This is a genomic window from Xylophilus ampelinus, from assembly GCF_003217575.1.
Taxonomy (GTDB): Bacteria; Pseudomonadota; Gammaproteobacteria; order Burkholderiales; family Burkholderiaceae_C; genus Xylophilus; species Xylophilus ampelinus.
On the sequence record NZ_QJTC01000005.1, the window covers coordinates 57,672 to 115,342 of the forward strand.

At 65.8% G+C, this 57,671-nt stretch carries 45 protein-coding genes (1 of these 45 only partly in view); 19 read left to right on the forward strand and 26 right to left on the reverse strand.

Annotated elements, in window-relative coordinates; all coding sequences use genetic code 11:
* Positions 1-299 precede the first annotated feature (299 nt).
* The 3 genes from DFQ15_RS05300 to DFQ15_RS05310 all read right to left on the reverse strand — a co-directional run bounded on the left by DFQ15_RS05300 (position 300) and on the right by DFQ15_RS05310 (position 3,252).
* Positions 300-1,712, reverse strand: a complete 1,413-nt coding sequence (locus DFQ15_RS05300; RefSeq protein ID WP_110464974.1) for a type II toxin-antitoxin system HipA family toxin — start codon at positions 1,710-1,712, stop codon at positions 300-302.
* Positions 1,709-2,092 (reverse strand): helix-turn-helix domain-containing protein, encoded by a 384-nt coding sequence (locus tag DFQ15_RS05305; protein ID WP_110464975.1) that lies wholly within the window; start codon positions 2,090-2,092, stop codon positions 1,709-1,711. Before DFQ15_RS05305 ends, DFQ15_RS05300 begins: the two co-directional genes overlap by 4 nt.
* A 230-nt stretch (positions 2,093-2,322) precedes the next feature.
* Positions 2,323-3,252, reverse strand: coding sequence for a LysR family transcriptional regulator (locus DFQ15_RS05310; RefSeq protein WP_110464976.1), 930 nt, complete (start codon positions 3,250-3,252; stop codon positions 2,323-2,325).
* Between the two features lie 97 nt (positions 3,253-3,349).
* On the opposite strand from DFQ15_RS05310, the gene metE reads away from it, so the two are divergent.
* From metE to DFQ15_RS16980, 8 genes are all read left to right on the forward strand, one after another.
* Positions 3,350-5,725, forward strand: coding sequence for a 5-methyltetrahydropteroyltriglutamate--homocysteine S-methyltransferase (gene metE / locus DFQ15_RS05315; protein ID WP_110464977.1), 2,376 nt, complete (start codon positions 3,350-3,352; stop codon positions 5,723-5,725).
* A 70-nt stretch (positions 5,726-5,795) separates the two neighbouring features.
* Positions 5,796-6,983, forward strand: a complete 1,188-nt coding sequence (locus DFQ15_RS05320; protein ID WP_110464978.1) for an MFS transporter — start codon at positions 5,796-5,798, stop codon at positions 6,981-6,983.
* Positions 6,984-7,076: 93 nt separating this feature from the next.
* Positions 7,077-8,030, forward strand: coding sequence for a GSU2403 family nucleotidyltransferase fold protein (locus DFQ15_RS05325; protein ID WP_110464979.1), 954 nt, complete (start codon positions 7,077-7,079; stop codon positions 8,028-8,030).
* 165 nt (positions 8,031-8,195) lie between these two features.
* Complete coding sequence (gene smc / locus DFQ15_RS05330; RefSeq protein ID WP_110464980.1) at positions 8,196-11,702, forward strand: chromosome segregation protein SMC; 3,507 nt, start codon at positions 8,196-8,198, stop codon at positions 11,700-11,702.
* 199 nt (positions 11,703-11,901) lie between these two features.
* Complete coding sequence (locus DFQ15_RS05335) at positions 11,902-12,984, forward strand: cell division protein ZipA C-terminal FtsZ-binding domain-containing protein (RefSeq protein WP_110464981.1); 1,083 nt, start codon at positions 11,902-11,904, stop codon at positions 12,982-12,984.
* A 46-nt stretch (positions 12,985-13,030) separates the two neighbouring features.
* The gene (ligA, locus tag DFQ15_RS05340; RefSeq protein WP_110465037.1) at positions 13,031-15,103 is read left to right on the forward strand and encodes an NAD-dependent DNA ligase LigA; all 2,073 of its coding nucleotides are present in this window, start codon (positions 13,031-13,033) and stop codon (positions 15,101-15,103) included.
* Between the two features lie 111 nt (positions 15,104-15,214).
* Positions 15,215-15,430, forward strand: a complete 216-nt coding sequence (locus tag DFQ15_RS05345; RefSeq protein WP_110464982.1) for a hypothetical protein — start codon at positions 15,215-15,217, stop codon at positions 15,428-15,430.
* Positions 15,431-15,729: 299 nt separating this feature from the next.
* On the forward strand, positions 15,730-16,191 hold the full coding sequence (locus tag DFQ15_RS16980; RefSeq protein WP_146228654.1) for a hypothetical protein: 462 nt from the start codon (positions 15,730-15,732) through the stop codon (positions 16,189-16,191).
* Positions 16,192-16,209: 18 nt separating this feature from the next.
* Here DFQ15_RS16980 and DFQ15_RS05350 read toward each other — a convergent pair whose 3' ends face one another.
* Positions 16,210-16,620, reverse strand: a complete 411-nt coding sequence (locus DFQ15_RS05350; protein ID WP_110464983.1) for a YbaN family protein — start codon at positions 16,618-16,620, stop codon at positions 16,210-16,212.
* A 139-nt stretch (positions 16,621-16,759) separates the two neighbouring features.
* On the opposite strand from DFQ15_RS05350, the gene DFQ15_RS05355 reads away from it, so the two are divergent.
* Genes DFQ15_RS05355 through DFQ15_RS05370 form a run of 4 tightly spaced genes read left to right on the forward strand, consistent with a single transcriptional unit; the run spans position 16,760 to position 20,475 of the window.
* Complete coding sequence (locus tag DFQ15_RS05355; RefSeq protein ID WP_110464984.1) at positions 16,760-17,305, forward strand: peptide deformylase; 546 nt, start codon at positions 16,760-16,762, stop codon at positions 17,303-17,305.
* Between the two features lie 35 nt (positions 17,306-17,340).
* The gene (locus DFQ15_RS05360) at positions 17,341-18,393 is read left to right on the forward strand and encodes an amino acid ABC transporter substrate-binding protein (protein ID WP_374941006.1); all 1,053 of its coding nucleotides are present in this window, start codon (positions 17,341-17,343) and stop codon (positions 18,391-18,393) included.
* A 58-nt stretch (positions 18,394-18,451) separates the two neighbouring features.
* Entirely contained in the window at positions 18,452-19,444 is a 993-nt protein-coding gene (locus DFQ15_RS05365) for an ABC transporter permease subunit (RefSeq protein WP_110464985.1), read from the forward strand.
* Positions 19,441-20,475 (forward strand): amino acid ABC transporter permease, encoded by a 1,035-nt coding sequence (locus tag DFQ15_RS05370; RefSeq protein WP_233504286.1) that lies wholly within the window; start codon positions 19,441-19,443, stop codon positions 20,473-20,475. The genes DFQ15_RS05365 and DFQ15_RS05370 overlap by 4 nt, the downstream gene beginning before the upstream one ends.
* A 79-nt stretch (positions 20,476-20,554) precedes the next feature.
* Here DFQ15_RS05370 and DFQ15_RS05375 read toward each other — a convergent pair whose 3' ends face one another.
* Positions 20,555-20,959: a DoxX family protein gene (locus DFQ15_RS05375; RefSeq protein WP_110464987.1), complete on the reverse strand. Its 405-nt coding sequence runs from the start codon at positions 20,957-20,959 to the stop codon at positions 20,555-20,557.
* Positions 20,960-21,246: 287 nt separating this feature from the next.
* Between DFQ15_RS05375 and DFQ15_RS05380 the strand changes: the two genes are divergently transcribed.
* Genes DFQ15_RS05380 through DFQ15_RS05405 form a run of 6 tightly spaced genes read left to right on the forward strand, consistent with a single transcriptional unit; the run spans position 21,247 to position 26,526 of the window.
* Complete coding sequence (locus DFQ15_RS05380) at positions 21,247-21,606, forward strand: DUF2304 domain-containing protein (protein WP_110464988.1); 360 nt, start codon at positions 21,247-21,249, stop codon at positions 21,604-21,606.
* A 50-nt stretch (positions 21,607-21,656) separates the two neighbouring features.
* Entirely contained in the window at positions 21,657-22,733 is a 1,077-nt protein-coding gene (gene rfbB, locus DFQ15_RS05385) for a dTDP-glucose 4,6-dehydratase (protein WP_110464989.1), read from the forward strand.
* The gene (gene rfbD / locus DFQ15_RS05390) at positions 22,733-23,626 is read left to right on the forward strand and encodes a dTDP-4-dehydrorhamnose reductase (RefSeq protein ID WP_110464990.1); all 894 of its coding nucleotides are present in this window, start codon (positions 22,733-22,735) and stop codon (positions 23,624-23,626) included. The genes rfbB and rfbD overlap by 1 nt, the downstream gene beginning before the upstream one ends.
* Positions 23,623-24,513, forward strand: coding sequence for a glucose-1-phosphate thymidylyltransferase RfbA (gene rfbA / locus DFQ15_RS05395; protein ID WP_110464991.1), 891 nt, complete (start codon positions 23,623-23,625; stop codon positions 24,511-24,513). The genes rfbD and rfbA overlap by 4 nt, the downstream gene beginning before the upstream one ends.
* Positions 24,510-25,058 carry a dTDP-4-dehydrorhamnose 3,5-epimerase gene (gene rfbC, locus DFQ15_RS05400; protein ID WP_110464992.1) on the forward strand — a complete coding sequence of 183 codons (549 nt, stop codon included), beginning with the start codon at positions 24,510-24,512 and terminating at the stop codon, positions 25,056-25,058. Before rfbA ends, rfbC begins: the two co-directional genes overlap by 4 nt.
* 7 nt (positions 25,059-25,065) lie before the next feature.
* The gene (locus DFQ15_RS05405) at positions 25,066-26,526 is read left to right on the forward strand and encodes a mannose-1-phosphate guanylyltransferase/mannose-6-phosphate isomerase (protein WP_233504287.1); all 1,461 of its coding nucleotides are present in this window, start codon (positions 25,066-25,068) and stop codon (positions 26,524-26,526) included.
* 10 nt (positions 26,527-26,536) lie between these two features.
* Here the strand turns inward: DFQ15_RS05405 and DFQ15_RS05410 are convergent, their stop codons facing one another.
* From DFQ15_RS05410 to map, 21 genes are all read right to left on the reverse strand, one after another.
* Positions 26,537-27,604, reverse strand: a complete 1,068-nt coding sequence (locus tag DFQ15_RS05410; RefSeq protein ID WP_233504288.1) for a glycosyltransferase — start codon at positions 27,602-27,604, stop codon at positions 26,537-26,539.
* Positions 27,605-27,627: 23 nt separating this feature from the next.
* Complete coding sequence (locus DFQ15_RS05415) at positions 27,628-28,773, reverse strand: glycosyltransferase (RefSeq protein WP_110464994.1); 1,146 nt, start codon at positions 28,771-28,773, stop codon at positions 27,628-27,630.
* A 1-nt stretch (position 28,774) separates the two neighbouring features.
* On the reverse strand, positions 28,775-29,929 hold the full coding sequence (locus tag DFQ15_RS05420) for a glycosyltransferase (RefSeq protein WP_110464995.1): 1,155 nt from the start codon (positions 29,927-29,929) through the stop codon (positions 28,775-28,777).
* A 7-nt stretch (positions 29,930-29,936) separates the two neighbouring features.
* The gene (gene asnB, locus DFQ15_RS05425; RefSeq protein WP_110464996.1) at positions 29,937-31,826 is read right to left on the reverse strand and encodes an asparagine synthase (glutamine-hydrolyzing); all 1,890 of its coding nucleotides are present in this window, start codon (positions 31,824-31,826) and stop codon (positions 29,937-29,939) included.
* Between the two features lie 2 nt (positions 31,827-31,828).
* Entirely contained in the window at positions 31,829-32,905 is a 1,077-nt protein-coding gene (locus tag DFQ15_RS05430) for a glycosyltransferase (RefSeq protein WP_146228655.1), read from the reverse strand.
* Positions 32,902-33,765, reverse strand: a complete 864-nt coding sequence (locus tag DFQ15_RS05435; RefSeq protein WP_110464998.1) for an NAD-dependent epimerase/dehydratase family protein — start codon at positions 33,763-33,765, stop codon at positions 32,902-32,904. Before DFQ15_RS05435 ends, DFQ15_RS05430 begins: the two co-directional genes overlap by 4 nt.
* Positions 33,762-34,925, reverse strand: a complete 1,164-nt coding sequence (locus DFQ15_RS16985) for a glycosyltransferase family protein (RefSeq protein ID WP_233504289.1) — start codon at positions 34,923-34,925, stop codon at positions 33,762-33,764. Before DFQ15_RS16985 ends, DFQ15_RS05435 begins: the two co-directional genes overlap by 4 nt.
* 109 nt (positions 34,926-35,034) lie before the next feature.
* Positions 35,035-36,555, reverse strand: coding sequence for a glycosyltransferase (locus tag DFQ15_RS16990; protein WP_146228657.1), 1,521 nt, complete (start codon positions 36,553-36,555; stop codon positions 35,035-35,037).
* Positions 36,548-38,437: an asparagine synthase (glutamine-hydrolyzing) gene (gene asnB, locus DFQ15_RS05440; protein WP_110464999.1), complete on the reverse strand. Its 1,890-nt coding sequence runs from the start codon at positions 38,435-38,437 to the stop codon at positions 36,548-36,550. The genes DFQ15_RS16990 and asnB (DFQ15_RS05440) overlap by 8 nt, the downstream gene beginning before the upstream one ends.
* A gap of 10 nt (positions 38,438-38,447) precedes the next feature.
* Positions 38,448-39,449 (reverse strand): NAD-dependent epimerase/dehydratase family protein, encoded by a 1,002-nt coding sequence (locus DFQ15_RS05445; protein WP_233504291.1) that lies wholly within the window; start codon positions 39,447-39,449, stop codon positions 38,448-38,450.
* Between the two features lie 64 nt (positions 39,450-39,513).
* Entirely contained in the window at positions 39,514-40,614 is a 1,101-nt protein-coding gene (locus DFQ15_RS05450) for a DegT/DnrJ/EryC1/StrS family aminotransferase (RefSeq protein ID WP_110465000.1), read from the reverse strand.
* 27 nt (positions 40,615-40,641) lie between these two features.
* Complete coding sequence (locus DFQ15_RS05455) at positions 40,642-41,217, reverse strand: acyltransferase (RefSeq protein ID WP_110465041.1); 576 nt, start codon at positions 41,215-41,217, stop codon at positions 40,642-40,644.
* 29 nt (positions 41,218-41,246) lie between these two features.
* Positions 41,247-41,996 carry an ABC transporter ATP-binding protein gene (locus DFQ15_RS05460; protein WP_110465001.1) on the reverse strand — a complete coding sequence of 250 codons (750 nt, stop codon included), beginning with the start codon at positions 41,994-41,996 and terminating at the stop codon, positions 41,247-41,249.
* 2 nt (positions 41,997-41,998) lie between these two features.
* Entirely contained in the window at positions 41,999-42,814 is an 816-nt protein-coding gene (locus DFQ15_RS05465) for an ABC transporter permease (RefSeq protein ID WP_158529007.1), read from the reverse strand.
* 4 nt (positions 42,815-42,818) lie between these two features.
* The gene (locus tag DFQ15_RS05470; protein ID WP_110465003.1) at positions 42,819-43,769 is read right to left on the reverse strand and encodes a Gfo/Idh/MocA family oxidoreductase; all 951 of its coding nucleotides are present in this window, start codon (positions 43,767-43,769) and stop codon (positions 42,819-42,821) included.
* Positions 43,770-43,789: 20 nt separating this feature from the next.
* Positions 43,790-45,085 carry a nucleotide sugar dehydrogenase gene (locus DFQ15_RS05475; protein WP_110465004.1) on the reverse strand — a complete coding sequence of 432 codons (1,296 nt, stop codon included), beginning with the start codon at positions 45,083-45,085 and terminating at the stop codon, positions 43,790-43,792.
* Positions 45,075-47,336, reverse strand: coding sequence for a hypothetical protein (locus DFQ15_RS05480; protein ID WP_146228658.1), 2,262 nt, complete (start codon positions 47,334-47,336; stop codon positions 45,075-45,077). Before DFQ15_RS05480 ends, DFQ15_RS05475 begins: the two co-directional genes overlap by 11 nt.
* The gene (locus DFQ15_RS05485; protein WP_233504292.1) at positions 47,333-49,189 is read right to left on the reverse strand and encodes a glycosyltransferase; all 1,857 of its coding nucleotides are present in this window, start codon (positions 49,187-49,189) and stop codon (positions 47,333-47,335) included. The genes DFQ15_RS05480 and DFQ15_RS05485 overlap by 4 nt, the downstream gene beginning before the upstream one ends.
* 1 nt (position 49,190) lies before the next feature.
* Entirely contained in the window at positions 49,191-51,194 is a 2,004-nt protein-coding gene (locus DFQ15_RS05490) for a tetratricopeptide repeat protein (protein ID WP_110465006.1), read from the reverse strand.
* Between the two features lie 119 nt (positions 51,195-51,313).
* On the reverse strand, positions 51,314-53,935 hold the full coding sequence (locus DFQ15_RS05495) for a [protein-PII] uridylyltransferase (RefSeq protein ID WP_110465007.1): 2,622 nt from the start codon (positions 53,933-53,935) through the stop codon (positions 51,314-51,316).
* 42 nt (positions 53,936-53,977) lie between these two features.
* Positions 53,978-54,808, reverse strand: a complete 831-nt coding sequence (gene map / locus DFQ15_RS05500; protein ID WP_110465008.1) for a type I methionyl aminopeptidase — start codon at positions 54,806-54,808, stop codon at positions 53,978-53,980.
* A 259-nt stretch (positions 54,809-55,067) separates the two neighbouring features.
* On the opposite strand from map, the gene purL reads away from it, so the two are divergent.
* A protein-coding gene (purL, locus tag DFQ15_RS05505) for a phosphoribosylformylglycinamidine synthase (protein WP_233504300.1) crosses the window boundary here: on the forward strand, positions 55,068-57,671 show its 5' portion. Its footprint extends 1,440 nt past the window's final position; the window shows 2,604 of its 4,044 coding nt (coding positions 1-2,604); the start codon lies at positions 55,068-55,070; its stop codon lies beyond the right edge, outside the window.

Consider the following 57,671-nt stretch of genomic DNA (forward strand, 5'->3'; position numbering starts at 1 on the left):
CTGGCATCGAAAGTGGCTGTGGTCGTCTATCGGCGTCGACCTCTAGCTATCTAATTAATAGCGGTGGGCGGTTCCGAGGTTGCTGGGATTCGGGAGGTCTGGGCGTGGGTGGTGCCTTGGGCCGGGATCGCCGGGTGACCCCCTCCGCGAATGTCCCCCGCCTTCGGCTCCTCCTAATACGATCCCCCTCGCTCCTGCCGCGCTGAAGGGAGCCCGTCGCGGGGGACATTCGCGGAGCAGAGTACGCCGTCGGCGCGAGCCCGGATAACGCCATCCTCCCTCCACGCACAACGACCCGATCAGCCAGCCCCGACCGCATCTGCCACACCCCATTCCCCCACCAACTGCGGATTGCGCGCCAGCACCTGCCGCGTCAGCACATGCGCGCCGATGCGCCGCAACAGCGTGGCCTGCTGCTGGCGCGTCACCGACGCATCCCGGATCAGCGCGGGCCAGCTCTTCGCAGCGGCCAGCACCGTCTGCCGCACCACCGCACTGGCGGGGCCGGGCACCAGCCCCAGGGCGCGACAGAACTCGCGCACGGCCACCGGCGACAGCAGCGACTGAGTCGCCGCGCCGGGTGTTTCCAGCGCGGAGGGCAGCAGCCGCAGCGCGTGGCCGGAGCGCACGCCGTAGAGGCACAGCGCCACCACGTCGTAGGCGGGCGAGAGTTCGGCGGTGCGGCCGTCGCGGTAGATCAGGCCGATGTTCTTCAGGTGGGCGTCGGCGTTGCCGAGCAGTTCGTTGACCGTCAGGCGGCGCAGCAGTTCGTGCACCGCCGGCTCGCCGCAGGCCGGCAGGTGGAGCAGCACTGCGGCGATCTCGGCGTAGCTGCGGCTGTATTTTTCCTCGGGCGGCACGCCCAGCACCTGGGCGAAGTCCTCGCACATGATCCGGCCCTGCGGCGACCGGTCGAAGCGCTGCACCGCCAAAAAGCGCTGGCGGCCCTCGTCGCCCAGGTCGTAGCGGTGGGGCTCCAGCAGGGATGCGAGCGCCTCCAGCGAATGGGCGCAGGTGTTCACGCCCGCGGCCTGCGCCATCGAGAGCGAGAGGTGCTCGACCTCCGGCATCCGCGGGTAGCCCACGGCGGGCAGCTTGGCGATGATGTGCGTGTCGGTCGGCTGCGCGCCGCCGCCGTGCTCCGAGAGCTTGGTGCGGCCCACGTAGCGGCCGGTGGCGTCGCGCAGCACCGACAGCTTGGGCTGCACGCCCGAGAGCGACACCGCGTCCTGCGTCGGCGCCGCGCCGACCGACAGCTCCAGCGCGTCCTGGTCCTGGGTGACCAGGTGCTGCAGGGTGCCGCGGTCGATGTCCTCCCAGCGGGCGGTCACCGCGCCGGGCAGGTCCAGCCCGCAGGCGGCCAGCATGCGGAAATGATCCTTCGGGTCGCAGCCGGCCTGCTGCGCCACGTGGTCGCGAAAGATCCCCTCCGGCAGCAGGCTCTGGAAGAAGGGCGGCAACTGGTGGTCGCCGCCGCGGCCGGTCACGCCGTTGAAGCGGGCGTCCAGCACGTTGAGCAGCAGGGCGCGCTGCTGCTCGGGCCGGTCGGCGACGAAGGTCTGGCCCAGCAGATCGACCGTGCCGGGCGGTGCGGCCGCATAGGCGTCGTCGGCGACGAAGCGGATCACCGGCGCCGCGCCTTCGGCCGCGTAGCGGAACAGGATGCCGACGCGGGTGTCGCGCACCCGGATGACGAGCAGGTCGACGTTCATGGCCGGCCCTTGCCCGGGGTGCGCCGGCGGGCCGGCGGCGGGGCGGCATCGACCGGCGGTGGCCGCAGGCGCGCCAGCGCCGCGGCGACGGCGCTGGCGGGTGCGCCGTCGGTCATCGGTGCGGCAGCGGGCGCGGCGGTGGCGCCGACCGGCATCGCCGTTCCGAGCGCCGCCGGGACCAGCGCCACCTCCAGCCCCAGCGCATGGGCCAGCGCCAGCAGGCTGGAGACGCGGAAATCCGCGCGGCCTTCCAGAATCTTCTGCAGCGACTGGTACGAAAGCCCGGTCGTCCGGACCAGGTCGCCCCGGGTCTGCGTCCGGGCGATGCGCTGCCGCTCCAGCATTTCGGCGAGTCGGGCGGCACTGGTGGTGGCGTTCATTTATTACAAGCAAAGTTTGAATTCATAGAATATTCAAACTTTGCTTGTAATACAAGCGTGTTTTGTACATGCCGGGCGACGGGCAAGACGACTCTGCCACCGACAAGGGCGAGTTGCCCGCTTTATCCGAATGCTATCGAATCGATAGCTGGTGGCCCGCGATCAGCGCCGGCTGGAGGTCGATTTTTCTCTGATGCGCTTGCCGCCGCCGCCATGGCCGTTCGCCCGCCTCACAGCAACACGATGTCCTTCAGGCTCAGGAAACACGTCTCCCGCACCACGCTCACGAAATCCGCCATGTAAGGCCGCGCCGCCGCGGCACGGGTCGTCGCCGCGAACAGGCGGCCGGTCAATCCCTTAGGCCCGATCGGCCGGTCTCTCACATAGCCCCGTTCCAGGTAGCCCTGCACCGCCCACACCGGCAGGGTCGCCACGCCGCGGCTGCTGGCGACCAGCTGCAGCATCGCGATCGTCAGCTCGGTGGTGCGGCGCAGCGGCTGCACGCCGGCGGGGGCCAGTACCTGGCGGACGACGTCGAGCATCTCGTCGGGCACCGGGTAGGTGATCAGCGTCTGGTCGGCGAAATCCTGCGCGGACAGCCACGGCCGGGCCGCCAGAGGATGCGCGTGGGCCACCAGCGCCCGGATCTCGAAGCTGAACAGCGGGTGGAAGGCGATGGCGGCGGTGTCGTCCTCGTCCGGCTCCGAGACGATGGCCAGGTCGGCGCGGTTCTGGTGCAGCAGGGCGACCGGGTCGGGGTGGAAACCGGAGACGATGTCCATCTCGATCTCGGGCCAGCGCTGGCGGAACGCGTCCATCGCCGGCATCAACCAGTCGAAGCAGGTGTGGCATTCGACCGCGATCCGCAAAGTCCCGGCCTGGCCCTGCACCAGCCGGGCGACGTCGCGCTCGGCGTCTTCCACCTGCGGCAGCAGCGCGTCGGCCAGCGCCAGCAGCCGCATCCCGGCGGCGCTGAACTGCGGCGGGACCGACTTGCGCTCGAAAAGCGGCGTGCCGTAGCGGTCTTCCAGCAGCTTGACTTGGTGGGAAAGGGCGGACTGGGTCAGATTGAGCAACTGCGCCGCACGCACCAGGCTGCCGGCGTCGCGCAGCGCGGCCAGCGTGCGCAAATGGCGTACTTCCAGGATCGAAGGGCTCATTAGTGATTTTCAAGTTATACGACAAAACGTTTCGTTTGAATAATAAACGCAGCGGCCGGACGATTGTCACCCTGTTCCACAACGCCCACGTTCTGCCATGACCCGCACTTCCGTCCAGATCCACACCCTCGGTTTTCCGCGCATGGGCGCCCAGCGCGAGCTGAAGTTCGCCCTGGAGCGCCATTGGCGGGGCGAGACCGACGCCGCCGCGCTGGAGGCCACCGCCGCCGACTTGCGCGAACGCCACTGGGCACTGCAGCGGGCGGCGGGGCTCGACCTGGTCACCGTCGGCGATTTCGCGCTGTACGACCATGTGGCGCACCACATCCAGCTGCTGGGGTGCGAGCCGGCGCGCTTCGGCTTCCACGGGAACGAGCCCGAGATCGCCCGCTACTTCGCGATGGCCCGCGGCGTCGCGGCCGGCGGCGCGCACGACGATGCCGGCTGCAGCCACGGCCCCTCCGCCCAGGGCCGCCCGGCGCTGGAGATGACCAAGTGGTTCGACACCAACTACCACTACCTGGTGCCCGAGTTCGGTGCCGCCACCCGGTTCCGGCTGGCGTCGGAGCGCCTGTTCGACGAGGTGGCCCAGGCGCGTCGGGCCGGCCACCCGGTCAAGGCGGTGCTGCTGGGGCCGCTGTCGTTCCTGTGGCTGGGCAAGGAGAAGGAAGAGGGCTTCGACCGCTTCGGCCTGCTCGACCAATTGCTGCCTGTCTACGAGGACATCCTGGCGCGGCTCAAGCTGCTGGACGTGGAATGGGTGCAGCTCGACGAGCCGATCCTGGGCCTCGACCTGCCCGACGTATGGCGCCACGCCTTCGAGCCCGCCTACTGGCAACTGGCCCGCAGCGGACCGAAGCTGCTGCTGGCGACCTACTTCTCGCCGCTCAAGGAAAACCTGCGCCTGGCCTGCCAGCTGCCGACCGCCGGGCTGCACGTGGACGCGGTGCGCGCCGCCGACGAGCTGACCGGCATCGCCGACTGGCTGCCGGCGCACAAGGTGCTGTCGGTCGGCATCGTCGACGGCCGCAACGTCTGGCGCACCGACCTCGACGCCGCCCTGGAGCGGCTGGCGCCGGTCGCGGCCAAGCACCAGGGACCGCTGTGGCTGGCGCCGTCGTGCTCGCTGCTGCACGTGCCCTTCGGCTTGGCGGGCGAAACGGCGCTCGACCCGGAGGTCAAAACCTGGCTGGCCTTCGCGGTGGAGAAGCTCGACGAGCTTGCCACGCTGCGCGCCGCGATCGAGGGCCGCGCCGCCGACGTGCGGTCGGCGCTGGAGGCCGCACGCCAGGCCGTGGCCAGCCGCCGCGCCAGCCCGCGGGTGCACCGCGCCGACGTGGCCTTGCGTCTGGCTCGCAGCGCCTCGGGCGACGACAGCCGCAAGTCGTATTTCCCGCATCGCCAGGCGCAGCAGCGTGCCCGCTTCCATCTGCCGCCGCTGCCCACCACCACCATCGGCTCCTTCCCGCAAACGGCCGAAATCCGCGCCGCCCGCGCCGCCTTCAAGCGCGGCGCTCTGGACGCCGAGGGCTACCGGGCCGCGATGGAGGCCGAGATCGCCCTGGCCGTCCGCAAGCAGGAAGCCCTGGGCATCGATGTGCTGGTGCATGGCGAGGCCGAGCGCAACGACATGGTCGAGTACTTCGGCGAGCGGCTCGACGGCTTCGTCTTCACTGCCAACGGCTGGGTGCAGAGCTACGGCTCGCGCTGCGTGAAGCCGCCGATCCTCTTCGGCGACGTGGCCCGGCCCGCGCCGATGACGGTCGAATGGGCCCGCTATGCCCAGTCCCTGACCGACCGGCCGATGAAGGGCATGCTGACCGGCCCGATCACCATCCTGCAGTGGTCCTTCGTGCGCGACGACCAGCCGCGTGCCACCACGACGGAGCAGATCGCCTGGGCGATCCGCGACGAGGTGGTCGACCTGGAGCAGGCCGGCATCGGCATCATCCAGATCGACGAGCCCGCGATCCGCGAAGGCCTTCCGCTGCGCCGTGCGGGCTGGAAATCCTACCTGGCCTGGGCCACCCGCGCCTTCCGCATCAGCGCCAGCGGCGTGCGCGACGACACCCAGATCCACACCCACATGTGCTACAGCGAGTTCAACGACATCCTCCCCGACATCGCCGCGATGGATGCCGACGTGATCACCATCGAGACCAGCCGCTCGGGCATGGAGCTGTTGCGCGGCTTCGGCGACTTCCGCTATCCCAACGAGATCGGTCCCGGCGTCTACGACATCCATTCGCCCCGCGTGCCGGCCGTCGAAGAGATGCTGCATCTGCTGCGCAAGGCCGCGCAGGTCGTGCCGCCGGAGCAGCTGTGGATCAACCCCGATTGCGGACTGAAGACGCGCGGCTGGGTGGAGACCGAAGCGGCGCTGGCGCACATGGTGCAGGCGGCGAGGCGCTTGCGGGAAGAGCTGGCCGACCCTGGTGCGCCGAAGTCACGAGCGGCCGCGGTCGCGGTTTGAACCGGTCGTGGCGGCCGACGATGTTCGGCGCAGTGAAAGCTTGTCGGCGACCTGAGACAACACTTCGCCGATGAGCCGCCGACAACTGGGAGTCTTGTTCGGCTGCCTGTTCCTCATAGGCTCCGCAGAAGTCGTCGCCGGCCCCATGATGGCGTTCATGGGGCCGCATTTCGGGGTGGCACCCGCGAAGATCGCCTATCTGCCCGCCGCATATGGCCTAACGTACGCCGCGGTCGCGCTGCTCGCGGGTCCGTTCTCGGACCGATTCGGTCGCAGGCGGCCCTTGCAGGCCGGGTTGTGCGGCTTTGCCCTTTTCGGCGCGTTGGTGCCATCTGCGCCCCACCTCACCGCAGCCGTCGCGCTGTCGGCCCTGACCGGCGTCTGCGCCGCCATCATCCAGCCCAATGCGCTGTCCCTGGTGGGCGACGAGGCACCCGCCGACCAGGTGGGGCGGTTGATAGGGCGGGTATTCATCGGGCTGATGCTGGCCTTTGTCCTGACGCCCGCAGTGGCAGGATGGCTGGCAGATACGGCGGGCTGGCAAAGTGCCTATTACCTTTTGTCGGGCGCCGCCGTGGTCGTGCTGTGGCGTGTCTCGGCCGTGTTTCCGTCACGGACGCGCGGTGGAAGCACGACAGCCCCGGGTTTCGGTGCCGCGCACCGCCAGGCGCTGTCGGTACCCGGTGCCGTGCTGCGGCTCTCGGCGAGTTACCTGTGGCTGGGCTGGGTGGCGGGATTCGGCGCGGTGGTGGCCGCGGTGTGCGCACGCAAGCTGGCCCTGTCGCCCACCGATGCGGGCCTCCTGGCCGGTTTCTACGGTGTGGCCGTCATCGCCGGGAACATGTCCAACGCGCGCCTGCATCGGCTGCTGGGCGACCGCGCGCTGCCGCTGATGGCACTGGTGTCGGCCACCGGCATCCTGGCCTTCCTGCTGCCCATCGATGCGCTGTTGCCCCTGGCGCTGGCCGGCGTGCCCTGGGCTTTCGGCTACGGTTGCGCCGGGCCGCTGCACCATGCCCGGTTGAGCGCCCTGTCGGACCGGTACCGGGGCACCATCAATTCCTACCACGTCAGCCTGTTGAATCTGGGCATCTTCTCGGTGTCGTTCACCATGGGGCAGCTGGCATCGGCTGCGGCCCTGCCTGTTTTCTGCTTGGTCGTTTCGGGCGTGGGCATCCTGGGGGCGCTTTTGCTTTTCCAGGGTGCCGCATATCCGCGGCCACGCCATCGTGTGTCGGATGACGGACCCCGGTCCTAGCGACTTGGACTGATCCAGCGTGGCGGACCCGAGAATTCACACACATTCGAGTTTCAGTATAAAAATGCGCATTTTCGCATTCATACTGAAACCATGTTCTGGCTGGAACTAAACGATGCACAGAAGAAGCAGTACATCGATGCCGAATCGGTGTTCACAGCCGCACGCGATGCGGAAAAGACGGCGGCCACCGTGCGGGGCTCCATGCTGTGGCGTGACGTCAAGGGCCACACGTACCTGATCCGCACCCATCGGGACAACTCCCAGACTTCGCTGGGCCCGAAGTCCGAGGAAAATGAGGCCATCTACAGGCGCTTCATGGCGCGCAAGGATGCCGTCACTGCCAGGCTGGGCGGATTGCGTACAGCCATGCAAACGCAGCAGCGGCTCAATCGTGCGCACAGGGTGGGGCGCACGCCGCAAATCGTGGTGGACATCCTGAACCAACTGCACGCGGCCGGCATCGCCAGTCATTTCCTGACAGTCGGTACCCATGCCCTGTTCGCTTACGAAAGCGCGTGCGGCGTGCGTCTGGTGGATGAGGCCACCACCACGCAGGACATCGATCTGCTGATGGACACGCAGAAACGCCTGACGCTCTCGGCTATCCTGGGCCACCAGCACGAATCGCTGCTGTCGGTTCTGCAGAAGGTCGACCCTACGTTCGATCTGCGCGACGACCAGTTGTACACGGCCGTCAATGCCGGCGGCTTCGAAGTGGATGTCGTGAGGCGCCTCGCCCGAGACGACGACCCCCATCCGCTGAAGACGAGCGTCGCGGAGCGCGATTTCTGGGCAGTCCAGGTTGGCAACGGCGGACACCTCATGTCATCCCGGCGCTTTTCGCAGATGGTGGTTTCGCCATCCGGCCACATGGCATTGATGCAGACGGTGCATCCGCTGGACTTCAGCCACTCTAAGGAAAAACTGTCCGGGAATCCATCGCGCGATCCTCTCAAGAAATCACGGGATGCATTGCAGTCCAGAGCCGTGAAAGCGCTGGTGCACGAATTTCTTCCCCACCTGGAGGAGGGGGAGAGCCAGTAGTTACGCGTGGTCCACCGGGACGTCCGCACACCAGCCCGGACGCGATGGACGCCTGCGACCACGGCACTGCCCGGCGGCCGCAGAGCGGGCCTTTATCATTCGCCCCACGCCGCCAGCCGCAGTGCCGACCCGGCGGCCGCGACATTTCCACGCAACTGCCCTCCCGTGCGCCTCAACTCCATCAAGCTGTCCGGCTTCAAATCCTTCGCCGAACCCACCAACTTCCTGCTGCCCGGGCAACTGGTCGGCGTGGTCGGGCCGAACGGCTGCGGCAAGTCCAACATCATGGACGCGGTGCGCTGGGTGCTGGGGGAGTCGAAGGCGAGCGAGCTGCGCGGCGAGTCGATGCAAGACGTGATCTTCAGCGGCACGACGACCCGCAAGGCCTCCAGCCGGGCCAGCGTGGAGCTGGTGTTCGAGAACAACGACCACCGCGCCGGCGGCGCCTGGAGCCGGTTCACCGAGATCGCGGTCAAGCGGGTGCTGACCCGCGACGGCACCAGCAGCTACTACATCAACAACCAGCCGGTGCGCCGCCGCGACGTGCAGGACGTGTTCCTCGGCACCGGCCTGGGCCCGCGGGCCTACGCGATCATCGGCCAGGGCACCATCAGTCGGATCATCGAATCGCGGCCCGAGGAGCTGCGGCTGTTCCTGGAGGAGGCCGCGGGCGTCTCCAAGTACAAGGAGCGCCGCCGCGAAACCGAGCACCGCCTCTCCGACACCCGCGAGAACCTGACCCGGGTCGAGGACATCCTGCGCGAGCTGAACGGCAACCTCGAAAAGCTCGAGAAGCAGGCCGAGGTGGCGCAGAAGTACAACGCCCTGCTGGGCGACACCACGCTCAAGCAGCACCAGCTCTGGTTCCTGAAGCGCAGCGAGAGCGAGGCCGACCAGGCCAGGGTACGCGCCGACGGGCTGCAGGCGGTCAACGACCTGGAGTCGCGCACCGCCGACCTGCGCCACATCGAGACCGAGCTGGAGACCATCCGCCAGGCGCACTACGCCGCCGGCGACCAGGTCAACCAGTCGCAGGGCCGGCTGTACGAGGCGAGCGCCGAGGTCGGCCGGCTGGAGGCCGAGATCCGCTTCGTCGTCGAGGGCCGCCAGCGGGTGGAGCAGCGGCTGGCCACGCTGAAGGAGCAGGTCGGCCAGTGGGCCACCCGGCGGGACGACGCCCAGGCCGAGCTGGAAACCCTGGCCGAGCAGGGCGAGGACGCCGAAGAAAAAGCCGAGCTGCTGGCCGCCCAGGTGGAAGAGCAGGCGCTGCAGCTGCCCGACCTGGAGGACGCCCTGCGCCAGGCGCAGCAAAAAGCCGGCGAGCAGCGGGCCACCGTCACCCAGGTGCACCAGCAGATCCAGGTGCTGGCCGCCGAGCAGCGCAACGTGGAAGAGCAATCGCGCCAGCTCGAACAGCGGCGCGAGCGCCTGTCGGCCGACCGCAACGCGCTGGCCGCACCCGACGAGGCGCGGCTGGCCAACCTGCGCGAGCAACTGGAGGAATCGCAGGAAGCCGCTTCCGAGGCCGGTGCCCGGCTGCACGACCTGCAGGAATCGCTGCCCCGGCTCGACGACGAGCGCCGCGGCCGCCAGCAGGCGGTCAACGCCGAAAGCGCCCGCCAGGCCGATCTCTCGGCCCGAATGGAGGCACTGAAGGCGCTGCAGGACAAGGTCAAGACCGACGGTAAGCTGCAGCCCTGGCTCGCCCGGCACGGCCTGGACGGCTTGCAGGCGCTCTGGACCCGGCTGCAGGTGGAGCCGGGCTGGGAGAACGCGCTGGAGGCCGCGCTGCGCGAGCGCCTGGGCGCGCTGGAAGTCGGCCGGCTGGACCTGGTGCGGACCTTCGCTTCCGACGCGCCGCCGGCCAAGCTGGCGTTCTACAGCCCGCCCGTGGCCGGCGCGCCCGCGGGCGACGCGGCCCTGCCACGCCTGATCGACCGCCTGCGGCTCCACGACGCCGGCCAGCGGGCGCTGCTGGCCGACTGGCTGCACGGCCGCTACACCGCCGCCAGCCTGGAAGAGGCGCTGGCCGCCCGTGCGCAGTTGCGACCCGGCGAATCGATCCATGTGCCCGAAGGCCATGCGGTGACCGCGCACGGCGTCGATTTCTATGCGCAGGATTCCGAGCAGGCCGGCCTGCTGGCCCGCGCGCAGGAAATCGACAACCTGGAAAAGCAATTGCGCGCCCAGGCCCTGATCGGCGAAGAGGCCCGCTCGGCCCTGGTCCGTGCGGAGGCCGCCTGTGCCGACGCCTCGCAGCGCCTGGTCGCCGCCCGCCGCGACGCGACCGAAGCCCAGAGCCGCGCCCACGAACTGCAGGTCGAGACCCTGCGCCTGGGCCAGCTGGCCGAGCAGGTCCGCGCCCGCAGCGAGCAGATCGCCGCCGACCTCGGGGAGGTCGATGCGCTGCTGGACGACCTGCAGGAGCGCCGGGTGACCGCCGAGGCCCGCTTCGAGGAACTCGACATGCAGCTGGCCGACAGCCAGGAGCGGCATGCGCAGCTGGACGAGCGGGTGATCGACGCCGAGCGCCGCGTCAACGAATCGCGCGAGCAGCAGCGCAGCCTGGAGCGCCAGGCGCAGGAGGCGACCTTCGCCCGCCGCAGCCTGGAATCGCGCCGCGCCGAGCTGGGCCGCGCCATCGATACGGCCGCGCAGCAGGCCGGATCGCTGGCCTCGGAAGAAGCGCGCGCCACCGAAGAACTGGCGCGGCTGTCGGATGCCGCGGCGCAGGGCGGGCTGCAGGCGGCGCTAGAGCTGAAGGCGGGCCGCGAGGCCGCCCTGGGCGCGGCCCGCAGCGAGTACGACGACCTGACCACCAAGCTGCGCGCCAGCGACGAGCGCCGGCTGCAGCTGGAGCGGGCACTCGATCCGCTGCGCCAGCGCATCACCGAATTCCAGCTGAAGGAGCAGGCCGCGCGCCTGGGCCTGGAGCAGTACGACGCGCTGCTGACCGATGCGCAGGCCGACCTGGAGGCGGTGGCCCGGTCGATCGCCGCCGGCAACGTGCGCATGACCGGCCTGCAGGGCGAGATCGACCGCGGCAACCGCGAGATCGCGGCACTCGGCGCGGTCAACCTGGCCGCGCTGGAAGAGCTGGGCACCGCCCGCGAACGCAAGACCTTCCTGGACGCGCAGACCGCCGACCTGGTCGAGGCGATGACCACGCTGGAGGACGCGATCCGCAAGATCGACGCCGAGACGCGCGAGCTGCTGGTCGGCACCTTCAATATCGTCAACGGCCATTTCGGGCGCATGTTCCCCGAGCTGTTCGGCGGCGGCAATGCCAAGCTGATGATGACCGGCGAAGAGGTGCTCGACGCCGGCGTGCAGGTCATGGCCCAGCCGCCCGGCAAGAAGAACCAGACGATCCACCTGCTGTCGGGCGGCGAGAAGGCGCTGACGGCGATCGCGCTGGTGTTCGCGATCTTTCAGCTGAACCCCGCGCCCTTCTGCCTGCTGGACGAGGTGGATGCGCCGCTGGACGACGCCAACACCGAGCGCTATGCCAAGCTGGTGGCGGCGATGAGCAAAGAGACACAGTTCCTCTTCATCAGCCACAACAAAATCGCGATGGAGATGGCCGAGCAGCTGATCGGGGTGACGATGCAGGAACAGGGCGTGTCGCGGATCGTGGCGGTGGACATGGAGTCCGCCCTCGCGGGGCTTTGAGTCTCCCCCAGGCTGCGCACTTCGTGTCTTCGCCTACCCCCCTGCGGGGGCAACGCTGGCGGGCCGGCGGAGCCGGACCCACGGCGTTCTGAGTCTGTCGGCGTCGCTGCGCTGGCCTCATCCAATCATGGGCTGCTGAACTTGTTGAGAAACCGAAAATTAGAATGACGATCTTTCGCATCCCAAAGGATTTCCGACCATGAGCACCTTGCAGATCAGCCTTGCGATGGCCGGTGGCGTGGTGCTGGCGGCCATCGTGGCCCACAGCGCCTGGACGTCCCGGCGCAACGCGCCGAAGCAGGCCGAGCCGACTGCGCCGGCCGCAGCCGACGCCAATGCGCCGCAAGAGCCCGGCGAGCGGCATGAGCCGGCGTTCGACGGTGCCGACCTGGCGGCGGTGGGCGAGGGCGGCGATCCGGCCCTGGCTACGCTGCCGAACCTGCCGGTGCCCGAGAAGAAGCCTGGGCTGGATCCGCTGATCGACGTGATCGCGCCGTTGGCCCTCGAAGGCGTGGCCTCGGGCGATGCGGCACTGGCAGCGGCGCCCACCACCCGCCGCGTGGGCAGCAAGCCCTTCGCGATCGAAGGCTTGAACGACGCGACCGGCCATTGGGAAACCCCGGTGGCGGGCCAGCGCTACCGGGCGTTCCAGGCCGGCGTGCAACTGGCCAACCGCACCGGCGCGCTCAACGACATCGAATTTTCCGAGTTCGTGATGAAGACCCAGGGCTTCGCCGACGCGCTCAACGCCGCGCCGGATTTCCCCGAGATGCGCGACGAGGTGGCCCGCGCCCGCGAACTGGACCAATTCGCCAGCGACCACGACGCCCAGCTCGCCTTCGTCCTGCGCGCCCGCGCCGCCGCCTGGAGCCCCGGCTACGTGCAGCAGAACGCGGCCCGCCTGGGCTTCGTGCCCGGCGTGATCCCGGGCCGCATGGCCTTGCCCGCGATCTCGGGTGCCGGCCTGCCGCCGGTGCTGACCCTGGCCTTCGATACCCAGGCCGCACTCGCCGAAGACCCGGCCCAGTCGGCGATCCGCGAAGTACAGCTGAGCCTGGACGTGGCGCAGGTCTACCGTCAGGAGCAGCCCTTCACCCGGCTGCGCGAGGCGGCGGCGTCGCTGGCTCAGGCGATGGACGGCGTGGTCACCGACCAGAACGGCCAGCCTTTGCGCGAGGACGCGATGGACGGCATCGGCGCCGACCTGGAAAAGCTCTACGACACGCTCGACGGGCGAGACCTGTCGGCCGGCTCGGTGCAGGCGCGCCGGCTGTTCGGTTGAGCGGGCCGTGGCGTCCCGTGCGGGGCCTACGCAGGCCGAAACCGATATTTCCGAACAAAAAGCGGCTGTAGCCGGCGCGGATGGCCGACATCCTGCTATCGAAATAGAAGCGTTGCGGGCGCAACTCGACACCTGGGCGCACCGGTACTACGTGCTCGACGCGCCCGCCGTGCCCGATGCCGAATACGACCGGGTGTTTCAGGCGCTGCAGGCTCTGGAGACCGCCCACCCCGAACTGGTCACGCCCGATTCGCCGACGCAGCGGGTCGGCGGTGCGCCGCTGGGGGCCTTCGCCTCGGTCCGGCATGCGGTGCCGATGCTCAGCATCCGCACCGAGACCGACACCGAGGCCACCGGCGCCGCGGCCTTCGACGCCCGCATCCGCAAGGAGCTGGGCTTGAAGGAGGACGACCCGCCCGTCGCCTACATGGCCGAGCTGAAGTTCGACGGCCTGGCGATGAACCTGCGCTACGAAGACCGCAAGCTGGTGCGCGCGGCCACCCGCGGCGACGGCGAGACCGGCGAAGAGGTGACGCAGAACATCCGCACGATGCGCCAGATCCCGCTGCGTTTGCCGGCCGGCGTGCCGGCGGTGTTGGAGGTGCGCGGCGAGGTCTACATGCGCCGTCCCGATTTCGAGAAGCTCAACGAGCGGCAGCGGGAAGCGGGCGACAAGACCTTCGTCAACCCGCGCAATGCCGCCGCCGGCGCTGTGCGCCAGCTCGATCCGGGCATCGCCGCCAAAAGGCCGCTGTCGTTCTTCGCCTACGGCTGGGGCGAGGTGCAGGATTGGCCCGACCAGCCTGCGACGCAGGACGGCGTGCTCGCGGCCTTCGCGCGCTTCGGCTTTCCGGTGGACAAACACCGCGCGGTGGTCGAGGGTGCCGAGGGCCTGGCCGCCTTCCACCAGAAGATCGGCGCGTTGCGCGACACGCTGCCCTTCGACATCGACGGTGTGGTCTACAAGGTCGATGCGCTGGCGCTGCAGCAGCGGCTGGGCTTCGTCAGCCGCGAGCCGCGCTGGGCGGTCGCGCACAAATATCCTGCGCAGGAGCAGCTCACCGCCGTCGTCGGCATCGACGTTCAGGTGGGCCGCACCGGCAAGCTGACGCCGGTGGCGCGCCTCGCGCCGGTCTTCGTCGGCGGGGTGACCGTCACCAACGCCACGCTCCACAACTTGTTCGAATTGCGCCGCAAGGGCGTGCGGGTGGGCGACACCGCCATAGTGCGGCGGGCGGGCGACGTGATTCCGGAGGTGGTGGGCACCGTGGCGACCGTACGGCCGCGCCGGCCCTACGTGCCCAATTTCCACATGCCCCAGAAATGCCCGGTGTGCGGCAGCGACGTGGTGCGGGAGCCCGGCGAGGTCAACCACCGCTGCTCGGGCGGCCTGTTCTGCGCCGCGCAGCGTAAGGAGGCGATTCTGCATTTCGCCCAGCGCCGCGCGATGGACATCGAGGGGCTGGGCGACAAGCTGGTCGATCAGTTGGTCGAAAGCGGCACGATCCGCACGCTTCCCGACCTCTACAAGCTCGGGCTGACGACCTTGGGCGCGCTGGACCGGATGGCCGACAAATCGGCCCGGAACGTGGTCGAGGCACTGGAAAAATCCAAGGGCACCACGCTGCCGCGCTTTCTTTTCGGCCTCGGCATCCGCCACATCGGCGAGGCGACGGCCAAGGATCTGGCGCGGCATTTCGGCAGTCTCGACGCGATCATGGATGCGCCGGTCGAGCAATTACTGGAGGTCGACGACGTCGGCCCGATCGTCGCGCTGGCGCTGCGTACCTTCTTCGACCAGCGCCACAACCGCGAGGTGGTGGAGCAGCTGCGCGCCTGCGGCATCCACTGGCCGGAAGGCCCGCCGGCCGAGCGCACCTGTCTTCCACTGGCCGGCAAGACCTTCGTACTGACCGGCACGCTGCCCACGCTGTCCCGGGAAGACGCCAAGGCATTGCTGGAAGCGGCCGGCGCCAAGGTGGCGGGGTCGGTCAGCAAGAAGACCGACTACGTCGTGGCCGGCCAGGAAGCCGGCAGCAAGCTGGACAAGGCCGAGGCGTTGGGTATCGCGGTGCTGGACGAGGACGGCATGCAGGCATTGCTGGCCGCCGCCGGCTGACCGTCCGCCGGCCTGCGAGACCTTACCGATCTTTACCGCCGGGCTACCTGGGGGGCGCACGTGGGACGAGGCTGGCGCGTTGAATGGGTTGGATTGTTCACAGGAAACCTCATGAAAACGCTTCGCCTTGCACGTGTTTTCCTTCTTGCCGCGGCCGCCGGTGTGCTAAGCGGCTGCGTGTTGGCGCCCGTCGCGCCGGTCGGCTACTACGGCGGCCCCGCGTATTACCAGCCGGCCCCGGTCGTCGTCACTCCCGGCATCGGCATCTGGGGCGGCTCCGGTTACCGGGGCGGGGGCTATGGCTACGGCCGGGGCAGATGGCGCTAGAGCGTGTTGTGCACTTCGACGCACCCGCTTTGCGGGACCCACCCTTCGAGAAAGCCGGGCAGAGGCCCGGCTGCCGCGTCGCGGTCCGCTTGCGGTATCCACACCGCGGCGCGTCCTGCGCCTTGCCGTCGGGCCTCTCCCGCCTTTCGCGGGTACTTCGAAATGCCTAATACGCTCTATTTGATGGGACATGGCGGTCTGGCCGATGCGGTAAAAGCGCCTGCGCCTACTTATGCGCGTGGGTCTGCCGTGGAAGGTCGGCTTGTCGGGCCGTGCCACCGCGCCTTGTGGAGATTCGAATGAACCGTACTTTTCTTTCCCGCACCGTGCTCGCCTGCGGCATCGCTGCTGCGTTGACAGGGTGCGTGGTGGCGCCACCGGCCGACGGCTACGGCTATCCGTACGGCGGAGTGGGTTACACTGAGACGGTGGTGGTGCCGCCCCCGGCTTACGGCTATGGCGGGTATGGAGCCTATGGTGGCGACTATGCCTATCCGCGCGGGTACTACTCCGACCCCGGCTACTACTATCCGCGTCCGGGCTACGGAGGCGGACGTCCCTACGATCGGGGCCAGCCGCCGCGTGCCGGCGAGTATCGGCCGGCTCCGCCGGCGATGGCACCGCCGGTCGGCCGCAGGCCCGATGCGGCGGATGTTCCCCGATTCAACCAGCCTCCGGGCCGGCCGGCTCCTCCCGCGAGGGCGATTCCGCCGACGGATGGCCGGCGGCCCGATGCGGCCGACGTGCCGTTCAACCGCTGACAGCGTTGACCGGCCGTTTTATCGGGGGGCGGCTGGCGGCGGTTCGGGCCGGCACCAGAGCCAGGCGAGTACGCCGTCCATACAGCCGATCGCGAGCGAGGCCACCCACACATTGCGTACCGTGCCCAGCACGAACACCGCGCAGGCGCCCATCGCGATGCTCGCGCTCCATTTCGCACGGCGGCTAACACACCCGCCGCTCTGCCATTCGCGCAGCAGGGGGCCGAAGAGCGGGTTGCGCAGCAACCTATCATGGAGCGCGGGCGAACTCCGGGCTGCGGCCCATGCCGCCAGGATCACGAACACCGTGCTGGGCATGCCCGGCACCAATACGCCGATCATCGCCAGCACGATGCACACCACCGCCATGGCGTAGAGCAGCCATCGCACGGGGGCGGTCGGCAGGGAACCGGAAGAAGGCAGGGCCATGCGCAGGGGTCGATCGGCTGAGGCCGCCACCGTGGGCGACCGGTGCCGGCATTGTGCCTGCGCACCTCGCCGTGTCGGGCTATGCTCGGCACCTTTGATTACAGAGTGGTGCCTGCCCGGGTGGCACCCTCCACATCCCATGGCCGTCCGAGAAATCCTCAAAATGGGCGATCCGCGCCTGCTGCGCGTGGCGCCCCCAGTACCGCCCGATGCTTTCGGAAGCGAAGCGCTGGACACGCTCATCGGGGACATGTTCGAGACGATGCAGGCGGTCGAAGGCGCCGGGCTGGCGGCACCTCAGATCGGCGTCGATCTGCAACTGGTGATCTTCGGCACCGATGCACCCGACGTCCGTTATCCCGATGCGCCGGTGGTGCCCCGAACGGTGCTGCTCAACCCGTCGATCGAGCCGCTCGGCCCTGACGAGGAGGACGGATGGGAAGGTTGCTTGTCGGTGCCGGGCCTGCGGGGCGTAGTGCCCCGCTGGTCGCGCATCCGCTACACCGGTGTCGATCCGCAGGGCAGGCCGATCGACCGCACGGTGGACGGCTTCCATGCCCGTGTCGTTCAGCACGAGTGCGACCATCTGGTCGGCAAGCTCTATCCGATGCGGGTGCGGGACTTCAGCCGGTTCGGCTTCACCGAGGTGCTGTTCCCGGGCCTGGACTCGTCCGACGACGATTGACATTCGACACGACCGACTTGGAGAAAGAACACGCCATGCCGCACTTCCGCCTGATTCCTTTTTTCCGCCAGGCTCTCGTCGCGTCAGCGCTGGCCACCGCGGCCGTGCTTGCCGCGCCGGCGGCGCATGCAGGCAAGACGCTGGACGCCGTCAGGCAGCGGGGCACGGTGAACTGCGGCGTGACCAACGGCGTGGCCGGCTTCTCGGCACCCGACTCCAAGGGCGGGTGGTCTGGCCTCGACGTCGACACCTGCCGAGCGGTCGCCGCGGCGGTGCTGGGCGATGCCAGGAAGGTCAATTTCGTGCCGCTGAACGCGCAACAGCGATTCTCGGCCCTGCAGGCCGGCGAGATCGACATCCTCGCCCGCAACACCAGTTGGACGCTCGCCCGCGACGCGTCGCTGGGCCTGCAGTTCACCACCATCACCTACTACGACGGCCAGGGTTTCCTGGTGCCGAAGAAGCTGAAGATCACCAGCGCCCGGCAGCTCAAGGGCGCCGAGATCTGCACCCAGTCAGGCACCACCAACGAGAAGAACGTCGCGGACTATTTCCGCGCCCAGAACATCAAGGTCAAGACGGTGGTGTTCGAGAACTTCGAGACCTCGTTCAAGGCCTTCTTCTCCGGCCGTTGCCAGGTGTTCACAACCGATGCGTCGGCCCTGGCCGGCCTGCGCAACAAGGAAGCGAAGAACCCCGACGACTATGTGATCCTGCCCGAATTGATCTCCAAGGAACCGCTCGCACCCGCGGTGCGCCGGGGCGACGACGAGTGGTTCACCATCGTGAAGTGGGTGCCCAACGCGCTGATCGAGGCCGAGGAGCTGGGGCTGACCCGGGCCGGCGTGGACGCCGCCCGTACCAGCAGCCATGACCCGGCCGCCCAGAGGCTCCTGGGCACCGGCGAAGACACCGGCATGCTGCTGGGCCTGGACAAGGACTGGGCCTTCCGCGCGATCAAGGCGGTCGGCAACTACGGCGAGATGTTCGAGCGCAACGTGGGCCCGAAATCCGTGCTGCAGCTTCCGCGCGGCGTGAACCGGCTCTGGAACCAGGGCGGGCTGATGTACGCACTGCCGGTGCGCTGATGCACGCGAGGCGCGCCGTGGCCGCATCGCATCCGGTGGACCCGGCGAGGCGTTCGGCATGAATCGCATGCCGCGCGCCACGGTGTGGGCCTGGACGGCGCAATTGCTCCTGCTGGCGGTGCTGCTGGCCAGTGTGTCCGTACTGGTCGGCCATGCGTTCGACGTGCTGCGGGCACGCGGCATCCGGTCGGGTTTCGATTTCCTATTGCAGCCCGCGGGTTTCGAGGTGGGCGAGGGCTGGCTCGACTATTCGGCCGGCCAGCCGTTCTGGCGCGCCTTTCTCGCGGGCCTGATCAACACGGTTCGGGCCGCGGTTCCGGCCGCAGTGCTGGCGCTGTTACTGGGCACGCTGCTCGGCATCGGCCGGCTGGCGCCCCATCTGCTGGTGCGTGGTATCGGCACCGCGTATGTCGAGGCGCTGCGCAACGTGCCGCTGTTGGTGCAGTTGCTGATGCTGTACTTCGCCCTGACCCAGTTGCTGCCGGACGCGAGCGATGCGGCGCAGCCGCTGCCCGGTATCTGGATCAGCAAGAGCGGCCTGTCGCTGCCCTGGCCGGTGACCGAGGCCGGCCGTTGGTGGCCGCATGCGATCGAATGGCCGGAGCGCACGGTGTTCAACGTGAGCGGCGGCGCGTCGCTCACGCCGGAGTACCTGGCGATCGTCTGGGCGCTGGGCTTCTACACCGCCGCATTCGTGGCCGAGATCGTCCGGGCCGGGATCGGGTCGGTGTCGGACGGCCAGAACGATGCCGCACGGGCGATGGGGTTCACGCCGTTCCAGCAGCTGCAGGTGGTTGTCCTGCCGCAGGCCTTGCGGGTCATCGTGCCGGCGCTCACTAACCAACTGCTGAGCTTGGTCAAGAACTCGTCGCTGGCGGTAGCGGTGGGCTATCCCGAACTGGTGTCGGTCTCCAACACGTCGCTCAACTCGACCGGGCGGGCGTTCGAATGCATCGCGGTGGTGATGGCGGTGTATTTGCTGCTGTCGCTGTTGATTTCGGCAGGCATGAACCTCTACAACCGCCGGGTGGCACTGCGGGGGTGGTCGTGAGGCGGGCGGCCGCGGCGACCGACTGGCGAGCCGATCTGTTCGGCGGCCCGGTACGCACCGTGTGCACCCTGGGGCTGGTCGCCGCCCTGGTGTGGATCGCCTGGCAGGCGATCGCATGGGGCGGCGTGGACGCGGTGTTCCGGCCCGATGCCGAGGCCTGCCGTGCCGCCACCCACCATGCCTGCTGGGGGGTGATCGTCGAGAAATGGCGGTCCTTGCTGTTCGGCCGCTATCCGTTCGACCAGCAGTGGCGCCCGGCCTCCGCCTTGACCGTGCTGTTGGCGTTGCTGGCTGCGAGCGCGTGGCCCCGGTGGTGGCGCTGGCAGCTGGTGCCGGCCTGGATCGTAGGCATCGCGGTGTTCACCCTGCTCATGCGCGGCGGATGGGGCGGGCTGGAAGTGGTGCCGACCGGGCGCTGGGGTGGCCTGCCGCTGACGGTGGCGCTGGCCGTTTTCTCGCTGGGCACGGCGTTTCCGATCGGGTTGGCTCTGGCGCTGGGCCGGCGCTCGCAGTTGCCGGTGGTGCGCACTCTGTGCGCGAGCTACATCGAGCTGATCCGCGGCGTGCCGCTGATCTCGGTGCTGTTCATGACCTCGTTCCTGGTTCCGCTGTTGGTGCCGCAGGCGTTCCAGCCCGACGTGCTGCTGCGGGTGCTGGCCGGCATGGCCCTTTTCACGGCCGCCTACCTGGCCGAGATCGTCCGGGGCGGCCTGCAGGCGGTGCCGCGCGGCCAGGTGGACGCCGCCGTCGCGCTGGGCATGCGGCGCTGGCAGGTCCAGCGGACGGTGCTGCTGCCGCAAGCGCTGCGCGTGGTGGTGCCGGCGCTCGTCAATGCGGTGATCGGCACCTTGAAGGACACATCCCTGGTCACGGTGGTCGGTTTGTTCGAACTGACCGGTGCCCTGGGGCTGGCCCTGGGCGGCGACCCGGTGTGGCGGCCGTTCTATCTCGAGGGCTATCTGTTCCTCGCGGCCGTCTACTGGGTCATGTGCTTCGGCCTCTCGCGCTACGGCCGCTGGCTGGAGCGGTGAGAGCCACTCCTCGGCATGGCATCCGAAAAGCCGACAGTCGCGCCGATCTTCCGATGCCCGCCGAGGCGGCTGTGCGGTATCAGTTCAGCTTGCCACCGGTGCCACCAACGCTGAAGCGTCCTGCACCGAGAAACGCCACCGCCAGTGCGCCGAACAGGAACATGCCCTGCAGTTCCAGCTTCCAGCCGCCCATGTTGTTGAGCGCGCCCAGGTCCTTCATGTGCGCCAGGAACAGGGCGAACAGCATGTTCACCACGATGATCCACGCCGCGGGCCGGGTGAAGATGCCCACGATCAGCAGCAGCGGCGCTACCACCTCGCCGATGTAGACGAGATAGGCCAGCTCGGCCGGCAGGCCGTGCGACGACAGCATGCCGGCGATGCCGCCCACGCCAGCGCCGATTTTGGCGATGCCATGCAGCAGGATGAGAATGCCCACGCTCAGGCGCAGTACGAGCTTGCCGGTGTCTTCGGAACGGACCATGTGAATTTTCCCTAGTCTTGTGTGTTGTACGGCCCGCGTCATCGCGTGCCTCTTGCGGCGCACGGACGGGCAAACGATGTGCCCATGCGCCACAGGGCGCGACCATAGCGCAAACCGCGACGGTTCGGGAAGAGGCTGCGAAAGGCGGGTTTCCCGGTCTCGTGCAATCCGGTAGGCATCGGTGCGGTGTTTACAATCCCGGCACGCCGCGCGCCTCGCTCTGCAGATAGCTTCCAGGTGCATCGAATCCGCTGTCCGCTATCCACCCGTCTACCTCTCGCATTCCAATGAGCAGCCTTCAAATCACGACAACCCTGTTAGGCGTCGGGCTTGCTGCCGTCATTCTGCTGCTCGTGCGCAGGGACCATATGTACGTGTTGCACGGTCTGTTCTGGATCGGCGTAGCCGGCTGTGCGGCGCTGCTGGGCATATGGCCGAGGCTGATCGATCGCCTGGCGGCGCTGGTGGGCATCAGCTATCCACCGGCACTGCTGTTGCTGGGTGTTTCCATCGTGTTGTTCGTCAAGGCACTGCATACGGATATGGTGAACACCCGCATCGAGCGCGGCCTGCGTCTGCTCAACCAGCGCATTGCGATCTTCGAGTTGGAACGCGAAGGGCGATCGCCCCCGCACGACAAGGGCTGACGCGCGGCGACCGAGCCGACGCGCACTCCTAGACATCAGGACTTAGCGACATGACGATTTTGGTGACCGGCGGTGCCGGCTTCATTGGTGCGAACTTTGTGCTCGACTGGGTCGATGCGACCGACGAGACCGTCGTCAATGTAGACAAGCTGACCTACGCGGGCAACCTGCAGAACCTCGCCGGTATCGAAGGACAGACGCAGCACGTCTTCGTGCAGGGCGATATCGGCGACCGCGGTCGGATGGATGGCCTGCTGCGGCGACACCGGCCCCGGGCCGTGTTGAACTTCGCGGCCGAAAGCCATGTCGACCGTTCGATCCACGGGCCGGGCGACTTCATCCAGACCAACGTGGTCGGCACCTTCCATCTGCTGGAATCGGTGCGCGCCTATTGGACCTCGCTCGACGCGGCGGACGCGGCGTCCTTCCGCCTGCTGCACGTATCGACCGACGAGGTGTACGGCACCCTGGGCGCGGCCGATCCGGCGTTCACCGAAACCCACGGCTACGAGCCCAACAGCCCGTACAGCGCCAGCAAGGCCGCCAGCGACCATCTGGTCCGCGCGTGGCACCACACCTACGGCCTGCCGGTGCTCACCACCAACTGCAGCAACAACTACGGGCCGTTCCACTTTCCGGAGAAGCTGATTCCGCTTGTGATCACCCACGCATTGGCAGGCAATCCCCTGCCGATCTACGGCGACGGCCTGCAGGTGCGCGACTGGCTCTACGTGCGCGACCATTGCAGCGCGATCCGCTGCGTGTTGGAGGCCGGAAAGCTGGGCGAAACCTACAACGTCGGTGGCTGGAACGAGAAGACCAACATCGAGATCGTGCGCACCATCTGCGCGCTGCTGGACGAATTGCGCCCCCGTGCCGACGGCAAGCCCTACGCCGAGCAGATCACCTATGTGAAGGACCGCCCGGGCCACGACCGGCGCTACGCGATCGACGCCCGCAAGATCGAGCGCGAACTGGGCTGGAAGCCTGCCGAAACCTTCGACACCGGCATCCGCAAGACGGTGCAGTGGTACCTGAACCATGCGCAGTGGGTGGCGGATGTGCAGACCGGCGCCTACCGCGACTGGGTCGCGCGGCAGTACGCACCGGCGGTGGTGCCCGCGTGATGCGCATCCTGCTGCTGGGCGGCACGGGCCAGGTCGGTTGGGAGCTGCAGCGTAGCCTGGCGACGTTGGGCGAGGTGACGACGCTGCCGCGTAGCGCGGTGGACCTCGAGAATCCGGACACGCTGGCAGAAGCGGTGCGCGCGGTACGGCCCGATGTGATCGTGAGCGCGGCCGCCCATACCGCCGTCGACAAGGCGGAGAGCGAAGCGGAGCGTGCGCATCGCATCAATGCCGAGGCGCCGGGCGTGCTGGCAGAAGAGGCGGCACGCCTCGGCGCGCTGCTGGTGCATTACAGCACCGACTATGTTTTCGACGGAGGCGGTACCCGGCCCTGGTCGGAAGCGGACACGACCGGTCCCCTGTCGGTCTATGGCAGCACCAAGCTGGAGGGCGAGCAGCGCATCCAGGCCAGCGGTTGCCGTCACATGATCTTTCGTACCAGTTGGGTGTATGCCGCGCGGGGCGGCAACTTCGCCAGGACCATGCTGCGGCTCGCCCGCGACCGGGAGCGGCTGACGGTCATTGACGACCAGTGGGGCGCTCCTACCGGCGCCGACCTGATCGCGGACGTGACGGCGCATGCGATCCGCGGAGTCGAATACCATGGCGCTCCCGCCGGGCTCTACCACCTCGTAGCAGGCGGCGAGACGACGTGGCACGGCTACGCTTCTCACGTGATCGCGCAGGCCCGAGTGCTGCAGCCCGATATGCCGCTGGCCGCCCACGACATCGCGGCGGTGCCGACCAGCGCGTTTCCGACGCCTGCCCGTCGCCCTGCGAACTCCCGCATGGATACCACCCGGCTGCAGCAGGCTTTCCAACTGAGGCTGCCTGCATGGCAAGCCGGCGTCGACCGGATGCTGGCCGAGATTCTGGAGACTCCGAACCGATGACGACACAACGCAAAGGCATCGTGCTGGCCGGTGGCTCAGGCACCCGGCTGCACCCCGCCACACTGGCGATCAGCAAGCAGCTGCTGCCGGTCTACGACAAGCCGATGATCTATTACCCGTTGAGCACGCTGATGCTGGCGGGCATCCGTGACATCCTGGTTATCAGCACGCCGCAGGACACGCCGCGCTTCCAGCAACTGCTGGGCGATGGCGCCCAGTGGGGTCTCAACCTGCAGTACGCGGTACAGCCCAGCCCGGACGGTCTGGCGCAGGCCTTCGTCATAGGCGAGCAGTTCCTGGCCGGCGCGCCGAGCGCGCTGGTCCTGGGCGACAACATCTTCCACGGACACGATTTCCAGGTGCTGCTGGAAGATGCCGACGCCCGGCGGACGGGGGCCACGGTCTTCGCATACCACGTGCAGGACCCCGAGCGTTACGGCGTGGTGGATTTCGACGCGGACGGCCGCGCGACCAGCATCGAGGAAAAGCCGGCCAAGCCCAAGAGCCAATACGCGGTGACCGGCCTTTATTTCTACGACAACCAGGTGGTGGATGTGGCCAAGACGGTCAAGCCGAGTGCCCGCGGCGAGCTGGAGATCACGGCCGTCAACCAGCACTACCTCGAGAACCAGGCGCTCAAGGTTCAGATCATGCAGCGCGGCTATGCCTGGCTCGACACCGGCACCCACGAGAGCCTGTTGGAGGCTGGCCAGTTCATCGCTACCCTGGAACAGCGCCAGGGACAGAAGATCGCGTGCCCCGAGGAGATCGCCTGGCGCAACGGCTTCATCACGGCCGAACAATTCGAGCGACTGGCTCAACCGCTCACAAAGAACGGCTACGGCCAATACATGCTGCGCTTGCTGAAGGAAAAAATCGTCAAATGAAGGTCATCGCCACGTCCATCCCCGAAGTCCTGATTCTGGAGCCGAAAGTTTTCGGCGATTCGCGGGGTTTTTTCTTCGAGAGCTTCAACCACCGGGCATTCGAAGCCGCGGTCGGGCACACCGTCTCGTTCGTACAGGACAACCACAGTCGCAGTGCGCAAGGCGTTCTGCGCGGCCTGCACTACCAGCTTCGCCAGGCGCAAGGCAAACTGGTGCGCGTGGTGCGCGGCGCGGTGTACGACGTGGCGGTGGACATCCGCAAGCAGTCGAAGACCTTCGGCCAGTGGGTCGGCGTGCAGTTGAGCGAAGAGAACCAGCGTCAGATGTGGGTGCCGCCAGGCTTCGCGCACGGGTTTCTGGTAACCAGCGAATCGGCGGATTTCCTCTACAAGACGACCGACTACTACGCGCCGGAATTCGAGCGCTGCATCGCCTGGAACGACCCGAAGCTCGCGATCCCGTGGCCTTTGCAGGGTTGTCAGGCGCAGCTTTCCGGCAAGGACGCGGCGGCACAGGCGTTTCGTGACGCCGACGTCTTCGAGTAAGCGCCCGGTGCCTGCGCAACGTCTGGTTCCCGTGGTGCTGTGCGGGGGCAGTGGGAGCCGGCTGTGGCCGCTCTCGCGCGAGAGCCAGCCAAAGCAGTTCCTGGCACTCACCGGGGCCGAGACGATGCTGCAGCAGACGGTGCGGCGGACGGACGGTCTGCCACCTTCGGAGGTGGTGGTCGACAGCGCGCCGATCGTGGTCTGCAACGAAGCCCACCGCTTCATGGCGGCCCAGCAGCTCGCGGCCGTCGGGGTACGGACCGACCGGATTCTGCTGGAGAGTGGTGGCCGCAACACCGCGCCTGCGTTGACGCTCGCGGCCCTGCTGGCCCGCCGGGAGGATGCCGATCCCCTGCTGTTGGTGATGCCGGCGGATCATGCGGTGGCAGACGTTCCGGGGTTGCAGGCCGCGGTCCTCGCCGCGCTCGACGCCTGCGCCTCCGGCGCCATGTGTACGTTCGGCGTGGTGCCGGTGCGGCCCGAAACCGGCTACGGGTACATCCGCCGAGGGGCGGCGCACGGCGGTGGGCTGTTCGGCATCGCCAGCTTCGCCGAGAAGCCCGACTCGGCACACGCGCAACAGTACCTGGCGTCGGGTGAATACCTGTGGAACAGCGGAATGTTCATGGTCCGGTCGAGTGTTTGGCTCGCGGCCATCGCCCGCTACCGTGCGGACATCTCCGAGGCCTGCATCGACGCCATGGCGGCGGCTGCGCAGGACGGCGATTTCGTGCGACCGGATGCGCAGGCCTGGTCGGCGTGCCCCTCCGATTCGATCGACTATGCGGTCATGGAGCGGCTGCCACGCAACCCCGAACTGGGCATCGCGGCGCGTGTCGTGCCGCTGGATGCCGGCTGGTCGGACGTGGGAGCGTGGGATGCGCTGTGGCAGCTGCGGCCGCATGATCCGCACGGCAATGCCCGTGTCGGCGACACCCTGATGCTGCATTCGACCGATTGCCTGGTCATGGCCAGCGGGCGGCTGGTGGCCGGCATCGGCCTGCGCAATCTGGTGATCGTCGAAACCCCGGACGCGGTACTGGTCGCCGACAAGACGCGGGTGCAGGAAGTGCGGGACATGGTCGCGCAGCTCAAGGCCAGCGGGCATGCGTCGGCCAATACGCACCGCAAGGTCCAGCGGCCCTGGGGCTGGTACGACAGCATCGATCAGGGCGAGCGTTTTCAGGTGAAGCGCATCGTGGTGCATCCCGGCGCGAGCCTCAGCCTGCAGCTGCACCACCACCGGGCCGAGCACTGGGTGGTGGTGAAGGGGATCGCGCGGATCACCAATGGCGACCGCGCGTTCGTTCTGCGCGAGAACGAGTCGACCTACATTCCGCGCGGTCACAAACACCGGCTGGCCAATCCGGGACCGGAGCCTTTGGAGATCATCGAAGTGCAGTCCGGGGACTACCTGGGCGAGGACGACATCGTGCGCTTCGAGGACGACTATGACCGCATGGCCTGATGACGGGGGCTCAGCGCCCCCTGTCCGTGCCCAGGACGGCGCGCATGCGATCGATGAAAAGCGTCTCGGTGAAACGGTGCGACCGGGCGATGCAGTCCTGGGACATCGGGTCGCCGTGCGCGCTCTCGATGAACGCCACGGCGGCGCGCAGCTGGTCCGCGGTGGGAGGCGAGGGCAGCAGCACGCCCGTGCGGCCCGGCACCACCGTTTCGAGCAGGCCGCCTTCCGCGACCCCGATCACCGGCTTGCCCGCGGCCATGGCCTCGACCGGCGACATGCCGAAATCCTCGTCCACCGGCAGATAGACCACGCAACGCGACCGCCCCACCCATCGCCTTAGGGATTCGTCGGACCGCCACCCGGTGAAGCGGATGTTGGAAGCGCCCGCGGCCATTTTTTTCAGCCGCTCGGCCTCCGGCCCGCCCGACAGCACCACCAGGTCATGCTGCGGCATCTGCAGGAAGGCCTCGACGATCACGTCCACCCGCTTGTTCGGCACCAGCCGCGCGGTGGAGAGGTAGTAGCCCGCATCGCCGAGCGGCTGAAAATGCTGGGTGGCCACAGGCGGGTAGACCACCTGCGCCTCCAGGCCGGTGTATCGCCGCAGGCGTTCCCGGACGTTCTCCGAGTTCACCAGGATCTGGTCCATGCGGCCGATCGCGCCCTCGTACCGGGCCCGGAACCAGCGCACGAACAGCGCATAGACCGGCCGGAGCCAGAAGGGGAAGCCGGCCAGCGTGCCCGCGTACAGGTCGTAGGCGAAGCGGGGAATCGTGTGGCAGTAGTACAGGCGCCGCCCGGACCGCTGCTGGTGGACGGCCAGGGGACTGTAGAAGCCGCTGTAGAGCACCACATCGGCGTCGCGCAGCCGCCGGCTGCGAAACCGGAAGCACCACATGCTCTCCAGAATGCGCGGCATGCAGGTCGACCAGCCCCCGCGCAGCTCGGTCGGCACCACGGAGGATGTAGCCAGCAGCGGCTGTGCGGCGGGATAGCAGCGGCTGACCATGGTCTCGAATTCGGGAAACGCTTCGGCCAGTGTCAGGGTGACCCGCTCCGCGCCACCGGCCACCTGCATGAAGTCGTAGAGCAGGAATTTCTTCATGCCAGCAACCCTTCCAGGCGCTGACGCATGATGTTCGCCCGCGCGCCCCAGCTATGTTCACGGACGAAAGACAGGGCTAACGCGCGCGGGCGGGACAGCGCCTGGTCGCGCGCGCGGACCACGGCATCGGCAAAGTCCGCCGCGCCGTTGCCGTAGCAGGCCAGCGGTCCCATGCCCGTCCGCAGGGCGCCCAGGTCGGTGCTGGCGACACCCAGCCCCGCCGCGATGTATTCGTAAAACTTCAAGGGGCGTTCCACATACTGCATCCGGCCTTCGGCATCGCGGAACGGAATCAGGCCGACCGCGTGCCGCTGCAGCACCGCAGGCAGATCGGCCCGCGCGACGCGGCCGCGCCACCGCAGATTCGCGGGCCAGTGGGCGACATCCGGATCGCCGGGCGCATGGATGTCGAACGTCCAGTCGGGCAGCAGCCGCGCGCACTGGCACAGCAGATCGATATCCAGCCAGGCGGTCAAACCGCCGACGTAGACGGCACTGCGCGGTGCGCGTGGCGCGGTAGCCTCCTGCGGCTCAGCGGGCGCCGACAACGCGATCTCCACCCCATTCGGTACGCAGGCCACCACCGCCCGCGCAGACAAGCCGCGCGCATAGCCCGCCAGCGCCTCGGACACCGCCCACACCTCGTCGAAAGCGGCGCTGCCCACCCTAGTCTCCAGCGCCTCGACCAGCACCGGATGGAGATCCTGCGCGAAACCGCGTGGCCAGTCGTTCAGCCGGCAAACGGTCGCACGCGCCGAGAGGTGGTCGACCAGCAGCAGGTTGGGCGCCACGTCGGCGATGCAGGCATCGAAGCGCGCGGTTCGCAGTTCGGCAGGCAGAAAGCGGCCGTACGCCTGCAACTGCCAGTGCCAGCGCAGGAAAAGTCTGTGGGCCGGGAAGGGCGCGCGCACCGTCCACTCCGTCAGGCCCGGCGCGACCGGGACGGCCCGGGCCCGCGTGCCGGCCCAGGCGCGGGTGAGCCGGGCATGGCGCTGTCGGCCGATCAGGTCCACCGGCGACGACAGCGTGGGCAGATAGTCGACCGACCAGCCCGCTGCCGCCAGCGCCTCGGCCACATGCTGCGAACCGACCTTCGTGCCGCCGTCGATGAAGGACTGGGTGCCCAGGACGATGGCGCGCATCTCAGGCACCCCGCTTCGCGCCGGCGAGCACGGTCGCCACCTCCGCCTGCAGCCACGCGCGCGTCGCCGCCGCGTTGAACTGCCGGCTGGCACGGTCGGACGCCTGTTTCATGGCATCGATGTCGGCCGTGCTGAGCGCATTGAGAAGGGCTGCCAGATCGGCCGGCTCGAAGCTCGGGCTCACGACGCCGCACCCATGACGCTCCACCAGCGCCTGCATTTCGGGCGACGGACCGATTGCAATCGCCAGCCGCGCCTGCATGAACTCGAAGAACTTGTTCGGCAGCGCATGCAGGTAGTTGAAATTGGTCGGCGGCAGCAGAAACAGTCCGATGTCGTAGCCGTTGGTATGCGCGGCGATATCGGCCATGGCGACCGGCGGAATGAACCGGATGCGCGCATCGCCCGTAGCCCGCTGGCGCAGGGCGGCCATCGTGGCCGGATCGTGCTCCACCAGCATCAAATCCAGCTGGAACCGCTCGTCCAGGTGGGGCACCAGGTCGATCATGATCTCGATCCGGCGCGAGGCGATCGCGGCTCCGTGGTGGACCAGGCGGATGCGGCCGGGCTGCACCGGCCGCACAGGAAGATCCACCGGCTCGGGGCAGTTGGGCATCACGGCCACCGGTACGCCGTAGCGGGCCGTGTATTCGCGGGCGATGCCATCGCACACGGTGCTCATCCGCGCCACCCGCGGCAGATCGCGGCGGCAGATCGCATCGAAGAACGGGCCGAGCAAGCACCGCCAGGCGAGGCGGTCCTCGAACTCGCGCGGTGCGTACTCGTGGGCGTCGAGCCACACAGGCGCGCCTTTCGCCAACCGCAGTGCGGCAGGCAGCACCCACACGTCGTTCGCCAGTACCAGGTCGAACGGGTGGGAGGGCAGAGCGGCCGCCGCGGCCAGCAGCGCCTGCACCTGGGCGTGGCCCCAGTAGTACCGCTGGTACCGTCTGGTGGCCAGAAGGGCCGCGTTCCGCAGGGTGTGCCATGCGGCCTGGCGGCCGGTGGCCACCGGCACGAAGCGGGCTACACCGCCCGGCGCCGGCCCGAAACCCAGCACATGCAGCTCGTGGTGCTCGCCCAGCGCGCCGATCTGGCGCATGACGCGCGGATCGGATGCGATCGGTGACAGCGACAGCAGAAGAATGCGGGCCATCGCCGCCTCAGCCCGAAAAATGCCGGGCGTGCCAGCGGGTGAAGTTGACCCAGCGCCATACCTGCCAACTGAAAGGTTTCTGGCCCGCCACCACCTGGTCGAAAGAAGTGAGTAAGGCTTGCTGCCGCAGGAAGGGCAGGCGCAGCGGATGCCGGAGCCACTGCCGAATCTGCGGCGCCATCTGCAACAGCCATGCATGCTCGGGGGTCGCGAAGCCGATCTTGTCGCGCCGGTCGAGCACCTCTGGCGGCACCAGGCCGCGCATCGCCCGGCGCAGCAGATGCTTTGTTTCGCCGTTGGCCGCCACCAGATACTCCTCCGGCAGCGTCAGCAAAAAGTCGGCCATGGCCGTCGTCAGAAAAGGCACCCGGCTCTCCACCGAGAAACGCATCGAGTTGCGGTCGCCATGGCGCAGCAGCCCCTGCAGCCCCAGCCCCTGGAGCGAGCGCGCCAGCTCGGCTGGCAGGCGACGGCCACGTGCCGTCATGTCGGGCAGAGGCCGGGGGAATCGGAGCGCCACGCCCGCGTCTTTCAGCACGCCCCCATCCAGCCAGGGCGGGCAGGCGTCGGATCCGTTCATGCGCCGCAGCGCCTGGTAGGCGGCATCGCCGGTGTACTCGGCCACCGCGGCCTTCAAACCGTCGATGCCGGCCCGGCCCGGCCACCGGCCCCATTGGCGCAGGAACGCCACCGCATCCAGTACCCGCCCCTGGTCCAGCAGGCTTTTCACCCGCGGGCCGGGATAGCCCACGTAGCCGCCGCACAGCTCGTCGGCCCCCTGCCCGTCGAGCGTGACCGTCACGCCATGCTCGCGGGCGAGCCGGAAGACCCGGTACTGGGCATAGATGCTGGTGCTGCCGAAGGGCTCACCCTGCGCCGCGATCATGTCGTCGAGGTCGGCCGCCAACTCTTGCGGCGTGATGCCGAGCTTGTGCGCCTGCGCCCCCACATGCGCATTCATCCGGTTCACCCACTGCTCTTCCGACACCGCGCTACCCGACGCGATGAAGCTGAAGGTATGGATCGGCGCATCGGGCTCCAGTTGGCGCATGCAGCCCACGATCGCGGACGAATCCAGCCCGCCCGACAGCGCCGCGCCCAGCGGAACATCGCTGCGCAGATGCAGGCGCACGCTGTCGAGCATGCGTGTGCGCAAGCCCTCTGCCGCATCGTCCAGCGTCAGGCGCTGAACGGGGGCGATCGTGGGCTTCCACCAGACGTGCAGGTCGAAACAGTGTCCGCCGAGGTCGTAGGTGAAGCGGTGGCCGGGCGGCAGTGCGCGGATGTCCTCGAAGAAAGTCCGCTCGCCGGCGTCGTAATGGCCGTGTGCCAGGTAGTCGTAGGAAACCTGCCAGTCCAGCCTGGGCGTGCTGGCGCGCAGGGCCTGCACCGCCGGAATCTCGGAGGCGAAGCAGAACCCCGCATCCGCCGCATGGTGGTAGTAGAGGGGTTTGATCCCGAACGCGTCCCGGGCGCCGTGCAGCGTGTGGGTGGCGCGGTCGAACAGGACGAATGCGAACATGCCGGTGAAGCGGGGCAGGGCGGCTGCGCCCCACTGGTCCCAGGCCTGCAGCAGCACCTCGGTGTCGGAGGCGGAACGGAATATTCGGCCCAGGGACTGCAGTTCGGCACGCAACTCAAAGTAGTTGTATATTTCGCCGTTGAAGACCAGCAGGTAGCGGCCGTCGGCGCTGGGCATGGGCTGGTGGGCGGCGGGGGTGAGGTCGATGACGCTGAGGCGGGTATGGCCGAAATGCAGCTGCCCATCGTCCAACGACACGCTCGACACACCCTGATCGTCCGGCCCGCGGCGCCCTAGCTGCGAGAGGCCCAGCCTGAGCTTGGCCTCTATGTTGTCGATACGCCCAGCGCCATATAAACCGAGAATGCCGCACATGCTCAATTCGCCTTCAAGGCTTCTTCGTACTGGGCCACGGTCAGCGAAGCAACATGAACGGGGTTATGCCACTTGCGGGCGTATTCGAAGCAGCCTTGCGCGTGCGCGGCGAGCTTTGCAGGCGACTCCAGCAGTCCTTCAAGAACCGCTTCGATCGTGTCCGGGTCGGCCTGGATGACCGCTTGCAGAAGTTCTTCACGCATCGGCTCGGGCACCGCTTGTGCATCACGCGCGTCGATACGCACGATAACGGGCTTTCCCAGCATCATGGTTTCGACGGCAAAAGCCCCATACCAGCCGATCAGCAGCTGATCCACCACGACATCCGCGCCATTGTAGATTTCAAGCGCCTCTCCATGCGACTTTCCCTCGACCAGAACGAGCTCGATGGCATCGGGATGCCGCTTGTCTATGCGCTCCACCGCCTTCAGAAGAAAAGCGGTGCCCTTGATTTCGCGGTTGGTGGGTGCATGCGCGATACGCAGGCGGCGTCCGGTCTCGCGTCGCTGCGGCCTTGCCGTTTCAACCAAAGGCACGGCATAGGGAAGGAATCCAGAGCGCCGGCTCGGCAAGAAGGCGAGCAGATCGGGGTTCAATGCCCAGAGGTGCTGGGCATGGCGTTCCATCTTGACGATTCCGTCCTCGCGGCTGCGATCGAGACCCGGCCCGCAATCCTGCACGACGCAATGCGCACAAGCGCTGACGCCACCCCTGGCCAGCGTAGGCAATTTCTGGCGCGCATCGCACCCGTTGTAAGTCACGAACAAAGCGGCGCGTTCAGGATAGAAAGGCAGCTCGAGGTGATGAAGATGGACCCCGCGCATGGTGAACAACGACGAGCCCCAGTTGAAATGAAACACGTCATAGCGGGCTCTCACGGACAAGAACGCTTTGAGCAGCAGGTACCACCGTCCCACGGCAGTCCTTGAACTGCCGAGGTCGACGATCGAATCCGCCGGGTAGTCCAAATAGGATGTATGCGTCACCAAGGTATCGCTATGCACGCCCAATGCCCGCTCTCCCCTGGAAAGAGCCCAGGCATTGTTGCCGATGGAAGTGGGAAGATGAAGCACCCTCATTGCGAGGCTTCTAGCACCTTCTGAATGCCCTTTTTGAACGTGGTCAGCGAAGTGGTGTAGTGAGAGCGAAACAGGGACACGTCGCCGATCAGATCGCCTGTCCGCACACGGTCGTTCACCGCCACCTTAGGCGAAATACCCACCACTTCGCCGATGATTTCCACCATCTGTCGGATCGAAAGCATTTCATCACCTGCGAAATTCATGACCGGCAAGCCGCGAAGCCCTGCCACCGTTTCGATGGCCCGCACGGCGTCGTCGATATAGATGGGATTCGTTCTCATACCGCCCGGTTCGGATTCATCTGGAGAGGGCTGGCGATCGACGGTCACGGTCTCACCACGTATCACGCGCGCGACGAGATTGGGGATGAGCTTGTCCGTTTGGTTAGGCCCATAAACACCAAAGATCCTGAGGCACGTCAGGTCCATTCCAGTGGCGGCCAGGCGCACACCTTCTTCGCCCAGTATTTTCGAGAGCGGGTACCAGCTCCTGCGCTCCAGCGGAGAATCCTCTTTGAACGGATCGAAGGACGCTCGGTAAACATTTCCAGTCGATGCGTAAATGAACTTGGAAACGTTCGAAGCCTGCGCGGTGATCGCAGCCTGCACTGCACTGACGCAGTTGACCGAAACTAAGTGGGAGGCCCGCTGTGGCAACTGCCGGTAGAAGGGTGACTGGGCGAGATACACCACCACATCGATCCCTACCAGATCCAGCTTGCCCAACAGTCCGGTCACTGGGTCGATTCCCCCTGGACGAGAGGAACTGACCGCTTCGACAGAGTGCTCTTGCCTTACCAAATGCTCGCAAAGAAACCGGCCCACATACCCGCCAGCGCCAATGACACAATATCTCATTTAGACACTCCAAGCTCCGTGTATGCCGTGTCCAAGCGTTTGGCAAAAGCATCCATGGAATAATGTTTTTCAATAAAATTGCGTCCCTGCCGTCCTCGATCAAGCCGCTCCGATCGGCTCGCCTTCACCCATTTTCGAAGCACTGCCTTGATATCATCAGGACTGGCATTGATGATGGGGGAGCTTTTTACATCAATGAGATACCGAGCCGGGTCGCGAATAAAACATACGACCGGCTTGCTCATTGCCATGGCCTCTAGAGCGAAAAACCCATGAAAACCCACCATGACTTGGTCGACAATAATATCCGCTGTCTGATAGATCTTGAGGGCGTGCTCATTGGGAATCCTTTCAACCAAAACGAGCTCTACAGCCAGTCCTTCAGCAGATAATTCCGATACCGCCGCTTCTATAAATCTTGTTCCCTTGAACATCCGATGATTGGGAGCATGTACAATCCGCACTGCCGACGGACTGGGCGGCGTAGCAGGATGAACGGCTTTATATTTTTTATCTTTTACGTCCAGCGGCCAAAAATATAGTGTATTCACACTCCCTGGCGTATATTCAATCATGTCTCCCATGGAGAAAATCGCAGTGCACTTATTTCTAGCATATTCATAGCGGGGCTTGAACAAGTCCTCATCGCAGATGCATGCTGAATTTTGGGCGGTGCAATCCGTGCAGCAATTGGGATCCCCTAGCGACCTGGTAACGCGCTGCGTTCGGCAGTCGCCGCCGTAGGTCCATGCGAAAATATCTATCCCCATAAAATTATAGGCAAAAAGCTCCAGTTTGTTGAAGGATCGCATCCTGGCGTTCGGCAAGATGCCGCCGTCCAAATAAATATGGGCACGATCTGCGAGCAAGCAAATAAGCAGAAAAGCAACGTACCGGTACTGCGTGTTGAAAATACGGCCTAGAGGAAATCGCTGAAGATCGAAATCGAATTTATTGGTAATGAAGTACGTATGTGAAACTACCGAATAAGATCTGGCGCCTGTCAACCTCTCCGACTTGGCATTGATCGCCATGTTCAGAATGGGCGCGCCCGTCCAAATACTCACCGGCGCCCGGCCCCATGCCCACTTCAGCGGCACTCTCGCCACCGCAACCAAAGGCAGGACCAAAATAGACATACAATTGAGGAAAGAAATCATTCCCCCGCGAAATATATGCATCAGCTACCTAAAAATCTACAGCGGGACAAGCGAATCATGGCCATAGGGCAGTCTGCTGTCAGAAGAAAAATAATTTCCATGGTGAATCCTAAGCAGCGACTTCCTTGATCAATTTTATGAGACGCTTGGCGATAACCTCATTTGAATGATGTTGCAGGTACCATTCCCGAGACTCACACTCCACGCGGTTCCGATAGGATATATCACCCGATAGTTGTTCGAGACGATCGGCAACGTCAAGATGCGATTCGATGCTGATCAGTGGCGGAACGACGTCGAAGCACACCTTGTGGGGTTCGGGGTCAATATGGCACAAGGTGGCCTTTCCGCACATCAACGATTTGGCTGCTAAGCTTCCGAAAGCACCTACGCCAATCTGGTCCACGACCACGTGGGACAGACGTATCATCTCGATCATGTGCTGATTGGGCAAAACTGGTATCCATACGACAGCTTCTTCAATACCCAGCTTTTTTATCAGTCGCCGACTGTGCTCTATCGTCAAGCCCCATTCGGTAAGAACTAAAACTGTTTTGACACTGGCTGTTTTTCTGAATTTGGCGAAGCCTGCAATGATTTTGTCGTTACCCTTTTCCCAGCTAGGATCACGATGTCGATCCCAATGGTGCCTGGCTGGATGAAAAACGATAAAGTCTTGCCCATGAAGTCGCTCGGTGCAGCTAGGCGGAAGCACCACTTTTTGAATCTCTTCATTGATCGGATGAGGAATGAAGCGATAATCTTTCAAACGAAGTGTTTTTGCAGCCTTGACGTTGTCGCAATTCGTGATAATAACTTTATCAGCGGATTTATAGACCGCCTTGCAGATTCGACCCAACGCGTCGTCGACAAATGGTATTTTCCTGATCGTTCCGTGTTCAAACGCGATGTATTTTTTATTGCATATGAGCGGATAAATTCCATCGATTGAATATCCAATGACGGCATCGTATTTTCTGAAAACCCGTTCCCACAGATTTTGATGGAAAAAATAAGGTACAGACTCCGAGCGCCTCAGATTGGCTTTCGTCCGTGCGTTGATCAGATCCAGAGTGGCGCGTATTTTTGCAAAACGGTCCCCGCCATTTTTCTTCAGCAAAGATTCGGCATAAAAATGCACTCGGCACATGACATGCAAGATCGGCACCGAAATTTTGGTGAGCAGGGTGGCCAGCGTTTTTTGCCTGGGTCCAAAAACCTTAGTCCATGCATCCGTTAAAAGAAGTTCGAGCGTTCCTCCGAATGCGTGGCTATGGGCTGTTCCAACGATGCGCGAAAAGCGTCCCGCCTTTTGTTCTGGCGCCAGCGCATCCCCCGCCAGTTCGGCCAGAATTGTACCCAAGGAACCTGAATGAAACCAATTCGGCCGTCGGAAACCATTCAGATTCAGATTATCCCAAGCTGGATTGAAGTGGTCAATTCCTTCAAAGTCAAATACAGCATCCTCCCACTCGGGGGTGCCCATGATATGATAATAGTCTGCGCAGACAACATCCGACCCGACACCGTGCCTGAGAAGTAACTTGGCGTTGAGATACGCATTGTTTGCAATATTGCCAATATGCAATACGCTATAAGCCCTCTCTTCGGAAGGTAAATTTTTATTCATTTTTTATAAATTGATTAATCATGGATTCCAGACTAATCAGGGACCAGATCTGCAGACGGTGGTTCATCTCTCCACTGCCGTGCTGCCGAACGATTTCACTTATATAGTCGCGGTTCAAATACTGATGCGTCAGCGCATTTGTATTGAGCAAGGTGCGCTTCACGTAGTCAATACTCTCACCTTTGAACCAACTGGCGTCAGGAGCGGAAAACCCCTGTTTCTCCCGGTCTGTAATCACTGCGGGCAACAACCGCTGCATCACCTGCCGCAACAGAAGTTTGCCGTCCTTGGTTTTTTGAAAATATTTGGCGGTTTTAGCCCCCGGTTCATTTTCATTCAGCTTCACCACCTCACCCAGATTTCCTAGCTTCATCCGGGCGGGAAGCTGCATTGAAAAGTTTACGAGATCATTATCCAAGAATGGGACGCGTGTCTCGATGCCGTGGGCCATGCTCAGTTTGTCTTCGACCACCAGCAGGCCATGGAGGAAAGTCTTGGCTTCGAAATACAAGGAGTGATTGATATAGTCTTCGGGTCGGCCAATATTCTTGGGCCGCTGATGGAAGACAGACTTGAACAGGTCCCTCGAATCGATGTGCTGAACCTCTTCCCAGACAGGAGCCAAGGCGTCGGACATTCTGCCTTGGGGAATCAAGCGCTGCCAGAACGCGTGGTATTTATCTATATAGTGGTCGAAGTCATTATTGACCACGGCCCGGTAGTATCGCCATGGGTAGCCGCCGAAAAGCTCGTCCCCACCGGCACCAGATAAGACGACTTTAACGAACTTGCTGGCCAGTTGAGCGGCGTAATAATTGGGATAACTTTGGCCGACGCGTGGTTCCTCGATATGCCACGCCAACTTTGGCATCACCCGCTCCATATCTCCCGCCTTGAGCACCATTTCGTAATGCTCGGTTTTGAAGAGATAAGACATGTACTCGGCTGTGGGCCGTTCGTCAAACCCCAGTTCAATCCCTGATGCGGAATTCAGATCGAACCCGCAGGTGAAGGTTTTCATATACGGAATCTGTTGTGCGGCAACGGCCGTAATGGACCCGCTGTCCATCCCGCCACTCAAATAGGCTCCAATACCCACATCGCTTACCAACTGACGAGAGACAGCTTGCACGAACAGCCTATCCAACTCCTCCGCATATTCCTCTTTTTTTCTCGGGGATTCAGGCTCGATAAACTGGTAGTCCCAATAACGGGTAAACCGGGCTTCAACGGATCCGGAATGGGTACTCTTTACTGTCGCAAATGTGCCTGCAGGAAACAGGCTGATGCCGCTGAAAATGGTTCTATCGGCCAGAAAGTTCTGAAAGCTCAAGTATTCGAAGAGCCCGATAGGGTCAACCTTCGGATCCACCACGCCATGGGCAAAAAGGGCCTTTATTTCAGAGCCAAAAACAAATGATTTTCCGGAGTTGTGATAATAAAGCGGCTTGACTCCGTAACGATCGCGCGCAAGCGTCAAGGTCTTTTCAGCATTGTCCCAGATTGCCAAAGCGAACATACCGTTGAGGCGCTCGAAGCATTTCACACCCCATTCCACAAAGGCATAAAGCAGGACTTCCGTATCGCTATGCGTCCGGAATTGGCGCCCCCGACTCTCCAATTCCATGCGGATTTCTTTGAAATTGTAAATTTCCCCGTTGTAGGTAATGACATACCGGCCGTCCTCCGATGCTTTGGGCTGATGCCCCCCGGGCGAAAGATCGATGATTGCGAGGCGTCGGTGGCCCAGTGCCAAAGCCTCATGAACGTAGCTTCCTTCGCCATCTGGGCCCCGGTGTGCAATCGCATCGGTCATGCGTTTGATGACCACGGCAGAAGCTGGATATTGGTCCGTGTTGTAGTAACCCGCGATGCCGCACACTTTGACTACCTCAGAGGCCGACGGAAGCGCGACGAGCAGCCACCTCCGCCTTGTGGGAGGCGCGCCAATCGATCAGCTTACGCAAGCCTTCGTCGAGATCAATCTCGGCATTGAATTGAATCTCTGCACGCGCTTTTGTGGAGCTTCCAATGCGATTGCGTACCAAGGTGGCCTGGCTGCGAGGTGCGTAGGTGATTTCCTTGTTACAGCCGGTGATGCGCAAAAGCTTTTCAGCCAACTCTTTCAGTGAGGTACGTTTGCCGGTACCGACGTTGTAGAACGCGTCCGTTGCGTCGGCTTTCATGGCACAGACATTCGCCAGAGCGCAGTCCTCGACTGCAACAAAGTCAAACGCTTCGGATCCATCGCCCATAATGGTGGGGCTTTTGCCACTGTCGATGGCATCGAGCATTTTCATGATCACGGCAATATAAGCGCCATGGTAGTCCTGGCGTGGTCCGTACACATTCATGTAACGAAGCCCAACATAATCCAGTCCATACCGATGGTGGTAAGCGCGCAAAAATGCTTCGCCTGCAATTTTGGTGGCACCGTAAAAGTTCTTGTTATTGAATGGATGGTCTTCCGTCATAGGCTCTTCCACGGCATCGCCGTAGACGGAGGCTGAAGAGGAGTAAACCAGGCGCTTCACCCCATTGCGGACGCACGCGTCCATGACGTTGAAAGTTCCTCGAACATTAGTTTCGAAGGCAGTCCGGGGATATTCATGGCATTGCAAAAGCCAGAGCGCGGCAAGATGGAAGACCCCATCAACCCCCTTGAGAGCGGCATCCAATATATCCGCCTGGAGAATATCGCCCCCCGCTTCGAAGATTTTCACCCGCGTATCCCGAAGTGAATCCGCCAAATTCTCCATGCGGCCCCGAACGAAGTTGTCGTAGATCACCACTTCCGCCACGTCTTCTTTCAAGAGCCGGTCAACGGTATGAGACCCGATCAAGCCGCCACCACCGATAACAACAAAGCGTTTATCTTTAATATCCATGGTCATTTTCCCTTGTAATTGATTGGACCTGCGAGCAGGCTTTGGCGTACCGTAAATCCTGACGAAGGAATCAGGCAGAGGAATCGTTATAAAACTGTTGGATAGCTTGAGCCACTATGGCCTGATCCGAGTCACTGAGGTAAGGGCCCATGGGAAGGCTCAAAACCTCATTTGCGAGCCGGTCGCCAACGGGGAGTTGCTTACCACCATCTTCCACTGCTGGCTGCTTGTTCAGAGGCAGTGGATAATGCACCGTGGTAGGTATCTCGAACTTTTTCAGGGCCTGCTGTAGTTCGGCGCGATGAGTCGATCGAATCGTGTACTGGGCCCATGCACTCCGATTTCCAACTTCTACCGAAGGGCACACAATCTGATGCACCGGGAGCAAGTGATTTGCGAATTGCTGCGCCACCGTTTGGCGTCTCGCAATCTCTTCGTCGAATACCACGAGCTTTCCTAGAAGAACTGCCGCCTGCAAAGTATCCAGCCGACTGTTGACTCCTACCCGAACGTGGTAATACCGGCGCTCTTGTCCATGGCGTGCAATTTGACGCATGACCCGCGCCAGCTCCTCGTCATTGGTGAAGATGGCCCCACCGTCCCCATAGCACCCTAAGGGCTTGCTCGGAAAAAAGCTTGCACAGGCGATGGTCGTGAGGTTGCAGCTTTTGCGCCCCCGGTAAGTGGCACCGAAGCTCTGCGCCGCATCCTCGATCACCGGGATGCCGTGCCGCGCGGCGATCGCATTGATCGCATCGAAGTCCGCGCATTGTCCATACAGGCTGACCGGGATGATGGCCTTGGTGCGGGGCGTGATGGCCGCCTCGAGCAGTGCGGGATCCAGGTTGTAGGTGATCGGTGAAACGTCCACGTACACAGGCTTCGCACCGAGCAATGCCACGGTTTCAGCAGTTGCGATGTAGGTGAAGCCAGGCGTGATGACTTCGTCTCCGGGTCCGATACCCAATGCCATCTGCGCGATCTGGAGTGCGTCGGTGCCGTTGGCGACCGTGATGCAGTACCAGGCGCCGGTGTACGCGGCAAGCTGCTCTTCCAGTTCGTGCACCTCCGGGCCCAGGATATACTGCCCATGGTCCAGCACCCTCTGGATGCGGGCGTCGATATCTGATTTGAGCCGCTGGTATTGGGCCTTGAGGTCGGTAAATTCCATATCAGATTCCGTCACGAATACAGTCCGTCATACCCGTTGCAAGCTGTCGCCCACCAGACGATAGGTGGCACCGTTTTGGGGGCATTGCGCTTCTGCTTCACCCCTCAGCGGCAAGTCGAGACGGTCGCCGTGCTCGCTCATCCATCCGATCTGCCGCGCGGGCACCCCCGCGACCAGTGCGTAGGGTTTCACATCGCGATTTACCACGGCACCGGCGCCCACGAAAGCATGCGCACCGACCGTTGTGCCGCACACCACGGTGGCGTTGGCGCCGAGCGTCGCACCCCGGCACACCCGCGTGGGCCGGTATTCGTCCTTCCGCGCAACGCTGCTGCGCGGGTTGTACACATTGGTGAACACCACGCTCGGTCCGCAGAACACATCGTCCTCCAGCGTGACGGCATCGTAGACGCTGACATTGTTCTGGACCTTGACGTTGTCGCCGATGACCACGTCGTTGCCCACGTAGACGTTCTGCCCGAAAGAGCAGGCCTTGCCGATCCGTGCGCCGGCACAGATATGGACCCAGTGCCAGATGCGCGTGCCTGCTCCGATCTGTGCGCCAGCGTCGACGATAGCCGTGGGATGTGCGGTGTAGGGTATGGCGCTCATGCTGAGGAATGGACGGTGAATCAACTTGCGTGGTAGGCCGCCAGACAATCGTCGATACGTCCCTGCATGCAGATCTGCCCTTCGTTGAGCCAGATGCCCTGGTTGCAGAAGGTCTTGAGGATCGGATCGCTGTGCGAGGCCAGAACCAGAATCTTGACGCGGCTCATCATGTTTTCGAGCCGGATGCGGGCTTTGTCGATGAACTGCGCATCGCCGACGCCGATCATCTCGTCCATCAGCAAGATGTCGGGTGCCACCGCGGTCGATACCGCGAACGCCAGCCGCAGCATCATTCCGGAGGAGTAGGTGCGAACCGGCAGGTGAAGATAGTCCCCCAGCTCTGTGAAATCCTCGATATCGGGGACCAGGGCCTTTGCTTCGCGGCTGCCGATGCCCATGACCACGCAGCGCGTGGCCACGAACTCGTATCCGCTGGCGTCCGGATCCATGCCCAGCATGAGGTCTATCAACGAGGAGATGTCTCCCGAGGAGCGCATGACACCGGACGTAGGCTCATACACACTCGATAGAACGCGAAGCATCGTGGACTTGCCAGCGCCGTTCCTTCCGACGAGGCCCACACGGTCACCGTCTTTCAGCGAAAGCGTGATGTCGCGCAATGCCCGTACGGCAAGTGCCCTACGGCCAATGTTTTCAATGCGGCCCCGATGGCCTTGTGCCTTGCCCATCAGTGTATTGAGCAATCCACGCGAGCGGGAGGAATACAGCGGGAAATCGACGTTGACCCTGTCCAGTTCGATGCTTGCCATGGTCAAAGCCAATAGACGAGCCTGCGGCGGCTCTGCAGGAAAATGGTGAAGAAGGCGATCAGCAACACGAGGAAAGTGCCGCAGGCCATCAGATAGCTGTACAGGTTCACCGACTGCCCCAATACGGGCGCGCGCACCAGATCGAGAAAAGCGGCCAACGGGTTGATGTGGACGATCAACTGCGCCCGCTCGCTGAGTTGCGAGGGTTGCCACATCACGGGTGTCAGGAACATGGCGATCTGCATCAAGCTGGTCACGATCATCGGTATGTCCCGGAACCTAGCGCAAAGTGCGCCCAGGATGCACGACACCAGCGCAGCACAGACCATGGTGAACGCAAGACCCAGCACGAACGGCACCAGCCGGACGTCGCCCAGGCGGCCGAAGGCCAAAAGCACCAGCACCGCGATCGGGATGTTGTGTCCCATCATGAGCAGGTTGCGCCAGATGACGCGCAGACCGAACGCCGTTTTGGGGTAGGGCGTTTGTTTGAGAAAGGCGCTGGAGGCGATGAACGTCTGGCAGCTGTCCGATATGGACTGCGACAGGAACAAGAACAGCACATGGCTGACGCAGAAGAACGGCAGGTACGTCTGCACGTCGATCTTGAACACCTGCGATCCGATCAGGCCGAAAGCGCCGATGAAGATCGCCGTGTTGACCGAGATCCATACTGGTCCCAGGAACGACCTGCGGTATTGCTTGAGGATGTCCTCCAGGCCGAGATGCAACCAGAAGCGCCACAGCTTGAGCGCTCCGCACACGTCGGTGATCAGTAACTGAAATTGAGAAAGCGGCTTGAGCCCGGACATTTCCATGCCGTCAGCGTCCTGCCTCGCGCACGAACGGATGCACCCGATCCCCCGCATCCACCGCGATCGGAGCCTGCCGGATAACGTCGACCGTCTCGATGCAGTGCCGCGCGTCTTCCAGGCTGTACCCCCGGCCCGCCAGGATCTCGCGGTAGCTGGTGGTATGCAGGTCGGTGAAGCCTTCGGAGAACTCCAGCTGCTCGCCGCTGACATCGATGTTGCGGTAGGTGGGCTTTTGGCCTTTCACCTCGGCTGGCAGGTCGTCGGCGTCGATGGAGAGAAACCAGCGCACCCGGGCGCGTTCGTATTCCAGGTAGCCGGCGGCCTTGGTCTCTTCGCGCAGGTGGACGCGGTTGTCCTGCAGCTTACCGAAGATGAAGTGCAGCATGTCGAAGAAATGCACCCCGATGTTGGTCGCCACGCCGAACGACTTGCGGGGGTCGCCCTTCCAGCTCTCCAGGTACCACTTGCCGCGCGAGGTGATGTAGGTCAGCTCCACTTCGAACTTGGTGTCCGCCGGCGCAGCGGCCACCTTATCTTTGAGCCGCAGGATCGCATCGTGGTGGCGCAGTTGCAGGATGTTGAAGACACGCTTGCCGGTTTCCTGCTCGATCAATGCCAGCTCGTCGAGCAGCGTGGGCGTGGGCACCAGGGGCTTCTCGCAGATCACGTCGCAGCCCAGGCGCAGGCCGGCGGCGATGTGGGCGTGGTGCAGGTAGTTGGGCGAGCAGACCACCGCATAGTCGAGCGCGGTGGCGGGCGAGCGGCGCAGGCGGTGCGCATGCTCCAGAAAGCGCTCGAATTCGGTGAAGAACTCGCTCTGAGGCGAAATGCTGTCGATGATGCCGACAGAGTCGTTGATGTCGTAGGCCACCGACAGCTGGTGGCCCAGGTCCTTGATAGCGCGCATGTGCCGCGGCGCGATATAGCCGGCGGCACCGATGAGGGCGAAATTGGTCATGGCAGTGGGATGCTGGAAAGTCAGAGGCGGAAAACGGTGAAGCCTGCAGCCGCGACCTGACGGCGATCGAAGAGGCTTTTGACGTCGGCCAGTACGGGCTGGTTGCCGCGGCAGAGGCTGCGCAGTTCTTCGGGCGTGGCACTGCGGAACTGCTGGTGCCCGACAGCCACGACCAGCGCATCCACCGGTTGCTCTGCCGACACCTCGCCTAGCGACAGGCCGTATTCCTGCTGTACGTCGGCCGCGCTGGCCCAGGGGTCGCAGACGACCACGTGGGCGCCCCAGGCCTCGAACTCGCGCACCATGTCCACCACCTTGCTGTTGCGGATGTCGGGGCAATTTTCCTTGAAGGTGATGCCCAGCACGCCGATGCGGCACCGCGGCACGTCGAGCCCGTTCTTCAGCATCAGCTTGATGGTGTTGCGGGCCACGTAGCGGCTCATGTTGTCGTTGATGCGCCGGCCGGCCAGGATCACCTGCGGGTGGTAGCCGACTTCCTCGGCCTTGTGGGTCAGGTAGTACGGATCCACGCCGATGCAGTGGCCGCCCACCAGGCCGGGCCGAAAGGGCAGGAAGTTCCATTTGCTGCCGGCGGCCTCGAGCACGTCGAGGGTATCGATGCCCAGGCGTTCGAAGATGACCGACAGTTCGTTGACCAGGGCGATGTTGAGGTCGCGCTGCGTGTTCTCGATCACCTTGGCGGCTTCGGCGACCTTCAGGCTGCTGGCCTTGTGCGTCCCGGCCTCGATGATGCTGCCGTAGAGCGCGTCGACCGCGTCGGCGGCTGCGGGCGTGCTGCCGCTGGTGATCTTCCTGATCTTGGTGAGCGTGTTGACCTTGTCGCCGGGGTTGATCCGCTCGGGGCTGTAGCCGCAGAAGAAGCCGGTGTTGAAGGTCTTGCCGCTGCAACGCTCCAGCACCGGCACGCAGACTTCTTCGGTCGCGCCGGGATAGACCGTCGATTCGTATATGACCAGGGCGCCTTCCGGCATGACCTTGCCGACGGTCTCGCTGGCCCTGATCAGCGGCGACAAATCGGGCCGGTTGGCCGTGTCGACCGGTGTCGGCACGGTGACGATGAACACCTGGCAGGCCCGCAGGTCTTCCAGATCGGCGCTGTAGTGAAGGTGCCGGGCGGCGCGCAGGTCTTCGGGGTTCGCCTCGAGCGTCGCGTCCCGGCCGTCTTTCAGCTCCGCGATGCGCGCCGCGTTGATGTCGAAGCCCAGCACACTGCGCTGCTTGCCGAACTCCACCGCCAGGGGAAGGCCGACATAGCCCAACCCGATGACCGCGATCGTGGCCTTGTCAATATTCATGTCTGGATGCAAGAAAACCAATTGTTCTTGTGCTTCGGCAAAGGGCGGAACTGTGGATTTTGTCATGCCGGAAGATCGCACTCGTAATTTCGCCCCCGCATTTATGCGGTAGCCAGCCGGGCCTTGACAGACGGGGGTGAATGGGGGAGAGGCGCGTCCGCGCGGCCGCATCGCCGCGCCCGCAGTGCGCGTCCGGGCAATCGTGGCCGATGCCGCGTGCCGCGGCCGACGCCGCGGTGTCGCCCTCCGGGGGCGACGTCCAGGCCGCGCCGTTGCGCGCCGGACACTGCCGCGGGTAGACGTCCCGACCTGCACGGTCGACGAAAAAGCCTGCCCCGGCAAGGGTGCTGCGCAGGGGATCGGGATCGGCCAGTGCCGCATATCCGAAGCCCCGGCACGCACCCGGGCCCAGCGCGTAGTGGTCTGCGCCGCGTCCGTCGACGAAGAAGGCGACGCTGTTGTCCAGCGCGGCGCCGATGCCGAAGTCGCCCACGCGGTAGTAGTCGTCGCCGCCCTGGTCGACGAACACCGCGACGGAAAAGTCATGGGCAGCGCCCAGCGCGGCTGAATGGCTGGCGGCGTAACGGTCGTCGCCGTCCCCGCGCTTGACCAGTAGCCCGGCCGCGTTGTGCGCGGCCGCGCCCATCGCATACCACGCGGCCTCGAAGGTGTCGTGGCCTCCGCCGTCGAGGAGCATGCCCGTGCCTTCGTGGTAGCCGACACCCTGTGCGAAGACGTGCGCGCTGTAGTGGTCGTCGCCTGCCGCATCCAGCAGCAAGCCGGTCCCGCCGGTGGTGGACACGCCGCCGGCGGACGCATCGGGGCGCTGGCCGCGGCCCGCTCCCTGGCCGAGCGAGACGTTGCGATCGGGCAGCTGCGCCGACGGGAACAGCAGCGGCGTGCCGGACAGCGTGTACCGGTCGTCGCCACCCGCATCCAGCAGCACGGCGGTCCCTTCGGGCCCTGCGGAGGCCTGCGACTGTGAGACGGCATCGAAGCGTGTCGCGTCCGAGCTGCTGCGCAGTACCGCCCAGCCGGCTACCGCGAAGCCCTGGGCGTAGGCGGTCGCGGTATACCGGTCGCGGCCGGCCTGGTCGATGTGCAGGGCGGCGCCGAACACGGCGGCGCCCTGTGCGAACGATCCGCCACGGTAGCCGTCGCTGCCCTCCGAATCCCACAAGATGCCATAGCCCAGAATACCGGCCGACGGGTCGGTGCCAGGCCCGGCGGCGGCGTAGAGATCGTCGCCTCCGTGGTCGATCAGCACCGCGATGCGGTTGCCGTCGCGCCGCACCTCGAAGGTATAGCGGTCGTCGCCGCCGACGTCGAGCACCAGCAAGGGCGAGTCCAGCACATGCGCGCTGCCGGTGCCCGTCGTATCGACCAGGACCGTACCCAGCGGCGTTTCGTGGCGCCAGTACACGCGGGGCAGGGCGGGGGCAGCCTGGAGGTGGCCCGACAGCCGCGCCGCGGCCTGTGCCAGGACCGCCATGCCCTGGAGCAACGCCGGACGGTCGAGGCGGCTCAGCAGGCGGCGCAGGTCGAGCGCCGCGGGAATGCCGGTGGGGACGGCAGATCCGTCCGGAAACTGGCCCAGGAGGGCCGAGGGCGTCAGGGCGGCGGGCATCCCTGCCAGGGCGGTACGGCGCAACTGCTCCGCGGCATGGATGCCCAGCAGCATCCGGGCGATCTCGCCGCGCAGGGGCTCGGGCAGCGTCGCGTCCGGGGGTACGGTAGCGCCCGCAGGAGGCGGTCCGGCGCCGCGTCCCGCGGTGTCTACGGACAGCAGCGCGAGGGCGTCGGCCAGGGTGTCGGTACCGCCCGGCAGCATCGGAGCCGGTGCGCTCCACGACCTGTCGACACCGGGAATGGCGCCCAGGTCTGCAGCGGCCCGCAGCAAGGCGCCGGGCGAATCCTGCGCCTGCCGGAACCGGTCCTCGATGTGTCGGGCCCGCGCCGGCAGGGCGCCCGGCGACGCCATCGCGGCACGCAGCAGCCGCGACTGCCGGTCCCGCGTGGGCGAGAGCCGCAGTTGGTCGAGGTCGGGCGTGGTGCCGAGGTCGACGGTGTCGCTGCCGAGGCCCCGCACCGCCGCCGCGGGCCGGGCGTCGCCTCCCTGCAGGCACCCACAGGCCAGCACCCAGACGAGCGCCAGGCGGCGACAGCACAGCGAGCCGCCGGGCCGGCCGGTGGACTGGTGCGTGGCCGCTGCGCGGACCGCGGGGCCCTGCAGGCAGACAGGAGTTTTCAAACCGTGCGGCGTGCGCGCGCGGGAGCGCGGCGCGACAGGCACAGCAGCGTGGTCAGCGCCATGTAGCGTGCGACGCCGAACCACGAGCGGAAGACGCGCGATTTGCCGGTGGCGCGGGCCTGCATGACTACCGGAATTTCCGCGATGCGCATGCCGGCGCGGCTGGCCGTCAGCAGGGCGCCCAGGTCCTGGTAATCCAGCAGCGTGGCGTCGCCAGAGGAAAGCAGCTGCATCGCATCGTGGTTGTAAAACCGGAAGCCGGAGGTCAGGTCGCGCAAGTCGAAGCTGGCCAGACGCCGGAACCAGCCCCAGGCCCACCGGCGCAGGCGGCTGGCCCGCTCGGGGAACGCACCGATCACCATGTCGGCCCGGTCGCGGCCGCCCAGAAGTGCCTGCACCTGACCGACTTCGTGCTGGCCGTCGGCGTCCATCGTGACGACGCCGGCATAGCCCTTCTGCAGCGCGTAACGGATACCGGTCTGCATGCCACCCCAGGCGCCCACCGGCAAGGGCGGGCGCAGCACCCGCGCGCCGGCGTCACGCGCCAGCCGCGCGGTGTCGTCCGTGCTGTGGTCGTCGATGACCACGATGTCGGGGTAGCCCGCGGCGATGAGTTCCGCTACGACCGTGCCGACGGTGGCGGACTCGTCCTTGGCCGGGATGACAACCAGGATGCGGTGTTCGGCCGCGGGCGCCGGCGTGTCCGACGCGCCGATCGCGTAGGCTGCGGCCAGCCCGGTGACGCACGCGTCGATCGAGAATCGGGCGTGCAGCGCGTCGCGGCCGGCACGGCCATAGCGCTTCCGCCGTGCCGGGTCGTGCTGCAGCCGCTGAATGGCGGCCTTCCAGGCGGCCACGTCCTGGAGCGGAACGCATTCGCCCGCCTTCGCCTCGCGCACCACCCACGGCATGCCCGATCCGGGCAGGTCCGACACCAGGCAGGGCCTGGCATGGCGCATCGCCTCCAGCAGCACCATGCCGAAGGCCTCTGTGCGTTCCCGCGACGGCAGGCAAAAGAGTTCGCAGTTGCCCAGCAGCTCCGCCTTCACCGCGTCCGACACCTTGCCCAGCAGGCGCACGCGGGGCGGCTCGCCGGCCATCGCATGGGCGCGAACCAGGGCTTCCAGCGGGGTGCGCAGTTCTCCGTCGCCCGCGATCAGAAGTTCGACGCCGGGCGTGGCGGATACGGCACGCACCAGCGTCTCGAAGCCCTTGTAGTAGGCCAGCCGCCCGATGGACAGCAGCCGGAAAGCGCCGGCGCGCCAGTGCGCCGCGTCGCGCGCCGGCGGAGGATGCCCCAGGTCCATCGGCGGCGTCACGTCCAGGCCCAGCGGCACCACCACGCATTTGCGCAGCCAGGGCCGCAGCGGGACGCTGTGCTCAAGGTAGGGCGGAGAGGTGACGACGATGCGTTCGGCGCGCTCGAGCACCGTCCATTCGAACGGCCGGTAGGCGCGGTAGGCGGCGGCCACCAGCCCGCGGATCCGGGACGGCACCACGTCAGAATGCCAGTGCACCACCCACGGCAGCGCCAGGGCCGACGGTAGGGTCGACGCCCAGAAGACGGAATTGTTGGGCATGTGCAGGTGCAGTACCTGAGGGCGGAAGCGGGCAATGGCCCGGGCGAGCGCGAGCGGGAAGCCCGCCGCGATCGGCGCGTACAGCAGATGCGCCTGCACCGGGACGCGCACGAGCCAGTCGGGATCGTCCGGGAGCGGTTCGCCGTGGACCAGCGCGAACGCTTCGAGGCCCTGCGCCCGCTGGGCGTGCACCAAGTCGGACAGGAAGACCTCCATGCCGCCGACATGCGGAGGAAAGAACTTGCCGACATGCAGGACGCGCCGCGCGGCCATCTCAGCGTTTCGGCGCCAGCCGTGCCATCTGGGCGCGGAGGGTCTGGTAGGTCTGATTGCGCGGGTCCAGGGACAGGGCCTTGTCCATGTCCTCGACTCCGCCGGCCGTGTTGCCCAGCGCGTGGCGGGCCAGGGCACGGCCGTAGAAGGCCTGCGCGAAGGGACGGTCGGCGATGAGCTTGTCGAACACCGCCAGCGCCTCGGCGGTGCGGCCCGCGCCGAGCAACGCGAGCCCGTAGCCCGACCGGAAGCGCGCGCTGGTCGAGCGGTTCTGGAGGAGCAGGGAGAATTCCTGCAGCGCCACATCGTATTTCTGGACGGTAATGGCAGTTTCCGCATGGCGCAGCCGGGCGTTTTCAAGCACCTTGCGCTGTTCCTCGTTTTCGGCGACGGGAGGCCCGTACAGTTCCAGGGCGCGGCTGAACGCCGTGTAGGCGTCGGTAAAGCGGCCCGTCTCGTAGAGGGATTCGCCCAACTGGTAGTACAGCTCCGCGCCGTGGTTGCCTTTCGCCTCGGATGCGCGGAAAGCCGCTATCGCCTCGGTATGCTTGCGCTGCAGCTGCAGCGCCACACCCTTGTTGAACGTGGCGAGACCGCGGGGCTCGCCCAGGCGCTCGGCCATCGTGAAATCGGCCAGCGCGCTGTCGGTGAGGGACTTCTCCAGGTACTGCGCCCCCCGGTTCAGGTAAGGCCTCCAACGGCCCACGGCGTTGGCCGGCGCCTGCAGGTCTACCTTCTCCACCGCGTCGGACCAGACGCTGATCTGGCTCTCGAAGGTGAGAACGCGCTCCAGCGCAAGGCCCCCGAACAGGGCGCCGACGACGAAGCCTACCGTGTAGACCGTCTTCGGCGCGAATCCGATCAGGGGCAGTGCGATCAGGCCTGGGATGGCCGCCGCCCACAGGTAGCTGCGGTAGAGCACCAGCGGGTCCTGCACCCAGACGGTCGCGAACTCGGTCCCGAACAGCAGCAGTGGAAACAGCAGGCACAGCGCCGCGAGGCCCAATGCGTTGCTGCGTCGCATCACCAGCCATGCCGAGCCGACCAACAGCACCCCGTAGGCCAGCGCACCGAGCAGCTGCGGAAACGCATCCGGCGAAAGCGGGAACGCGGGCCGCATGTCGATCGACATCCACTGAGGGTTGGGCAGGAACCACAGCACCCCATAGCGGAAGAACAGGAAGGCCTCGTTGAGGATGCTCAGCGGAAACACCGCCGACTGCAGGCCGGGTCTTAACGCGTCGAGCTGCTGCACCAGGAGCAGTGAGGTCGGGTCGAACACCCGGCCGAGGAAGGATCCGTAGACCTGCGCCAGCAGGTAGACCGCCAGCGCCAGCAGCAGCATGCACCCGGCGGCGATACCCGCGATCTGTTTCACGCCGGGCCGCTTCACGAAGATGTAGAGCGGCACGAAGAATGCCACCAGCATCACCGTGTGTTCCTTGGCCAGAACGGCCAGGATATAGCCGGCGACCGCGGCGGCGAGCCAACCCTTGTGGTTCTGGCGCAGCCCGCGGACAAGCGCGTAGCAGCTCCAGGCCGCGAAGAACGTCGCCATCAGCACCGAGCGCTGCAGAAGGTAGGCCACGCCGTAGACCGCGACCGGGTTCAGCGCGAACAGCGCGACGCCCACGCGCAGCGCGGCGATGCGGGACGATGAAAAGCTCTCTGCTGCCCGGATATCCTCCGAGAACTCGGTGGCGAGCAGCAGCTGCCTGAACCAGAAATACAGGCCCACCGTGGTGCCCAGATGCAGCAGGATGTTGAACAACCGCTGCTTCCACCACCCGGGCCCCACGACCGCATCCAACCACACGAACGAGCCATAGGAGAGCAGGCGCTGCTGGAGGTTCAACAGGCTGTCGTAGGGTCCGAAGATGGTGCCGTCCGTCAGCCGCAGATCGTCGAAGACCAGTTCGTTGTGCAGACCCGGCAGGTAGACAGCCAGCACCCCGATCGCCAGCAAAAGGAGAAAGGCCAGCAGCCCGATGGTTTTCTTGGTCATGAGGTTCTCAGCGGAAACAGGCGGGCCGCACCTGCCGTACGATACATAAAACAACATGCGAGTTTAAGGGACGGCATGCCGCGGTACTCGCTGCGCGTACCGCGTCGGCGCCCGGCGCGCTACGGCCCGGCCAATACCTCCAGCAGTTCTGTCTCGATCGCGATCTGCGCCCGGTTGCGCTGCAGGCTCGGGCCGTCGATCAGGAAGGTGTCTTCCACCCGCTCGCCGAGGGTACTGATCTTGGCCAGTTGCAGGTTGAGCTGGTGTCTGGCCAGCACGCGGGCGATCGAGTACAGCAGGCCGGCGCGGTCGCTGGCGGAGATGCTCAGCAGCCAGCGCTGGGCGCGGTCGTCGGGCCGCAGCTCCACGCGCGGAGCTACCGGAAAGCTCCGCACCCGGCGCGACACGCGGCCGCGGCTGGGGGCGGGCAGGGGGCCCGACTGGTGCAGCGCATGGGGCAGGTCGGTCTGCACCATGCTGACCAGTTCACGGTAGTGGTCGGGCAGCACCGAAGTGACCACCTGGAAAGTGTCGAGCGCATAGCCGTTGCGAGCGGTATGCACCTTGGCATCCAGGATGCTGAAGCCGGCCTGGTCGAAATAGCCGCAGATGCGGGCGAACAGATCCGGCGCATCGGGCGTGTAGACCAGCACCTGCAGGCCTTCGCCCACGGTCGAAAGCCGCGCCCGGACGATGCATGCATCGGCCAGCGGTGGCGGCTGACCGGTGCCGCCGTGCACATGGCGCGACAGCTGGCGTGCGTGCCAGGCGATATCGGCCGCGTCGTGCCGCATGAAATAGCGTACGTCCAGCGTGTCCCACAGCTTCTTGTGCGCCTCGTGCGGCTCGGCATGCAACGCCAGCAGTACCAGGGCCTCGCGCTTGCGCGATTCGGTCAGCGCGGCCGGGTTGGGCGTCTGGCCGCCGAGGGCGCGCAGGGTGTAGCGGTACAGGTCCTCCAGCAGCTTGCCCTTCCAGGCGTTCCAGACCTTGGGGCTGGTGCCGCGAATGTCGGCCACGGTGAGCAGATACAGCGCCGTCAGGTGGCGTTCGTCGCCTACCTTCTGGGCGAAGGCACTGATCACCGCCGGATCGCTCAGGTCGGATTTCTGCGCGATGTGGCTCATCGTCAGGTGCTCCTGTACCAGGAAGGCGATCAGGTCGGCGTCTTCCCGTTCGATGTCGTGGTCCTCGCAGAACTTGCGCACGTCGCGGGCGCCCAGTTCTGAATGGTCGCCGCCGCGGCCCTTGGCGATGTCGTGGAACAGTGCGGCGGTATAGAGGACCCAGGGCTTGTCCCAGCCGGCCCCCAGCTGCGAGCAGAACGGATATTCGTGCGCATGCTCGGCCATGAAGAAGCGCCGGGCGTTGCGCAGCACCATCAGGATGTGCTGATCGACCGTGTAGACGTGGAACAGGTCGTGCTGCATCTGCCCGACGATGTGGCGGAACACCCGCAGGTAGCGGCCCAGCACCGAGGTTTGGTTCATCAGCCGGATCGCGTGGGTGATGCCGACCGGTTGCTGCAGGATGGTGCGGAACGTGGCGCGGTTGACCGGATCGCGCCGGAACGACGCATCCATCGCCTCGCGCGCGTTGTAGAGGGCGCGCAGCGTGCGGGCCGACAGGCCGCGCAGCCCGATGTGCGTCTCGTACAGCAGGAAGGTTTCGAGGATCGCGTGCGGCTGGGTGCGGTAGAGGTCGTCGCTCGCCACCTCGATCATCCCGGCCTTCTCGTAGAAGCGTTCGTTGATCGGTATCAGCGCATGGGTGGTCGGATTGAGCCGCTCGCCGATGTTGAGCAGCAGGATTTGGCTCAGCTGCGTGACCGCCTTGGCCGCCAGGTAATAGCGCCGCATCAGCGCCTCGCTGGCACGGCGGGCCAGCCGGGTGCCGTCGGGCGCGAGCGAGCGGTAGCCGAAGGATTCGGCGACGGCCGTCTGCAGGTCGAACACCAGCCGGTCTTCGCGGCGCTTGGCGATCAGGTGCAGCCGGGTGCGGATCAGGCTCAGCAGCGCCTCGTTGCGCTTGATCTGTCGCACCTCGAATGCGGTGGCCAGGCCGTTGTGGGCCAGCGCGTCCCAGTTCTCTCCGTAGCCGGCCGCGGTCGACACCCACAGGATGCTCTGCAGGTCGCGCAGACCGCCGGGCGATTCCTTGCAGTTGGGCTCCAGCGAGTAGGGCGTGTCCTCGAACTTGTGGTGCCGCTGGCGCAGCTCCAGCATCTTGGCGGAGAAGAACGCCTGCGGATCGAGCGCTTCGCGGAACGCCTTGCGGAACCGATGGAACAGGGTGGCGTCGCCGACGAGCCGGCGCGATTCGAGCAGCGAGGTCTGCACCGTCACGTCGCGGGCCGCCTCGTCCAGGCATTCGGCGGCGGTGCGCACGCTCGATCCGATCTCCAGGCCTGCGTCCCAGCAGCTGCCGATGAAGCCCTCGATCTTCAGCCGCAGCGCATCGTCGGCATCGGGCTGAGTGCCGTCGGGCAGCAGCAGCAGCACGTCGATGTCGGAATGGGGAAACAGCTCGCCCCGGCCGTAGCCGCCGACGGCGAGCAACGTGAAGCTCTCGGGGAAGGCCGCCCGCGTCCACAAGGTGCCCAGCAACTGATCGGCCATCCGCGCCAACTGGCGCAGTACCGTGTGGATGCCGCGGGCGGTGGCGCCGCTGCGCTCGGCCGCGTCCAGCAGCGTCGCCTTCTTCTGGCGGTAGTCGTCGCGCAGCGCCGAAAGATCGGACATCGGGGAGGAACTCCTGCCGGACACGTCGGGATCGGACGCGGGCTACGCGGCGAGGGTCGGCGTGCCGTATACCGCGGTGTAGAAGGCGGGCGGCGGCGGGCATTCGGCCGACAGGGTCAGCACCTCGCAGCCCGTCTCGGTGACCAGCACCGTGTGCTCCCATTGGGCCGACAGGCTGTGGTCCTTGGTGACGATGGCCCAGCCGTCGTTGCCGAACTCCTTGACCTCGCGGCGGCCGGCGTTGAGCATCGGCTCGATGGTGAAGGTCATGCCGGGCTTGAGCTCCTCCAGCGTGCCGGGCTTGCCGTAGTGCAGCACCTGCGGTTCTTCGTGGAAGTTGCGGCCGATGCCGTGGCCGCAGAACTCGCGCACCACGCTGAAGCCGTGGCCCTCGGCGAACTTCTGGATCGCCGAGCCGATGTCGCCCAGCCGCGCGCCGGGCTTGACCTCCATGATGCCGATCCAGAGCGCTTCGAAGGTGATCGCGCTCAAGCGCCTGGCCGCGATCGACGGCTCGCCCACCATATACATCCGGCTGGCATCGCCGTACCAGCCGTCCTTGATGACGGTGACGTCGACGTTCATGATGTCGCCCTTCTTCAGCGGCTTGTCGTTGGGAATACCGTGACAGACCACATGGTTCAACGAGGTGCAGAGCGACTTGGGGTAGGGCGGATAGCCCGGCGGCTGGTAGCCGAGGGTGGCCGATACGCTGCCCTGTCGGGCCATGCACTCAGCGGCGAGCCGGTCGATATCGTTGGTGGTGACGCCCGGCTTCACATGCGGCGCGAGGGAGTCCAGCACTTCGGCGGCAAGGCGGCAGGCGACGCGCATGCCTGCGATTTCCTGGGCGTTCTTGTAGATGATGCTCATCGGGGAATTATCCCATCGGCTCCCGGGCCGGTCGCGGCGCAGGGGTGCCGGCCCGGGCGGCGGGCGGCGGGCGGCCCCGTTCTAGAATCCCCGGTTTGTCGGAGCAGCCCGCGCGCGCCATCCAGCGGCGGTCGCGCGGCGCCCGTACTGCTTCTCGCACACCGCAGACATCCAACAGGCCGCCCCCGTGACCTTGCCCACCCCGACTCTGCTCGCCATCACTTCCTTCGACGGCGGCAACGCGCTGAGCGATTTCCGCATGCGCCAGTTGCTGCCGCGCCTTCAGGCGGTGCATCCCCGTATCGACGGCATCTCGGCCCGCTTCGTGCACCTGGTGCTGTCGGACGCCGCGCCAGGCGCCGACGACCATGCCCGCCTTGCGGCCCTGTTGACCTACGGCGACCCGTACGCCGCGCCGGCCGGCGCCGACAGGCCGGGCCAGGGCACGACCATCGTCGTGGCGCCACGCCTGGGCACCGTGTCGCCCTGGGCCTCCAAAGCCACCGACATCGCGCACAACTGCGGCCTGGCGGTGCGCCGGGTCGAGCGCATCGTCGAATACCGTGTCCATGTGAAGCAGCCGCTGCTCGGCAAGGCCACGCTGGACGACGGCCAATCGGTGGCACTGGCCGGGCTGCTGCACGACCGGATGACCGAATCGGTCTTCTTCGACCGGGCCGCGGCCGCCGCGCTGTTCAAAGAACTGCAGGCCGCGCCGATGGAGCAGGTCGATGTGCTGGGCGGAGGCCGCGCCGCGTTGGTGGCGGCCGATGGCACCTTCGGTCTGGCCCTGGCCGAGGACGAAATCGACTACCTGGTCGAAGCGTTCACCGGCCTGCAGCGCAACCCGACCGACGTGGAGCTGATGATGTTCGCCCAGGCCAACAGCGAGCACTGCCGCCACAAAATCTTCAACGCACGGTTCGTGATCGACGGTCAGCCGCAGCCCGACAGCCTGTTCGGCATGATCCGCAACACCCACAAGCTGCATCCTGCGCACACGGTGGTGGCGTACTCCGACAACGCCTCGGTGATGGAGGGCCGCACCGTCGAGCGATTCCTGGCGAAAAGTGCCCCCGGCCGTGACGGTACGCCGACCTATAGCTATCAAAAGTATAGCAATCTGCAGCATGTGCTGATGAAGGTGGAGACGCACAACCACCCGACCGCCATCTCGCCGTACCCCGGCGCCTCGACCGGCGCGGGCGGCGAGATCCGCGACGAAGGCGCCACCGGCCGCGGCTCGAAGCCCAAGGCCGGCATGACCGGCTTCACCGTCTCCAGGCTCTGGCCGGGCGACGACGACTTCGGCCGGCCCGCCCATATCGCCAGCCCGCTGCAGATCATGACCGAAGGGCCGCTGGGCGGCGCCGCGTTCAACAACGAGTTCGGCCGGCCCAACCTGCTGGGTTATTTCCGCGAGTACGAGCAGACGGTCGCGAGCGACATCGACACCGTCCGCCGCGGCTACCACAAGCCGATCATGATCGCTGGCGGCCTGGGCACGATCGACGCGGCCCTGACCCGGAAGATCGAATTCCCCGCCGGATCGCTGCTCATCCAGCTCGGCGGCCCCGGCATGCGCATCGGCATGGGCGGCAGCGCCGCCAGTTCGATGGCCACCGGCGCCAACGCGGCCGAACTGGATTTCGATTCGGTCCAGCGCGGCAACCCGGAGATCGAACGCCGCGCGCAGGAGGTCATCGACCACTGCTGGCACCTGGGCGCCGAGAACCCGATCCTGGCGATCCACGACGTGGGCGCCGGCGGCTTGTCGAACGCCTTCCCGGAGCTGACCAACGATGCCGGCCGGGGCGCGCGCTTCGACCTGCGGGCCGTGCCGCTGGAAGAGTCCGGCCTGGCGCCCAAGGAAATCTGGTCCAACGAAAGCCAGGAGCGCTACGTGCTGGCGATCGCGCCCGCATCGCTCGTGCAATTCCGGGCCTTCTGCGAGCGCGAGCGCTGCCCGTTCGCGGTGGTGGGCGTGGCGACCGATGCACGCCAGCTCGTGGTCGGCGACCTCGACCTGGCTTCGCCCGCGCGCCCGCAAGCGGAAGAGCACCGGGGGGAGGGTGCTCCTGCACCGGCATCCCATGCCGTCGACATGCCGATGGACGTCCTCCTCGGCAAGCCTCCCAAGATGCTGCGCGACGTCAAGACCGTCCACCGCGTGTTCACTCCTCTGGAGCTGACCGGGGTCGCTCTGCAGGACGCGGCCATCGCGGTTCTGTCGCACCCCACCGTCGCCTCCAAGCGCTTCCTGATCACCATCGGCGACCGCACCGTCGGCGGCCTGACCCACCGCGACCAGATGGTCGGCCCGTGGCAGGTGCCGGTGGCCGATTGCGCCGTCACGCTCGCCGACTACGCCGGTTTCGCCGGCGAGGCGATGGCGATGGGCGAGCGCACCCCGCTGGCGGCGCTGGATGCGCCCGCATCGGGCCGCATGGCCGTGGCCGAGGCGATCACCAACCTGCTGGCCGCCCCCATCGAGCTGCCGCGTGTCAAGCTCTCGGCCAACTGGATGGCCGCTTGCGGCGAACCGGGCGAAGACGCGGCGCTCTACGCCACCGTCAAGGCCGTCGGCCTGGAGCTGTGCCCCGCGTTGGGCGTGTCGATCCCGGTGGGCAAGGATTCGCTGTCGATGCGCACCCAGTGGCAGGACGGCGGCACCGCCAAGAAGGTGACCTCGCCGGTCAGCCTGATCGTGAGCGCCTTCGCCACCCTGGCCGACGTGCGCGGCACGCTCACGCCGCAGCTCGATGCGGCCGAGGCCGACACCACCCTGGTGCTGGTCGACCTGGGCCGTGGCCGGCACCGCATGGCCGGCTCGATCCTGGCACAGACGCTGTCGCAGACCGGC

What these genes read in the sequence shown, in the direction of transcription:
- DFQ15_RS05485 (WP_233504292.1), bottom strand. Translation starts at nt 49,189, where the DNA reads ATGGCCGCGCGGCGCGTCCTGCATGTCGGCAAGTTCTTTCCTCCGCAT.
- DFQ15_RS05305 (WP_110464975.1), bottom strand. Translation starts at nt 2,092, where the DNA reads ATGAACGCCACCACCAGTGCCGCCCGACTCGCCGAAATGCTGGAGCGG.
- DFQ15_RS05335 (WP_110464981.1), top strand. Translation starts at nt 11,902, where the DNA reads ATGAGCACCTTGCAGATCAGCCTTGCGATGGCCGGTGGCGTGGTGCTG.
- DFQ15_RS05320 (WP_110464978.1), top strand. Translation starts at nt 5,796, where the DNA reads ATGAGCCGCCGACAACTGGGAGTCTTGTTCGGCTGCCTGTTCCTCATA.
- DFQ15_RS05325 (WP_110464979.1), top strand. Translation starts at nt 7,077, where the DNA reads ATGTTCTGGCTGGAACTAAACGATGCACAGAAGAAGCAGTACATCGAT.
- DFQ15_RS05300 (WP_110464974.1), bottom strand. Translation starts at nt 1,712, where the DNA reads ATGAACGTCGACCTGCTCGTCATCCGGGTGCGCGACACCCGCGTCGGC.
- metE (WP_110464977.1), top strand. Translation starts at nt 3,350, where the DNA reads ATGACCCGCACTTCCGTCCAGATCCACACCCTCGGTTTTCCGCGCATG.
- DFQ15_RS16985 (WP_233504289.1), bottom strand. Translation starts at nt 34,925, where the DNA reads ATGATTTCTTTCCTCAATTGTATGTCTATTTTGGTCCTGCCTTTGGTT.
- rfbD (WP_110464990.1), top strand. Translation starts at nt 22,733, where the DNA reads ATGCGCATCCTGCTGCTGGGCGGCACGGGCCAGGTCGGTTGGGAGCTG.
- DFQ15_RS05350 (WP_110464983.1), bottom strand. Translation starts at nt 16,620, where the DNA reads ATGGCCCTGCCTTCTTCCGGTTCCCTGCCGACCGCCCCCGTGCGATGG.
- DFQ15_RS05435 (WP_110464998.1), bottom strand. Translation starts at nt 33,765, where the DNA reads ATGAGATATTGTGTCATTGGCGCTGGCGGGTATGTGGGCCGGTTTCTT.
- DFQ15_RS05495 (WP_110465007.1), bottom strand. Translation starts at nt 53,935, where the DNA reads ATGTCCGATCTTTCGGCGCTGCGCGACGACTACCGCCAGAAGAAGGCG.
- DFQ15_RS05365 (WP_110464985.1), top strand. Translation starts at nt 18,452, where the DNA reads ATGAATCGCATGCCGCGCGCCACGGTGTGGGCCTGGACGGCGCAATTG.
- DFQ15_RS05465 (WP_158529007.1), bottom strand. Translation starts at nt 42,814, where the DNA reads ATGGAAATGTCCGGGCTCAAGCCGCTTTCTCAATTTCAGTTACTGATC.
- map (WP_110465008.1), bottom strand. Translation starts at nt 54,808, where the DNA reads ATGAGCATCATCTACAAGAACGCCCAGGAAATCGCAGGCATGCGCGTC.
- rfbB (WP_110464989.1), top strand. Translation starts at nt 21,657, where the DNA reads ATGACGATTTTGGTGACCGGCGGTGCCGGCTTCATTGGTGCGAACTTT.
- DFQ15_RS05380 (WP_110464988.1), top strand. Translation starts at nt 21,247, where the DNA reads ATGAGCAGCCTTCAAATCACGACAACCCTGTTAGGCGTCGGGCTTGCT.
- DFQ15_RS05420 (WP_110464995.1), bottom strand. Translation starts at nt 29,929, where the DNA reads ATGGCCCGCATTCTTCTGCTGTCGCTGTCACCGATCGCATCCGATCCG.
- DFQ15_RS05475 (WP_110465004.1), bottom strand. Translation starts at nt 45,085, where the DNA reads ATGAATATTGACAAGGCCACGATCGCGGTCATCGGGTTGGGCTATGTC.
- rfbA (WP_110464991.1), top strand. Translation starts at nt 23,623, where the DNA reads ATGACGACACAACGCAAAGGCATCGTGCTGGCCGGTGGCTCAGGCACC.
- DFQ15_RS05410 (WP_233504288.1), bottom strand. Translation starts at nt 27,604, where the DNA reads ATGCAGGTGGCCGGTGGCGCGGAGCGGGTCACCCTGACACTGGCCGAA.
- DFQ15_RS05460 (WP_110465001.1), bottom strand. Translation starts at nt 41,996, where the DNA reads ATGGCAAGCATCGAACTGGACAGGGTCAACGTCGATTTCCCGCTGTAT.
- DFQ15_RS05470 (WP_110465003.1), bottom strand. Translation starts at nt 43,769, where the DNA reads ATGACCAATTTCGCCCTCATCGGTGCCGCCGGCTATATCGCGCCGCGG.
- DFQ15_RS05445 (WP_233504291.1), bottom strand. Translation starts at nt 39,449, where the DNA reads ATGACCATGGATATTAAAGATAAACGCTTTGTTGTTATCGGTGGTGGC.
- DFQ15_RS05415 (WP_110464994.1), bottom strand. Translation starts at nt 28,773, where the DNA reads ATGCGCGCCATCGTCCTGGGCACCCAGTCCTTCATCGACGGCGGCACG.
- DFQ15_RS05310 (WP_110464976.1), bottom strand. Translation starts at nt 3,252, where the DNA reads ATGAGCCCTTCGATCCTGGAAGTACGCCATTTGCGCACGCTGGCCGCG.
- DFQ15_RS05450 (WP_110465000.1), bottom strand. Translation starts at nt 40,614, where the DNA reads ATGGAATTTACCGACCTCAAGGCCCAATACCAGCGGCTCAAATCAGAT.
- DFQ15_RS16980 (WP_146228654.1), top strand. Translation starts at nt 15,730, where the DNA reads ATGAACCGTACTTTTCTTTCCCGCACCGTGCTCGCCTGCGGCATCGCT.
- DFQ15_RS05360 (WP_374941006.1), top strand. Translation starts at nt 17,341, where the DNA reads ATGCCGCACTTCCGCCTGATTCCTTTTTTCCGCCAGGCTCTCGTCGCG.
- DFQ15_RS05490 (WP_110465006.1), bottom strand. Translation starts at nt 51,194, where the DNA reads ATGACCAAGAAAACCATCGGGCTGCTGGCCTTTCTCCTTTTGCTGGCG.
- rfbC (WP_110464992.1), top strand. Translation starts at nt 24,510, where the DNA reads ATGAAGGTCATCGCCACGTCCATCCCCGAAGTCCTGATTCTGGAGCCG.
- DFQ15_RS05355 (WP_110464984.1), top strand. Translation starts at nt 16,760, where the DNA reads ATGGCCGTCCGAGAAATCCTCAAAATGGGCGATCCGCGCCTGCTGCGC.
- asnB (WP_110464996.1), bottom strand. Translation starts at nt 31,826, where the DNA reads ATGTGCGGCATTCTCGGTTTATATGGCGCTGGGCGTATCGACAACATA.
- DFQ15_RS05375 (WP_110464987.1), bottom strand. Translation starts at nt 20,959, where the DNA reads ATGGTCCGTTCCGAAGACACCGGCAAGCTCGTACTGCGCCTGAGCGTG.
- DFQ15_RS05345 (WP_110464982.1), top strand. Translation starts at nt 15,215, where the DNA reads ATGAAAACGCTTCGCCTTGCACGTGTTTTCCTTCTTGCCGCGGCCGCC.
- DFQ15_RS16990 (WP_146228657.1), bottom strand. Translation starts at nt 36,555, where the DNA reads ATGAATAAAAATTTACCTTCCGAAGAGAGGGCTTATAGCGTATTGCAT.
- DFQ15_RS05430 (WP_146228655.1), bottom strand. Translation starts at nt 32,905, where the DNA reads ATGAGGGTGCTTCATCTTCCCACTTCCATCGGCAACAATGCCTGGGCT.